This is a genomic window from Winogradskyella algicola, assembly GCF_005869935.1.
GTDB lineage: Bacteria > Bacteroidota > Bacteroidia > Flavobacteriales > Flavobacteriaceae > Winogradskyella > Winogradskyella algicola.
Window position 1 is genome coordinate 1 of sequence record NZ_SZQF01000005.1, and the last position, 57,671, is coordinate 57,671.

Annotated in this window: 53 protein-coding genes and 1 other RNA gene (1 of these 54 running past the window's edge); 23 read left to right on the plus strand and 31 right to left on the minus strand. The window is 32.9% G+C overall.

The window, feature by feature from the left end:
• Nucleotides 1–4,069, minus strand: a 4,069-nt coding sequence (locus FC091_RS08790; protein WP_246035843.1) for an Ig-like domain-containing protein, incomplete at its 3' end; no start/stop codon positions are given.
• Between the two features lie 330 nt (nucleotides 4,070–4,399).
• Here FC091_RS08790 and FC091_RS08795 point away from each other — a divergent pair.
• From FC091_RS08795 to FC091_RS08810, 4 genes are all read left to right on the plus strand, one after another.
• On the plus strand, nucleotides 4,400–4,888 hold the full coding sequence (locus tag FC091_RS08795) for a SixA phosphatase family protein (protein WP_138433906.1): 489 nt from the start codon (nucleotides 4,400–4,402) through the stop codon (nucleotides 4,886–4,888).
• The gene (ppk1, locus tag FC091_RS08800; protein ID WP_138433907.1) at nucleotides 4,885–6,939 is read left to right on the plus strand and encodes a polyphosphate kinase 1; all 2,055 of its coding nucleotides are present in this window, start codon (nucleotides 4,885–4,887) and stop codon (nucleotides 6,937–6,939) included. Before FC091_RS08795 ends, ppk1 begins: the two co-directional genes overlap by 4 nt.
• Before the next feature lies 1 nt (nucleotide 6,940).
• A complete protein-coding gene (locus tag FC091_RS08805; RefSeq protein ID WP_138433908.1) occupies nucleotides 6,941–7,846 on the plus strand; it encodes a Ppx/GppA phosphatase family protein in 906 nt (301 codons plus the stop codon).
• A 106-nt stretch (nucleotides 7,847–7,952) separates the two neighbouring features.
• Nucleotides 7,953–8,486, plus strand: a complete 534-nt coding sequence (locus FC091_RS08810) for a porin family protein (protein WP_138433909.1) — start codon at nucleotides 7,953–7,955, stop codon at nucleotides 8,484–8,486.
• Between the two features lie 50 nt (nucleotides 8,487–8,536).
• Here FC091_RS08810 and FC091_RS08815 read toward each other — a convergent pair whose 3' ends face one another.
• The 4 genes from FC091_RS08815 to dnaX are packed head-to-tail and all read right to left on the minus strand — an operon-like array spanning nucleotide 8,537 to nucleotide 12,596.
• Nucleotides 8,537–9,658: a T9SS type A sorting domain-containing protein gene (locus FC091_RS08815; RefSeq protein WP_138433910.1), complete on the minus strand. Its 1,122-nt coding sequence runs from the start codon at nucleotides 9,656–9,658 to the stop codon at nucleotides 8,537–8,539.
• 38 nt (nucleotides 9,659–9,696) lie between these two features.
• Entirely contained in the window at nucleotides 9,697–10,278 is a 582-nt protein-coding gene (gene miaE / locus FC091_RS08820) for a tRNA-(ms[2]io[6]A)-hydroxylase (RefSeq protein ID WP_138433911.1), read from the minus strand.
• Between the two features lie 4 nt (nucleotides 10,279–10,282).
• The gene (locus tag FC091_RS08825) at nucleotides 10,283–10,867 is read right to left on the minus strand and encodes a hypothetical protein (RefSeq protein WP_138433912.1); all 585 of its coding nucleotides are present in this window, start codon (nucleotides 10,865–10,867) and stop codon (nucleotides 10,283–10,285) included.
• Nucleotides 10,868–10,871: 4 nt separating this feature from the next.
• On the minus strand, nucleotides 10,872–12,596 hold the full coding sequence (dnaX, locus tag FC091_RS08830) for a DNA polymerase III subunit gamma/tau (protein WP_138433913.1): 1,725 nt from the start codon (nucleotides 12,594–12,596) through the stop codon (nucleotides 10,872–10,874).
• Between the two features lie 102 nt (nucleotides 12,597–12,698).
• On the opposite strand from dnaX, the gene rnpB reads away from it, so the two are divergent.
• Nucleotides 12,699–13,015, plus strand: an RNA gene (gene rnpB / locus FC091_RS08835) — RNase P RNA component class A.
• Between the two features lie 203 nt (nucleotides 13,016–13,218).
• Here rnpB and rsmD read toward each other — a convergent pair.
• Genes rsmD through FC091_RS08850 form a run of 3 tightly spaced genes read right to left on the minus strand, consistent with a single transcriptional unit; the run spans nucleotide 13,219 to nucleotide 15,289 of the window.
• The gene (gene rsmD, locus FC091_RS08840) at nucleotides 13,219–13,758 is read right to left on the minus strand and encodes a 16S rRNA (guanine(966)-N(2))-methyltransferase RsmD (protein WP_138433914.1); all 540 of its coding nucleotides are present in this window, start codon (nucleotides 13,756–13,758) and stop codon (nucleotides 13,219–13,221) included.
• A complete protein-coding gene (locus FC091_RS08845; protein ID WP_138433915.1) occupies nucleotides 13,758–14,564 on the minus strand; it encodes a DUF3822 family protein in 807 nt (268 codons plus the stop codon). The genes rsmD and FC091_RS08845 overlap by 1 nt, the downstream gene beginning before the upstream one ends.
• A gap of 2 nt (nucleotides 14,565–14,566) precedes the next feature.
• Nucleotides 14,567–15,289, minus strand: coding sequence for a hypothetical protein (locus tag FC091_RS08850; RefSeq protein WP_138433916.1), 723 nt, complete (start codon nucleotides 15,287–15,289; stop codon nucleotides 14,567–14,569).
• 148 nt (nucleotides 15,290–15,437) lie between these two features.
• Between FC091_RS08850 and FC091_RS08855 the strand changes: the two genes are divergently transcribed.
• From FC091_RS08855 to FC091_RS08875, 5 genes are read left to right on the plus strand one after another with little or no spacing between them, the layout of a single operon-like run.
• The gene (locus tag FC091_RS08855) at nucleotides 15,438–16,880 is read left to right on the plus strand and encodes an ATP-dependent DNA helicase (RefSeq protein ID WP_138433917.1); all 1,443 of its coding nucleotides are present in this window, start codon (nucleotides 15,438–15,440) and stop codon (nucleotides 16,878–16,880) included.
• Nucleotides 16,881–16,920: 40 nt separating this feature from the next.
• A complete protein-coding gene (gene kdsB, locus FC091_RS08860) occupies nucleotides 16,921–17,649 on the plus strand; it encodes a 3-deoxy-manno-octulosonate cytidylyltransferase (RefSeq protein WP_138433918.1) in 729 nt (242 codons plus the stop codon).
• The gene (locus tag FC091_RS08865) at nucleotides 17,640–18,350 is read left to right on the plus strand and encodes an HAD family hydrolase (protein ID WP_138433919.1); all 711 of its coding nucleotides are present in this window, start codon (nucleotides 17,640–17,642) and stop codon (nucleotides 18,348–18,350) included. Before kdsB ends, FC091_RS08865 begins: the two co-directional genes overlap by 10 nt.
• Before the next feature lie 40 nt (nucleotides 18,351–18,390).
• Nucleotides 18,391–19,473: an iron-containing alcohol dehydrogenase family protein gene (locus FC091_RS08870; RefSeq protein ID WP_246035844.1), complete on the plus strand. Its 1,083-nt coding sequence runs from the start codon at nucleotides 18,391–18,393 to the stop codon at nucleotides 19,471–19,473.
• 1 nt (nucleotide 19,474) lies between these two features.
• On the plus strand, nucleotides 19,475–20,023 hold the full coding sequence (locus tag FC091_RS08875; protein ID WP_138433920.1) for a 1-acyl-sn-glycerol-3-phosphate acyltransferase: 549 nt from the start codon (nucleotides 19,475–19,477) through the stop codon (nucleotides 20,021–20,023).
• 100 nt (nucleotides 20,024–20,123) lie between these two features.
• Here FC091_RS08875 and FC091_RS08880 read toward each other — a convergent pair whose 3' ends face one another.
• The 3 genes from FC091_RS08880 to FC091_RS08890 form a co-directional block, all read right to left on the minus strand.
• Entirely contained in the window at nucleotides 20,124–20,588 is a 465-nt protein-coding gene (locus FC091_RS08880; RefSeq protein ID WP_138433921.1) for a nuclear transport factor 2 family protein, read from the minus strand.
• 241 nt (nucleotides 20,589–20,829) lie between these two features.
• Entirely contained in the window at nucleotides 20,830–21,801 is a 972-nt protein-coding gene (locus FC091_RS08885; protein WP_138433922.1) for a sodium-dependent bicarbonate transport family permease, read from the minus strand.
• Between the two features lie 42 nt (nucleotides 21,802–21,843).
• Entirely contained in the window at nucleotides 21,844–22,155 is a 312-nt protein-coding gene (locus tag FC091_RS08890; protein ID WP_138433923.1) for a hypothetical protein, read from the minus strand.
• Between the two features lie 340 nt (nucleotides 22,156–22,495).
• Here FC091_RS08890 and FC091_RS08895 point away from each other — a divergent pair, with 340 nt between their 5' ends.
• Entirely contained in the window at nucleotides 22,496–23,419 is a 924-nt protein-coding gene (locus tag FC091_RS08895; protein ID WP_138433924.1) for a LysR family transcriptional regulator, read from the plus strand.
• On the opposite strand, the gene FC091_RS08900 is transcribed toward FC091_RS08895, so the two are convergent.
• The 9 genes from FC091_RS08900 to FC091_RS08940 all read right to left on the minus strand — a co-directional run bounded on the left by FC091_RS08900 (nucleotide 23,416) and on the right by FC091_RS08940 (nucleotide 32,161).
• Entirely contained in the window at nucleotides 23,416–24,510 is a 1,095-nt protein-coding gene (locus FC091_RS08900; RefSeq protein ID WP_138433925.1) for a heparan-alpha-glucosaminide N-acetyltransferase domain-containing protein, read from the minus strand. The genes FC091_RS08895 and FC091_RS08900 overlap by 4 nt on opposite strands.
• 38 nt (nucleotides 24,511–24,548) lie before the next feature.
• Nucleotides 24,549–25,109: a hypothetical protein gene (locus tag FC091_RS08905; RefSeq protein ID WP_138433926.1), complete on the minus strand. Its 561-nt coding sequence runs from the start codon at nucleotides 25,107–25,109 to the stop codon at nucleotides 24,549–24,551.
• A gap of 110 nt (nucleotides 25,110–25,219) precedes the next feature.
• The gene (locus FC091_RS08910; protein WP_138433927.1) at nucleotides 25,220–25,966 is read right to left on the minus strand and encodes a YebC/PmpR family DNA-binding transcriptional regulator; all 747 of its coding nucleotides are present in this window, start codon (nucleotides 25,964–25,966) and stop codon (nucleotides 25,220–25,222) included.
• Nucleotides 25,967–26,064: 98 nt separating this feature from the next.
• Nucleotides 26,065–27,090 carry an LIC11966 family surface protein gene (locus FC091_RS08915; RefSeq protein ID WP_138433928.1) on the minus strand — a complete coding sequence of 342 codons (1,026 nt, stop codon included), beginning with the start codon at nucleotides 27,088–27,090 and terminating at the stop codon, nucleotides 26,065–26,067.
• 15 nt (nucleotides 27,091–27,105) lie between these two features.
• Nucleotides 27,106–29,145, minus strand: coding sequence for a S41 family peptidase (locus FC091_RS08920; protein ID WP_138433929.1), 2,040 nt, complete (start codon nucleotides 29,143–29,145; stop codon nucleotides 27,106–27,108).
• 21 nt (nucleotides 29,146–29,166) lie between these two features.
• Nucleotides 29,167–29,454 (minus strand): 4a-hydroxytetrahydrobiopterin dehydratase, encoded by a 288-nt coding sequence (locus FC091_RS08925; RefSeq protein WP_138433930.1) that lies wholly within the window; start codon nucleotides 29,452–29,454, stop codon nucleotides 29,167–29,169.
• A gap of 151 nt (nucleotides 29,455–29,605) precedes the next feature.
• Complete coding sequence (locus tag FC091_RS08930) at nucleotides 29,606–30,436, minus strand: sugar nucleotide-binding protein (protein WP_138433931.1); 831 nt, start codon at nucleotides 30,434–30,436, stop codon at nucleotides 29,606–29,608.
• Nucleotides 30,437–30,464: 28 nt separating this feature from the next.
• Entirely contained in the window at nucleotides 30,465–31,547 is a 1,083-nt protein-coding gene (gcvT, locus tag FC091_RS08935; RefSeq protein ID WP_138433932.1) for a glycine cleavage system aminomethyltransferase GcvT, read from the minus strand.
• Nucleotides 31,548–31,684: 137 nt separating this feature from the next.
• Complete coding sequence (locus tag FC091_RS08940) at nucleotides 31,685–32,161, minus strand: hypothetical protein (protein ID WP_138433933.1); 477 nt, start codon at nucleotides 32,159–32,161, stop codon at nucleotides 31,685–31,687.
• 145 nt (nucleotides 32,162–32,306) lie between these two features.
• Here FC091_RS08940 and FC091_RS08945 point away from each other — a divergent pair, with 145 nt between their 5' ends.
• On the plus strand, nucleotides 32,307–35,243 hold the full coding sequence (locus tag FC091_RS08945; RefSeq protein WP_138433934.1) for an FAD-binding and (Fe-S)-binding domain-containing protein: 2,937 nt from the start codon (nucleotides 32,307–32,309) through the stop codon (nucleotides 35,241–35,243).
• On the opposite strand, the gene FC091_RS08950 is transcribed toward FC091_RS08945, so the two are convergent.
• Nucleotides 35,235–36,086, minus strand: coding sequence for a UDP-2,3-diacylglucosamine diphosphatase (locus FC091_RS08950; RefSeq protein ID WP_138433935.1), 852 nt, complete (start codon nucleotides 36,084–36,086; stop codon nucleotides 35,235–35,237). The genes FC091_RS08945 and FC091_RS08950 overlap by 9 nt on opposite strands.
• Nucleotides 36,087–36,293: 207 nt before the next feature.
• Here FC091_RS08950 and aroC point away from each other — a divergent pair, with 207 nt between their 5' ends.
• From aroC to FC091_RS08980, 6 genes are all read left to right on the plus strand, one after another.
• Complete coding sequence (aroC, locus tag FC091_RS08955) at nucleotides 36,294–37,364, plus strand: chorismate synthase (protein ID WP_138433936.1); 1,071 nt, start codon at nucleotides 36,294–36,296, stop codon at nucleotides 37,362–37,364.
• A gap of 80 nt (nucleotides 37,365–37,444) precedes the next feature.
• The gene (locus FC091_RS08960) at nucleotides 37,445–38,770 is read left to right on the plus strand and encodes a dicarboxylate/amino acid:cation symporter (protein WP_138433937.1); all 1,326 of its coding nucleotides are present in this window, start codon (nucleotides 37,445–37,447) and stop codon (nucleotides 38,768–38,770) included.
• Nucleotides 38,771–38,831: 61 nt separating this feature from the next.
• The gene (gene gshB, locus FC091_RS08965; RefSeq protein ID WP_076615294.1) at nucleotides 38,832–39,869 is read left to right on the plus strand and encodes a glutathione synthase; all 1,038 of its coding nucleotides are present in this window, start codon (nucleotides 38,832–38,834) and stop codon (nucleotides 39,867–39,869) included.
• A gap of 62 nt (nucleotides 39,870–39,931) precedes the next feature.
• Nucleotides 39,932–40,267, plus strand: a complete 336-nt coding sequence (locus FC091_RS08970) for a hypothetical protein (RefSeq protein ID WP_138433938.1) — start codon at nucleotides 39,932–39,934, stop codon at nucleotides 40,265–40,267.
• A complete protein-coding gene (locus FC091_RS08975) occupies nucleotides 40,267–41,097 on the plus strand; it encodes an N-formylglutamate amidohydrolase (RefSeq protein WP_138433939.1) in 831 nt (276 codons plus the stop codon). Before FC091_RS08970 ends, FC091_RS08975 begins: the two co-directional genes overlap by 1 nt.
• Entirely contained in the window at nucleotides 41,097–42,257 is a 1,161-nt protein-coding gene (locus FC091_RS08980) for a flavohemoglobin expression-modulating QEGLA motif protein (RefSeq protein WP_138433940.1), read from the plus strand. Before FC091_RS08975 ends, FC091_RS08980 begins: the two co-directional genes overlap by 1 nt.
• A gap of 503 nt (nucleotides 42,258–42,760) precedes the next feature.
• On the opposite strand, the gene FC091_RS08985 is transcribed toward FC091_RS08980, so the two are convergent.
• From FC091_RS08985 to FC091_RS08995, 3 genes are all read right to left on the minus strand, one after another.
• Complete coding sequence (locus FC091_RS08985) at nucleotides 42,761–43,183, minus strand: thiol-disulfide oxidoreductase DCC family protein (RefSeq protein WP_138433941.1); 423 nt, start codon at nucleotides 43,181–43,183, stop codon at nucleotides 42,761–42,763.
• Between the two features lie 60 nt (nucleotides 43,184–43,243).
• Nucleotides 43,244–45,409 (minus strand): endonuclease MutS2, encoded by a 2,166-nt coding sequence (locus tag FC091_RS08990; protein ID WP_138433942.1) that lies wholly within the window; start codon nucleotides 45,407–45,409, stop codon nucleotides 43,244–43,246.
• A gap of 180 nt (nucleotides 45,410–45,589) precedes the next feature.
• A complete protein-coding gene (locus tag FC091_RS08995) occupies nucleotides 45,590–46,399 on the minus strand; it encodes a prohibitin family protein (RefSeq protein ID WP_138433943.1) in 810 nt (269 codons plus the stop codon).
• Between the two features lie 148 nt (nucleotides 46,400–46,547).
• On the opposite strand from FC091_RS08995, the gene FC091_RS09000 reads away from it, so the two are divergent.
• Nucleotides 46,548–47,222 (plus strand): uracil-DNA glycosylase, encoded by a 675-nt coding sequence (locus FC091_RS09000; protein ID WP_138433944.1) that lies wholly within the window; start codon nucleotides 46,548–46,550, stop codon nucleotides 47,220–47,222.
• Nucleotides 47,223–47,573: 351 nt separating this feature from the next.
• Here the strand turns inward: FC091_RS09000 and FC091_RS09005 are convergent, their stop codons facing one another.
• The 5 genes from FC091_RS09005 to FC091_RS09025 form a co-directional block, all read right to left on the minus strand.
• Nucleotides 47,574–48,428, minus strand: a complete 855-nt coding sequence (locus FC091_RS09005) for a substrate-binding domain-containing protein (protein ID WP_138433945.1) — start codon at nucleotides 48,426–48,428, stop codon at nucleotides 47,574–47,576.
• Between the two features lie 84 nt (nucleotides 48,429–48,512).
• Nucleotides 48,513–49,385: a nucleoside phosphorylase gene (locus FC091_RS09010; protein ID WP_138433946.1), complete on the minus strand. Its 873-nt coding sequence runs from the start codon at nucleotides 49,383–49,385 to the stop codon at nucleotides 48,513–48,515.
• A complete protein-coding gene (locus FC091_RS09015; protein ID WP_138433947.1) occupies nucleotides 49,375–50,316 on the minus strand; it encodes a DUF1835 domain-containing protein in 942 nt (313 codons plus the stop codon). Before FC091_RS09015 ends, FC091_RS09010 begins: the two co-directional genes overlap by 11 nt.
• A gap of 5 nt (nucleotides 50,317–50,321) precedes the next feature.
• On the minus strand, nucleotides 50,322–50,651 hold the full coding sequence (locus FC091_RS09020) for a translation initiation factor (RefSeq protein ID WP_138433948.1): 330 nt from the start codon (nucleotides 50,649–50,651) through the stop codon (nucleotides 50,322–50,324).
• Entirely contained in the window at nucleotides 50,651–51,601 is a 951-nt protein-coding gene (locus tag FC091_RS09025; RefSeq protein ID WP_138433949.1) for an isopenicillin N synthase family dioxygenase, read from the minus strand. Before FC091_RS09025 ends, FC091_RS09020 begins: the two co-directional genes overlap by 1 nt.
• A gap of 142 nt (nucleotides 51,602–51,743) precedes the next feature.
• Between FC091_RS09025 and FC091_RS09030 the strand changes: the two genes are divergently transcribed.
• Nucleotides 51,744–53,744 carry an alpha-ketoacid dehydrogenase subunit alpha/beta gene (locus FC091_RS09030; protein WP_138433950.1) on the plus strand — a complete coding sequence of 667 codons (2,001 nt, stop codon included), beginning with the start codon at nucleotides 51,744–51,746 and terminating at the stop codon, nucleotides 53,742–53,744.
• Between the two features lie 381 nt (nucleotides 53,745–54,125).
• The gene (locus FC091_RS09035; RefSeq protein WP_138433951.1) at nucleotides 54,126–54,536 is read left to right on the plus strand and encodes a 3D domain-containing protein; all 411 of its coding nucleotides are present in this window, start codon (nucleotides 54,126–54,128) and stop codon (nucleotides 54,534–54,536) included.
• On the opposite strand, the gene FC091_RS09040 is transcribed toward FC091_RS09035, so the two are convergent.
• The gene (locus FC091_RS09040; RefSeq protein WP_138433952.1) at nucleotides 54,533–55,099 is read right to left on the minus strand and encodes an ExbD/TolR family protein; all 567 of its coding nucleotides are present in this window, start codon (nucleotides 55,097–55,099) and stop codon (nucleotides 54,533–54,535) included. The genes FC091_RS09035 and FC091_RS09040 overlap by 4 nt on opposite strands.
• Nucleotides 55,100–55,238: 139 nt before the next feature.
• On the opposite strand from FC091_RS09040, the gene FC091_RS09045 reads away from it, so the two are divergent.
• Nucleotides 55,239–56,747: a DEAD/DEAH box helicase gene (locus tag FC091_RS09045; RefSeq protein ID WP_138433953.1), complete on the plus strand. Its 1,509-nt coding sequence runs from the start codon at nucleotides 55,239–55,241 to the stop codon at nucleotides 56,745–56,747.
• A gap of 98 nt (nucleotides 56,748–56,845) precedes the next feature.
• Nucleotides 56,846–57,586, plus strand: a complete 741-nt coding sequence (locus FC091_RS09050; protein WP_138433954.1) for a hypothetical protein — start codon at nucleotides 56,846–56,848, stop codon at nucleotides 57,584–57,586.
• Here the strand turns inward: FC091_RS09050 and FC091_RS09055 are convergent.
• Nucleotides 57,576–57,671 carry the 3' portion of a pseudouridine synthase gene (locus tag FC091_RS09055; RefSeq protein ID WP_246035846.1) on the minus strand. It continues 486 nt past the right edge of the window, so 96 of the gene's 582 nt are visible here — the last part of the coding sequence; the start codon falls outside the window, past its right edge; its stop codon occupies nucleotides 57,576–57,578. The genes FC091_RS09050 and FC091_RS09055 overlap by 11 nt on opposite strands.

Genomic DNA, 57,671 nt, shown 5'->3' on the forward strand with positions numbered 1-57,671 from the left:
CAGTATTAGCAGAAGACTCATCTTCAGTACACTCTATAGTGACATCTGCAGGAACATTGATTGTAGGATCCGTAGTATCAACTACTGTGATTGTTTGATCAGCAGATACGCTGTTACCACACTCATCAGTTACGGTCCAAGTACGAACAATAGTTTTTGTATTACCACAAGCAGCCGTCTCTACGTCTGACTCAGTAATGGTTACTGTACCACAAGTATCAGCACCAGTAGCAACACCAGTATTAGCAGAAGACTCATCTTCAGTACACTCTATAGTGACATCTGCAGGAACATTGATTGTAGGATCCGTAGTATCAACTACTGTGATTGTTTGATCAGCAGATACGCTGTTACCACACTCATCCGTTACCGTCCAAGTTCTAACAATAGTTTTCGTATTACCACAAGCTGCAGTTTCCACATCTGATTCTGTAATGGTTACTGTACCACAAGTATCAGCACCAGTAGCAACACCAGTATTAGCAGACGACTCATCTTCAGTACACTCAATTGTAATATCAGCAGGAACATTGATTGTAGGATCCGTAGTATCAACCACAGTAATGGTTTGGTCAGCAGACACGCTATTACCACACTCATCCGTTACCGTCCAAGTTCTAACAATAGTTTTCGTATTACCACAAGCTGCAGTCTCTACGTCTGATTCAGTAATGGTTACCGTACCACAAGTATCTGCACCAGTAGCAACACCAGTATTAGCAGAAGACTCATCTTCAGTACACTCTATAGTGACATCCGCAGGAACATTGATTGTAGGATCAGTAGTATCAACAACCGTAATCGTTTGATCAGCAGACACGCTGTTACCACAAGCATCCGTAGCTGTCCATGTTCTTGTTATAGTTTTAGTATTACCACAAGCTGCTACTTCTACATCGCTGAAAGTTACATTAGGAACTGCGCAATCATCAGTTGCGGTTGCAGTGCCAGTACTAGCAGGTGAAGTATCGTCAGTACATTCTACTGAAGTATCGGCAGGAATTGTTAATACAGGGTCGACTGTATCAATAATAGAATAAGTAGCTGTAGTATTTGCCGTGTTACCACACTCATCAATAGCAGTAAATGTTACCGTAATAGCACCATTAGCACAATCTACGTCAGTATTAGCACCATAGTCATTAGACCATGTCACAGTGCCACAAGTATCATTAGCCGTTGCACCTGCATTATTAGCAAGCCATGCTTCTAATGTACCATCAGGTGTCACACCACATTGAATAACAATATTATCTGTATTTGTATTATCTATAGTCGGTGGAGTAGTATCAACCACTGTAATCGTTTGATCAGCAGATACTGAATTACCACACTCATCAGTTACGGTCCATGTTCTAACAATAGTTTTTGTATTACCACAAGCGGCAGTCTCAACATCTGATTCGGTAATGGTAACTGTACTACAAGTATCTGCACCAGTAGCAACACCAGTATTAGCAGAAGACTCATCTTCAGTACACTCTATAGTGACATCTGCAGGAACATTGATTGTAGGATCCGTAGTATCAACAACCGTAATAGTTTGGTCAGCAGATACTGAATTACCACATGCATCTGTAGCTGTCCATGTTCTTGTTATAGTTTTAGTATTACCACAAGCCGCAGTTTCAACATCCGATTCGGTAATGGTTACTGTACCACAAGTATCTGCACCAGTAGCAACACCAGTATTGGCAGAGGACTCATCTTCAGTACACTCTATAGTCACATCTGCAGGAATATTGATTGTAGGATCAGTAGTATCGACAACCGTAATAATTTGAGTTGCTGTTGCTGTATTAGTACAATTGTCTGTAATGGTAAATGTTCTGGTTACTTCTAGTGGACAGTTGCCGGTTGACGTAATGTTATCAATGTAAGTTATTGAAGCTATATTAAAATCATCAGATGCAGTATAATTAGGATTTGAAGCAAAAACTGATTGAATATCACTAGAAGGTGTATCACTGTATTCAAATACAGCATTTGTGTTTGTTATGTCGTTTTCAGAACAACCTTCAATTGTAATAGAAGCAGGAACAGAAATCATAGGATCCTCAGTGTCGTCCACATTTACTGTGTCAGAAATAGTTGTAGTACAACCGTTAGCATCAGTAATTAGAATAGAATAGGTGCCAGCAGCTAAATTTTCAAAAATACCACTAGATTGACTAGTTGATCCATTATCTATTGAGTAAGAATAAGGTGGAATACCACCAGTAGCTTCAGCAGAAATACTTCCATTAGTTTCACCAGTACAATCAATATTTGTAACTCTTACTATAGAACCGCTTACTACTTCGTTAGGTTCCTGAACAGTTGACTGATTGGTGACAGAACATCCATTTGCGTCTGTAACTGTTACATTATAAGTACCAGCAACTAAGTTATTCTGGTCTTCATCAGTTGAGCCGTTGTTCCATAAAATTGAATATGGGGCAGTACCACCAGCAATTGTTAAATCAATTGCACCAGTAGCTTCACCATAGCATAGAATATCTGTTGTAGAAGTTATTGTTGATGTTAATTCTTGTGCAGGTTGACTAATTGTGAAATCATCAGAAATCATACAACCGTTTGCGTCTGTAACGGTTACTGTATAAGTCCCGGCAACAACATTTATTAAATCTTCAGTTGTTGCAGAATTACTCCAAGAGTATGTATACGGAGCTTTACCACCTGCAACAGTTATATCTATTGCGCCAGTTGCATCTGAATTACATACTACGTTAGTTACGGTACCATTTAATTCAAGATTTTCAATTATAATAGGATTACTTCCAAAAGGAGAAAGACATCCCACATATTTATTTCTTACCCATAAACTATAAGTTCCTTCGGTAAGAGAGGAGAATACGTTTGAATCTTGATAATTTGATCCAGCGTCGATTGAATATTCATACTCAGGACCAAGAGGACTTTCAACAGTTAAAACAAAGTCATTAGTTCCATTACAACTAATACTGTAAGTTGGTGCTGGTGGTGTAGCAATATAAGATAGTGTTACGGTACCTGTGTCACAAACACTCGTATTAGGTGCTGGTAAACATACTTCATAATCAAATACTACATCACCCACAAAACCAGGAGAAGGAACATAGGTATATGATCCATCTGAGTTTAAAGTGAATGATTGTCCAGCAGGTGTTGGTCCAGAAACTAAAGAATAGGTAGAACCACTTGGTACATTGTTTTGTTTATCAAGATCATCGCTATACGTTTCATCAACACAGTTAACTTTTGTCTGATCTACAGCATATTTTTGTAAAATGAAAAATTTACCGTCACCATGATCTCTTGTAGCTCCAATAAATTCTATTTTAGTTATATTAGAACCTGTTGGTGCAATATCATCTAAATAGAAAAGACCAATAGCTATGGTTTGCCCATTTTCATTACAACGTCCAGATCTCCAATAATCAGATTGAGGTAGTGGTGGTCCAAAAGTACAGTTTGTGTAATTACCTTGGTTTCGCACAAATGTTTGCCCTAGTTTCTGTTCAACACCTCCACCCGCAGGAATTCCCCAAGCTTCGATGTAAAAACAATTGTTACCACCTCTTTCAGTTACAGCTAATACACCCCCTTCATTAGAAGGAATAGCCGGACTGTAAAAAATAGTTTGTTTTTGAGCATCTGTGGTTGCAGCTGCAGCAAAATTTGTACAAATATTTCTACCGTTTGGATTTGCATTGAAATAGTGATTTAAATTTTTATCTCTAAAAGCAGTTATAGCATTTGACACCCAATTTGGGTCACTACTGTTTCCACCAACATTATTACCATTTTGCTTAATTCCATTAGGATTATGACCATCAGGACCTAACCTTGTCATTTCATAACTCGTAGGTACAACAAACGTTTTGTAAATGGTACCATCAATCGTAATTGATTGGATAGTTGCAGGATCACTATTGTTAGATTGTGTATCTTCCCATTGAAAAGTGACACCTGTCTGGATAGAAGGTGATTGCTGGGCAAAAAACACATTTGGTAGTATAACTAGTAATACGATGAGTATACATTTAGCCACACTTAAGCCTGAAATACAATTGTATTTGTTTCTCATACTATACATAATAACTTATAAAGTCTATGCAGCACTAAATTTTAGATGATGATACACTTTCAAACAATGATAGCACACACCATTTAATATCTAAGCAACATTTTTGTTTTGTTAATTGCAAAAAAAATAGAGGGAAGTATTACTAATGCAAATGAAATCTTGAATGGATTAATATATTTTTGATTTGGGGTCATTTACATTAATTTTACAAAAACAAAAGAACTTATATCTTAAATCTTAAACAAACATTAGAGTTAAAGCGCCAAAATAGTCGTTAAAACGGAAATATGCAACATTTTATCGAAAAAAAATGCATTTAATCGAAACACAATGAAATCAATTACACTCGTAAGACACGGAAAATCGTCATGGGAATTTGATGTTTCAGACACACTAAGACCATTAAAAAATAGAGGAATTAATGATGCAAAATTAGTTGCTAATCAGTTTGTTAAGAGTAATGAATTGCCAGACTTTATATACTCAAGTCCAGCGGTTAGAGCCTTTTCAACATGTAAGATATTTTTAGAGGTATTCAACTTGTCAGAAGATTCTGTTATTGTTAAAGACGATTTATATGATTTTGGAGGTGAAAGTGTCATAAACTTTATCAAAAGATTACCCAATAATTATAATTTGGTTATGATATTTGGGCACAACCATGCTTTTACGTCTATTGCTAATATATTTGGTGATAAATTTATAGATAATCTCCCAACAAGTGGATTAATTAAACTTAATTTTGATATTTCTTATTGGAAAGAATTAAGACAAGGAACAACCGAACTAATAATAATTCCAAAGGAATTAAAAGTATGACAAAACATAAGAATACCTACATTAATAGAGAGTTAAGTTGGTTACAATTTAATGCGCGTGTACTACAAGAAGCAGCAGACGAAACAGTACCTTTAATTGAGCGTCTCCGGTTTTTGGGTATTTTCTCAAATAATCTAGACGAATTTTTTAAAGTGAGATATGCTACCGTAAAACGAATTTATGATGCTGGTAAAGGTGGTAAGAGCGAGTTAGGTGGTATTAAAGCAGGTGAACTACTCGAAGAAATTACTAAGGTAGTTATCGATCAGCAAAGAGAAAGTGTTGAGATATTGAATAAAATAGAGCAAGAACTTGAAAGCGAAAATATATTTATCATTAATGAAACCGAAATAGACAGCGACCATCATGAATTTATAAAGAACTATTTCTATCAAGAAATCAGCCCAGCCTTGGTAGTAATAATTTTAGATGAAGATATAGCGTTACCGGAGCTAAAGGATAGTGCAGGTTATTTAACAATAACGATGTCTAATTCTAATGGAAAAGATCAGTATGCACTTATTGAGATTTCCAAAAGCATGGAGCGTTTCATTGTTTTACCAAATAGAGGTGAAGCCAACTACATTATAATGGTAGATGACGTTATTCGTTATTGTTTAGATGAAATTTTCAACATTTTTAAATACGATTCGATTTCGTCACATATGATAAAAATTACTAGAGATGGTGAGTTAGATTTTGACAGTGATTTAAGTAAGAGTTTTGTAGATAAATTGTCGCGTAGTGTAAAAGGCAGACAAAGTGGTGATCCTGTAAGATTTGTACACGATAAAAACATAGAACCAGATACGTTAAACTTTTTGTTAGAACGTATGGAGATTGACACTAAGGATAGTATAATTCCCGGTGGTCGTTATCATAATCGTAGAGACTATATGGATTTTCCTAGTTTGGGAAGAACCGATCTGCTCTATGATAGAATTAAACCTTTACCAGTAAAGGGATTAAGCTTACAAGAAAGTATTTTTACTACAGTAGCTAAGAAGGATTACTTAGTTTACACTCCTTATCATACCTTTTCATATGTAGTTAAGTTTTTACGAGAAGCAGCTCTAGATCCAAAGGTAAGAACTATAAAAATTACAATTTACAGATTGGCACAAATATCTCATGTGGCGAGTTCACTCATTAATGCAGCTAAAAATGGTAAAGATGTTACTGTCTCTATAGAACTTAGAGCACGTTTTGACGAAGAAGCTAACATTAATTATGCTGAACAAATGCAAGATGCAGGTGTTAAGATGTTGTTTGGTGTTCCTGGATTAAAAGTGCATAGCAAAATGTGTGTTATAGAACGCGAAGAAGAGCATAAGTTAAAGCGTTATGGATTTATAAGTACAGGTAACTTTAACGAATCTACAGCTAAGTTTTATACAGATTTTACACTTCTTACAGCCAACGCTAAAATTCTAAAAGACATAAATAAAGTATTTAACTTTTTAGAAGTTAATTATATAGTTAATAGATATAAACACATAATTGCTTCACCACATTACACTAAAACAAAATTATTCTCTTTGATAGATAAAGAGATTGAAAATGCGAAAAATGGCAAAGTAGCTTACATAAAACTAAAAATGAATAGTATTAGCAGCTATAAAATGGTAGACAAATTGTATGAGGCGAGTAGAGCAGGTGTAAAAATACAAATGATAGTTAGAGGTTTATGTTGTTTAGTGCCTGGTGTTAAAGGAATGAGCGAGAATATTGAAATCATTAGTATTATAGATAAATTTTTAGAGCATACGCGTTTATATGTATTTTCTAATAATAATGATCCTTTAGTATATATATCATCAGCAGATTGGATGACTAGAAATATAGAGCACAGAGTAGAAGTGAGTTGCCCAATTTACGATGAGGATATAAAACAAGAATTACAAGATTTATTTGAGATTTGTTGGAATGATAATGTAAAAGCTCGTCATATTAACGAAACACAAGACAACACGTATCGCAGAAATAATAATACAAAAATCAGAGCTCAGTTCGATACGTACAATTATTACCTAAAAAAGTTAGAAGGATAATATGCTGAAGATTCAAAAATACGCTGCTATAGATATTGGTTCTAATGCAGTAAGATTATTAATTTCAAATATCATAGAACAAAGTGGTAAACCCACTGTGTTTAAGAAAAATTCATTAGTTCGTGTCCCAATTAGACTAGGTGCAGATGTATTTATTAATGGTAAAATATCAAAATACAATCAAGAACGAATGATAGATACTATGAAAGCATTTAGTTTATTAATGAAATCTCATGGCGTAGTTCGTTACAAAGCATGTGCTACGTCTGCTATGCGAGAGGCTAATAATAGTGTAGCTTTATCTAAAAAGATTATAGAAAGCTGTGGAATCAGCATCGATATAATTGATGGAGAGGAAGAAGCAGCTATTATTGCAGCAACAGATTTAAGTACTTATATTGATGAAAACAAGACTTATCTGTACGTAGATGTAGGTGGTGGTAGTACAGAGTTTTCAATTATACATAATGGCAGTAAAGTTAAATCTAAGTCTTTTAAAGTTGGTACTGTAAGACTTCTAAATGATATAGTTACTAGAGAAACCTGGAATGAACTAGAACAATGGATTAAAGAAAATGCATCGGTTTATGATAAAATAGATTTAATAGGTTCTGGTGGAAATATCAATAAAATATTTAAAATCTCCGGTAAGCAGCTTGGTAAACCGTTGACCTATTTCTACTTAAGTAACTATTACCATACCTTACAACAGTATTCGTACGAAGAACGTATTACAGAACTAAATTTAAACCAAGACAGAGCAGATGTTATTATACCGGCAACAAGGATATACTTATCAGCTATGAAATGGAGTGGTGCTAAAGATATTTACGTACCAAAAATTGGATTATCAGACGGTATTATTAAAAGTATCTATTATGAAACTGTTTCTAGTGTCGTTGTATAGTAATTAGGTTGAAAATTACCGTTCAACTACTTTTTTTCTGCTAAAATCTATACATTTACAGCAATTTTAGAATTTAATTTATATTCGCTGTCTCAAATTGAAGATTATGAAAAAATTTTTACTTGCCTCATTATTAGTATGCCTTACAACAATTTGTGTGGCTCAAGAAGTGCGTTATGGTGTAAGAGGCGCACTAAATGTGTCTAATCTAGATTTTGATCCAGATGCAACTTTTGAAAATAAACACAGGAACGGCTTCGCCTTTGCAGGTTTTGTTGAGTATGGCTTTTCTGAAGAGTTAGCTTTGCATACAGAGTTGCAGTGGTCTGCAGAAGGTGGAAAAGATGAAGATCTAAGAGCAGATTACATACAAATGCCAATTTTATTAAAATTGTCTACCTCTGATAGATTGTCTTTTATGGCAGGACCACAAGTAGCGTTAAAAACATGGCAAAACAATGATGGTTTTTCAACATTTGCTTTTTCTGGAGTTATTGGTGCAGAATATATGATAACTGATGAGTTATTTGTTGATGCAAGATTTTCTTATGGATTAACAAACATCTTAGATGAAGATGATCTACCCAATCTAGAAGCTAAAAACCATGTAATGCAATTTGGTTTTGGGATAAAGATTTAAAAAGAAAAATTTAAATAATTTTTGAAGGCTTTAACCTATGGTTAAGGCCTTTATTTTTTTATAAACTTTAGAGTTTTAGTTGAAGAATCCTCAATGACGAAATTAATGAAGTAAACACCAGAAACCACATTTTCAACATTAATAGAATTACTATTCAGAATAGATGACTTTACTTGTTTACCATCGATGGCGTATATGGTGTACTGTAAGTTTTCTGATAAAAGCTGATTGTCTATATTAAGCAAAAGCTCGTCTTCAACAGGGTTTTGTAGTAAAGAAATAGCATATTGATTCACATTATATTCATCTAAGGATAAAGTGGTATCACCAAAAATTAATCTTGCACCTAGTAAATCAGTTAGAATTAATGTGGAACCATTATCAATAATTTCAAATTCGAAGAAGTTTGTAGTGTCATTTCCCAGTATTTCAAAATATATCCCTTCATAGGCTTGCGTAGCACAAGCGGATAAGGTTTCAACAAATTCAGTAATATTAAGATTGTTTGCTCCATTAAATGAGACACCATACTTAGCATTAAACACTTCACATTCACCAACACCATCTAGTTCAGGCAAAAATGGTAATGGTACAAAAATTTCATTGGTTAAGTTAAGATATGGAAAATCACCTTCAGGTATATCAATAATAGGGTTTCCAGGAATATCTATATGATGCAACCACCATGTTGATACTAGTAAAGTGGTTGGTGCTTGTTTTCCAAATACCAACGAATTTCCATCTGTATTTGTTAAGGTTAAAACTTGGTCATCTCCCGTTCCTGTGATTGAATACGTTTGTATACAATCTAAACCACCATTACAATTTAATTCATTATAATAAAGTTCCTCATAAATAGCATAAGGTGCAGTATAACAATCATCTGTAAATGTAGCAGAAATATTAACTGTGATTTCATCAGTATCTACTGAATACGAGCCATTAGAAGCATTACAACCATGACCAGAACTAAAACTTAAAGTTCCTGGTAAATCACCTGAACCGTTTGTGAATTCAAGACTAAAAACATTATAGCTATTAAAATAGTTAGGGTGAGTTACACCTTCTTTAACTATATAGTCTAAATACCAAGTACCTATTAAATCAGTTTGACCATGAGAACTAAAACTGATAAAGGTGAAGAAGCTAATTAAAGCGTAAATGTGTTTCATGGAAATTAGAGCTAATTATAACACCAATTTATAAAATATTATCCATGTACAGTTTCTTTTTTACCTAAATCTTTCATGATGTCTGCTTCATATTCAAGGAGTTGTTGCCATTTTTGATCAACCTCTTTTCTTTCACCGTATTGCCTTGCGAAGTTTAAGAACATGGTATAGTGGTTGGCTTCACTAATCATTAATTTCCTATAAAATTTAGCCAGCTTTTTATCTTCAAGTTCTTCAGAGAGTAATCTAAAACGTTCACAGCTACGCGCTTCAATTAAAGCTGCATAGAGCAATCTATGCACTAATTGTGTGGTTCTACTTCCACCTTTTGGAAAAAACTTCAATAAAGCTAATACATACTCATCTTTACGATCTCTACCTAGTGTCCAGCCACGTTCTAAGATAAGGTCGTGAACCATTTTAAAATGACTCATTTCTTCCTCAACTAAGTCAATCATTTCTTGGACCAGCTCTGTGTATTCAGGGAATCCTACGATCAATGAAATAGCAGTACTAGCCGCTTTCTGCTCACAATAAGCGTGGTCAGTTAATATTTCTTCAATATTTTTTTCTACAATATTTACCCATCTTGGGTCTGTTGGGAGTTTAAGACCTAACATAGTTTTAATAGTTTTCAGTTTGAATGAAGTTTGCTTTTCCTTTGTCGTTAATCAATATTTTGAGATGGGATACCTTATCAGTTTCAGGTATTGCATATACTACATCTATAACTACTGTGTTGGTATAGCTTGGGTCATCATCTACTTGTATAGCGTTTAATATAGCAAGTTTATCAAAGTTATAAAACTCTGAACCTTTTACCAGATTAGGATTAAATTTAAACGCTTTATTCGCTTTTTGCTTATCGAAACTTTTGTCGTAGATAACCTTACTATTTTTTTCAACTAAAATATCAAACTTAAAATTTCGATAATATGTTTGATAATTAATAGTGTCTTTTATTTTAGTAAAGAGAACGCTGTTATCCATATCAGTATAGGCTTTTATCTTAACTCTAAAGCCATTGCTGAGTGTAGTGTCAACTTGGTGTTCTGTATAATTCTCAGGTTTATAAATATCGACTTGTATAGATACCGTTTTTTTAAATTCTTCAATATCTTCTACTAAAGCCTGATTCTTGGTTATGCGTCCTTCACAGCTAATAAAACCAAGAGTAACAATTAAAAGTAAAAAAAGTAAGTTTCTCATAAGCTTATATGTCTAATCCGAAGGTTTGCTTCAGTAATTCTATATTTGGATTCTTTTCTTTTAGCTTTTCGTATTTTTCTCTTGGTGTAAAGGCATATTTTTTTGCAACTTCCTCATTTACAGTAATGTCTAAATGAAGATCATAGTTTTTTAATGTTTTGCGTAAATAGGCGAGAAGCGGGAATTGCGCACGTTCTAACTCTATTTTGTTAGTATTGTTTGAATATGTGAGATGAATTGCGGTGTCCTTTAGTTTAGGCTTATCCATTTGCAGTATGGAAGCTAATATTTTTTCACCTTTTTTAGACACTGAAGCTGTGTAATTATTCCAGGCTTCTGTTAGTGCGTCTTGAGACACAGGTTCTTTTGGTAAATCTTCTTCATCAATAACAACATCTAATTGCCGTATTTGATGTTCTTTTTTTTCTCTAATACTTTTTAATGATAAGCCAGAAGTTGATTTTTTAGCTTTATCGATTGATATTTTTGGAATTGTAATAGGCTCTGAAACTGCTGTAAGTGTTTCTTTCTTTTCTTCTTTTTTCTCAACCTTTGGTTGTTGAACTGTAGGTTTAGATTCTTCAGTTGGTTTATTAACAGGAATTGGTGTAATACCTTTTGTCTGAAAATAAGAAGGTGGAATTATGAAATGTCTGTCATTTTTTTTTTCTCCATCAAAGGTGATAGAGGCTAATTGCATAAGTGTTAATTCAACAAGTAATCTTTGGTTTTTACTTGACTTGTATTTTAAATCACAATCATTAGCAAGTTCAATGCCTTTTAGAAGGAAGGTGTTTGATGTTTTTCGAGATTGCTCTACATATTTTTGTTTGGTTTCCTCTCCGACTTCTAATAAATCAATGGTGGCTTGATTTTTACATACCATTAAATCTCTAAAATGTGAAGCCAAACCAGCTATATAATGATGACCATCAAAACCTTTAGATAATATGGTATTAAACTGCACCAGTAAATCTGGAATTTTGTTTTCTAAGATTAAATCTGTGCTGTTAAAATACGTTTCGTAATCTAATACATTAAGGTTTTCGGTAACCGCTTGTCTGGTTAGATTTTTACCAGAAAAACTTACAACTCTATCAAAAATAGATAAAGCATCGCGCATGGCTCCATCAGCTTTTTGAGCTATAATATGTAAGGCATCGTCTTCTGCTTTTACACCTTGTTCTTCTGCTATGTATTTTAAGTATTCTTTTGCATCAGTTACAGTAATACGTTTAAAATCAAATATTTGACATCTTGATAGAATCGTTGGAATAATTTTGTGCTTTTCTGTTGTTGCAAGGATAAATATGCAGTGTTTAGGTGGCTCTTCTAAAGTCTTTAGAAAGGCGTTAAAAGCAGCTTGAGAAAGCATGTGTACCTCGTCTATGATATACACTTTATATTTACCAACCTGAGGAGGAATCCTTACTTGGTCGGTTAAGTTTCTGATATCATCAACCGAATTATTAGAAGCTGCATCTAACTCAAAAATATTAAAGGCAAAATCTTCATTTTCGCTGGTATTACCATCGCTATTAATCATCTTAGCCAAAATACGAGCACATGTCGTTTTGCCTACACCTCGAGGACCTGTAAATAGCAAGGCTTGGGCTAAATGGTTGTTTTCAATAGCATTAAGAAGCGTATTTGTAATAGCTTGTTGGCCTACAACATCCTTAAAGGTTTGTGGTCTGTATTTACGTGCCGATACTACGAAATGCTCCATTGAAAAGTAACTGAAACACAAATTTAAGAATAACCACAAAATAGCAATTTCTCTAGATTAAAATTTAATAGGAGTTATTAACAATTTATGTAATTTTGACGGCTAGTAAATCGCCTTATCGATTCTAATTTAATTAGGGTAGGAAAGTCCGAACACCATAGTGCAAGCATAGTGGCTAACGGCCACCAGCCGAGAGGCTAGGAAAAGTGCAACAGAAAGAATGTACAGGTAATGCTGTAGTGAAATCAGGTAAACTCTATGCGGTGCAATGTCATGTATACCAACGTTTGAGGGCTGCACGTTCGATGTTGGCGGGTAGGCAGCTAAAGTTTGCTGGTAACAGTAAACGTAGATAAATGATAAGGGTTGGGACTATAAAGGTCTCAATACAGAATTCGGCTTATAGGTTTGCTTATTATAAACAAGCTTCATGAAATATCATGGAGCTTTGTTTTTTTGGAGTCTCTTGTGATTACTTTGTGTCAGAGCTACTTCACAAAATACACAAAAATGACTCAAAGTATCTCAAAGATTAATTTTATCTATTTAAATTTTTTCAACTACTTATTGGTAAGTAATATGATTATTTAGATTGCAATGAAGATTTTATGCCAAATGCCCATTATGGGCTTTCAAAAAAACTAAACATATTACCACCATATTTTTTTGAATGGGAGTAGTGCTTTAAATGGCTTAAATCTGTATGTTTAGAGTGCTCTATTATTAAAAGTCCTTCTTCTTGAAGTAGTTTATTTTCAAAGACTAATTCTAGGATTTTTGAGAATAATTCAACATTAAAATCATAAGGCGGATCAGCAAAAATTATACTGTATTGTTGGTTGTTGTTTTCTAAAAATTTAAAAACATCACTTTTTATAGTTGTTATAGGCATTTCAAATGCTTCAGCAGTGGTATTTATAAATTTTATGCAGCCAAAATGGTCATCTACACTTGTAATTTGTTCTGTACCTCTCGATGCAAATTCGTAACTTATGTTTCCTGTACCAGAAAATAAATCTAATACAGAAATGTCGTCAAAATAATATTGATTATTTAGGATATTAAATAAGGCTTCTTTAGCCATATCTGTTGTAGGACGAACCGGTAATTTTACAGGTGCTACAATTTTTCTGCCTTTATATGTTCCAGAAATTATACGCATTAAAAGGTATTTAATATCAAGTAATGATGGTGTAGTTGGTCTTTATCAACCTTTTCTGAAAAGTTATAATTATAATTAAGCTTTTCAAACTCTACATGCCTTACATATGTATATAACAATTTATATAATTCATCATTTTTATCTACGCTACCACTTAAATGAATTACTGTAGTTTCTGCATCGAGCTTTAGTTGTTCGAAAACAAAGAGAACATAGTAAATAAAATCTTCTTTGCTATGATATTCGAAAACATTAAACAGTTGAAGTTTTTTATTTTCCACAACAGCGACCTCAATCATGGTAGTATTTACATGAAGATATACTTCTGGACTATTACTTTCATTAGCTTTTTGTAAAACAGAATCTAATAATACTGTAGAAGAGTGTTTGTAGGTGAACTCGCCAAAGGTTTCAAAAATATAATTGTTGATGTTAATGTAAGGTATATATACGTTTACGCTCTTATTTACTGCAATTTCATCATGGGTAATGAAATCTGTTTTTAAGATTTTTGTATTGAATTTTAAATAGTCGGCTTTATTGCTTTCGTCATAAAGTTCTTTAGGAACTAAAGTAGATAATTCATTTTGATGTATAACTGTAATTGTGTCAAACTCATCAGAAAATACAGAGTTGGCACTCAATTCTGTTTTTAGACGATTTAAAACATCAAAAGGGTTTAGCTTATGATGAAACTGTATGCTATTTAGAAACTCAATTGTATTGGTAGTTCTGTTTAGTATACAAAAAGAAAGCCCATTCAAATTAACTTGAATGGACAGCTCTTTAATGTTATTTTTATTCAAAATTATTCTTTTGTTGAAAGATCTTTACCCCAATTTCCGCTGGTGTTAACTTCTTCCATAGAACCAATTTTTACGGTTTCACCTTTAACACCTGCTATAGAAACAGCTTGTTTTTCTTTTTCAATTAGATATTGTTCCTGGCCATCTAAAACAATTGCTTTATCAACACTTGCTTCAAAAACTGGAATTTCTTCTATCTTACCTGCCTCTAATTTAAATTTAGCACCAGCTTTACCAACACCAACATCAGCTAGTTTTTTATATCGTGTATCACCTTTAAAAATTGAATCTTTAACATTCCAATAATCTAACGTATCTATTAAAGTAATAGTTTTAAATGTTTCTACACCACCGAAAGCACGTGTACGTTCCTCGTCTAAAACCGTACTGTCTCTTCTTTGGGTAATAGGAATACTATCGTTTTCTATGAAACTTATAAGCTTATCAAAACTACCAGCATACTCGCCTTTTACTTCTTTGTAAGCTATCTGAGAATCTCTAATGTCTACTAATCTATCAATTACAACTTTGTAACGTTCAACTTTCAACTGATTGAATTGTATTTCCTTGTAAACTGACATAAAGGTGATGTACCCAAGAAAAATAATGAGTGCCCATAGTACCAGATTAATTACTGGTTTTAATTTTCTAGGAACAAATTTGTCAATTAACCATACAATTAAAATAGTTAAAAGAATAATACCAATTATTGCTGCAATTACCATTTTTTAGTTTTATTTATTAATTAGCTGTCTCGCAAATCTACAATTTTTTTTTATTGAGAAAAACTATCTAAATAAAAATCATTCAAATTTAAGATAGGTTTTTTATGAAGTTATAATAATGGTATATTGCTCATAATTTAATTTTTATATGATTACAAATGCTTCTGCATTTTACACACTCTTAAAGTCTAAGTTTCCATTTGCACCTACTACCAAGCAAGACAAGGTATTAATGCAATTGTCTCAGTTTATTTTTAATAAATCTTCAAACGATATTTATTTGCTGAGAGGCTATGCAGGTACCGGAAAAACAAGTATTATTGGTACAATTGTAAATAACCTATGGCAGGCAAAAAAAAGTGCAGTTTTGTTAGCGCCAACAGGTAGAGCAGCAAAGGTCATCTCTAACTATTCGAAAAAGGAAGCTTTCACAATACATAAAAAGATATATTTCCCTAAAAAAGAAAAAGGCGGAGGTGTTAAGTTCGTAATGCAGCCTAACAAGCATAGAAATACCATATTTATTGTAGATGAAGCGTCTATGATACCAGACACTCCATCAGACTCTAAATTATTTGAAAACGGGTCGTTGTTAGATGATTTAATGCAATACGTATACTCTGGTCATCAATGTAAGCTTCTATTAATAGGTGATAAAGCACAGTTACCACCTGTTAAATCTGATTTAAGTCCTGCATTAGACTCAGATAAATTAAGTTTAAATTATAACAAGGATGTTTCTGGTGTTGAGTTAGATGAAGTTGTACGTCAAGAGCAAGATTCTGGTATTTTAGAAAATGCTACTGAGTTGAGAGCCACATTGGAATCTGGATTTTATGAGAGCTTTAAATTCAACGTTAAACCATATAAAGATATTGTTAGATTAGTTGATGGTTACGAAATTATGGATGCCATAAATGATGCTTACAGTAGTAATGGTTACGAAGAAACTGCAATTATTGTTCGTAGTAATAAACGAGCCAATCTTTACAACAAACAGATTAGAGAACGTATTCTATTTAATGAGAGTGAATTATCCGCAGGCGATTACCTTATGGTGGTTAAGAACAACTACTTTTGGATAAAGCCAACAACAGAAGCTGGCTTTATTGCCAATGGCGATATTATTGAAGTTTTGGAAATCTTTAGTATTAAAGAATTATACGGTTTTAAATTTGCAGAAGTAAAAGTAAAAATGGTAGATTATCCACGTATGCGACCTTTTGAAACCGTTTTACTTTTAGATACAATTAATGCTGAAAGTGCGTCGTTAAGTTATGATGAATCTAATAGATTGTATCAAGAAGTTGCTAAAGACTATGCCAATGAATCTAGTAATTATAAACGATTTTTAGGTGTTAAGAACAATAAATATTTTAATGCACTTCAGGTTAAATTTTCTTACGCAATAACCTGTCATAAATCGCAAGGTGGACAATGGAACACCATTTTTGTAGAACAACCATATTTACCAAACGGTATGGATAAAGATTACTTACGCTGGTTGTACACAGCAGTAACAAGAGCCAAAGAGAAACTTTATCTTATAGGTTTTAAAGATGAAATGTTTATTGAAAACGACAGTAATTAAGAGATAAAACTTTATTTTTGAATACAGATAAAGCAGATATATGAAGATTATATCCATGATTCCTGCACGCTACAGTGCTTCCCGTTTTCCAGGCAAATTAATGCAAAATTTAGCCGGAAAATCAGTAATACTCAGAACATACGAAGCTACAGTTGCTACAAATCTTTTTAGTGAAGTCTACGTTGTAACTGACAGTGATATCATTTACAATGAAATTGTTAGCAATGGCGGCAAAGCTATAATGAGCCTAAAAGAACATGAGTCTGGAAGTGATAGAATAGCTGAAGCTGTGGCTAATGTAGATTGTGATATCGTTGTAAACGTACAGGGAGATGAACCATTTACAGAGGCAGAAAGCTTAAGAAAAGTATTAGAAGTTTTTAAAGATGATACCAAGAATGAAGTTGACTTAGCCTCTTTAATGGTAGAGATAACGGATTGGGAAGAAATTAATAATCCCAATACGGTGAAGGTTATTGTAGATCAGAATAATTTTGCTTTATATTTTTCAAGAAGTCCAATTCCATTTCCTAGAGATAAAGAAGCAGGAGCGCGTTATTTTAAGCATAAAGGCATTTATGCCTTTAGAAAACAAGCATTATTAGATTTCACCGTTTTACCGATGCAATTTATTGAGGCTACTGAAAAAATTGAATGCATTCGATATTTAGAATATGGTAAAAAAATTAAAATGGTAGAAACTGAAGTGCAAGGAGTTGAGATTGATACACCAGAAGATTTAGAAAGAGCGAAAAAATTGTGGAAATAGACTATAGCAACATAAAAGTAATTGGCTTTGATGCTGATGACACCCTTTGGGTAAACGAGACCTATTTTAGAGAGGCTGAGGAGAAAGTTGGTCATTTGTTATCTCATTACGAGACACCTAATAAAATAGACCAAGAACTTTTTAGAATGGAGATAAAAAATCTTCCAACTTATGGCTATGGTGTAAAGGGTTTTGTATTGTCTATGATAGAGTTGGCCATTGAGTTATCTAATGGTAGAGTTTCTAACGAGATAATTTCTAAGATTTTAGATATTGGTAAAGACATGATTAATAAGCCAATTGAATTACTAGATGGTGTTGAAGAGGTTTTAAAAACCTTATCAAAAGATTACAGATTAATCCTAGCAACAAAAGGAGATTTGTTAGATCAAGAACGTAAACTAGAAAAATCTGGTTTGTTAGAGTATTTTCATCATATTGAAGTATTAAGCGAGAAACAAGAAGCCAACTACGAAAAACTATTGACACATTTAGATATACAGCCATCAGAATTTTTGATGATAGGCAATTCGTTAAAATCTGACATTTTGCCATTGGTAAATATTGGTGCAGAGGCTATACACGTTCCTTTTCATACCACTTGGCAACACGAAAAAGTGAGTAAAAATGAGACTAATGGCTTAGAGTATAAAACTGTAGAAAGTCTAAAAGAGATATTAAATTACATAAAAACTAAATAAACAAACTAAGTTTTTATTTTTGTTAAAGATTTAAAAGTAAATGATATATAAAAATTATCCAATGGTGTCCAGAGTTGTTTTCGGACGCGGAAGTTTTAATCAGTTAGATGAAATTTTAGCGCCTAAACGTAGCGGACGAAATGCACCATTCATATATTATGTAGATGATGTCTTCAAGGGCAATCATTGGTTAACCTCTAGAATTACTTTATCATATAAAGACAAGATCATTTACGTACCAACTAAAGAAGAGCCTAAAACATCTCAGATAGATCAGTTGGTAGAGGATATTATTTTAGAGTACAGCGAGCTACCATCTGGTATTATTGGTATTGGAGGTGGTATTGTAATGGATATTGCTAAAGCAGTCTCTCTAATGTTAACCAACAAAGGTCAGTCTAAAGATTATCAGGGCTGGGATTTAATTAAAAATCCTGCAATATATCACGTTGGTATTCCAACTATTTCTGGTACTGGAGCAGAAGTTTCTAGAACAACAATACTTACTGGTCCAGAACGTAAATTAGGTATTAACAGTGACTACACACCTTTTGACCAAGTTATTCTAGATCCTGAATTAACTAGAGACGTTCCTAAAAACCAGTGGTTTTATACTGGTATGGACTGTTTTGTGCATTGTGTAGAATCGCTCAATGGTACATTTTTAAATGCGTTTAGTCAGAGTTATGGCGAAAAAGCTTTTGAGCTTTGCCAAGAAATATTTTTAGGTGATGACTTATCTGAAGAAGAATCTCAAGATAAGTTAATGATGGCATCGTGGCATGGTGGCATGAGCATAGCATACTCTCAAGTAGGTGTGGCACATGCTATGAGTTACGGGTTAAGTTACTTACTTGGTGTTAAGCATGGTATAGGTAACTGTATCGTTTTTGATCATTTAGAAGCATATTATCCAGATGGTGTTGCTATGTTTAAAAAAATGAAAGAAAAGCACAGCATCAGTTTGCCTCAAGGTATTTGTGCAGACTTAGATGAAGAGCAGTTTAATATTATGATAGATGTAGCATTAAGTTTAGAACCTTTATGGGAAAATGCTTTGGGTAAGAACTGGAAAACTAAGATCACCAGAGATACACTTTTAGAGCTTTACAAAAAGATGTAAGATGCGTTGGCTGGCCAAATTCATTTATTTTAAACTTTTGGGCTGGAAAGTCGTTGGTAACACTAATTTTTCTAAAGACACAATAAAAAAGGCGGTTATTATTGCTGTACCTCATACTAGCTGGCACGACTTTTATATTGGTATTTTATTACGTAAAATAGCAGGTGTTAAGACTAACTTCGTAGCTAAGAAAGAGTTATTTAGATGGCCGTTTGGTTACTATTTTAGAGCTGTTGGTGGTAAGGCTTTAGACCGAACTTCTGGTCAAAATAAAGTTGAAGCTATTGCAGATTTATTTAAAGATGAAGAAGAGTTTAGACTCACTCTAGCACCTGAGGGAACGCGTAAAAAAGTTACAACGTGGAAAACAGGATTTTACTACATTGCTAAAGCAGCTAATGTACCAATCATTATGTTTACACTAGATTTTAAAAATAAACAAAATAAAGTTTCTGAGCCTTTTTATCCTACTGACGATGCTGAAGAAGATTTTAAATTAATGAAAGCGTTTTACCAAGGGGTAGAAGGTAAAGTAAAAGATTACAGCTAAAGTTTTGGCATAAGATTTGTTCTATACATAATGCAATGAAACATAGAGTAAACTTTTAAGTCCCTAAAAAGAAACATTGCCTCAAAAAAAAGCTGTCAAATTAATTTGATAGCTTTTTTTCTGTCATAAACTTAATGAGAAGATAATTGGTTTGAGATTGCAATTTTTTTCTGAAAAAACCAGTGCCACCAAGAAGCCAACCTTTAAATCCAATAGCTTGTTTAGCCCAATTATGAAGGCTAAAGTTGTCGGTATGTTTAATAATTAACCCATCTTTAAATTCGAATGTGGCATCAATTTTATTATGAACTTTTCTTCCGGTCTTACTAAAGGTATAATAAGCTTCCCAATGAGCTGAATTATCTGTAATGTTTGAAGTTTCAATCTTAAAATCTTTTCCTTTTTGAGATTCGCAAAGCATCTGCCACATGGCATTGGCTTGTTCACCTTTTAATACACCAAAAGCAGGATCTTCAAAAATAATGTCTTCATGATAATATGACGCCATCTTTTTGGCATCTAATTCATGAAATGCCTGGTAAAATTTAGATATTAAGTCTTTCATGTTTAGGTTATTTGCTTTTTTAATCTTTTAGAAAACCTACTTTATCATAATTACGTAGGTAAAGTATAAACAAAAAATTTATTTAATTAACAGATTAAAAATCTCATAATATCCCAATTTATGAAATAATGCTTTAGCATCGGTTTTATCGGTGTATTTATCTAACAATTAATATTTTTTGAGTTTTAAAATTGTTATGAGAAAGAAAAAGGCTTCCTTTTTAGGAAGCCTTTTTTATAATCTAAAATATAGAACACATCTGTATAATACATAGATACAGAGGCATTCCTAATGTGATATTAAATGGAAATGTAATTGCCAATGCCATTGGTAAATACAAGCTAGGATTTGCTTTTGGTACTGCTATTCGCATAGCAGCAGGTACTGCTATGTAAGACGCACTGGCGGCCAGTATTGCAAATAATAACCTGTTGCCTTCACTTTGGGTAAATGCAGAACTTATGACTGCTACTAAACTTCCGTTTATTATTGGAATAACAATTGCAAAAGTAAGTGCAAACCACCCTTTTTTGATAAATGCAGATAGCTCTTTGCCACTAGTTATTCCCATATCTAGCAGAAATACAGCTAAAAATCCTTTGAAGATGTCTGTTGTAAATGGTTTTATTCCTTCTGCTTGTTGTTCACTTGCTAAAAATCCAACAACTAAGCTTCCCAAAATTAATAGTACACTACCGTTGGTTAATGCATGTTTAGCAACCTTACCCATAGACATTTTAATGGTATTTTCTTTATCGTAAATAGATATAAGTAATAGACCAATAATTATGGATGGTGCTTCCATTAAAGCCATTACAGCTACCATATGACCACCAAAGGTTATTTGCTCTATCTCTAAAAAAGAAATGGCCGTTACAAAGGTTACAGCACTTACTGAACCGTAAGAAGCGGCAATAGCACCAGCATTTGCTACACTAAATTTACGTCTTAGAATAAAGTAGGTATAAACAGGCACAACTATGGCTAAGAAAATGCCAAATAAAAGCGACCAAATTATTTCTAAATTGAGGTCGCTGTGAGAGAGTTCTTGTCCGCCTTTAAAACCAATTGATAAAAGCAAATAGAGCGAAATAAATTTTGAGGAATTGGGAGGTATTTCCAAATCACTTTTTAGCTGTACCGCGATGATTCCAAGAAAAAAGAACAGTAATGCAGGATTTGTTAAATTATCAAATAATAGGTGTAAATCCATTGTTGATTAATTTCAGAGACTGATATAAAAAAGTGATTTGTGTTACTTTATAAATGAAATATTTAGAGTCCCATTAATAACTACATTATAGCCTTCTTTTCTTGCAATAGATATGTAGTCTTTCGCTATCTGTTTTTCGTTTAATAGTTCTTCTATTCTATTATTTTCGTAAGTGATGTCAGCATCTTCCTGGCCTTCGCATACTCTTAATTTTTGCAGTTTATGAAAATTCACTTTTTGTTCAATAAGAACATTTACTAAATGATTAGCCTCAGATGGTGTAAATAAACCTTCTACTAGGTTAACCTCTTGAGTAGCTTTTTCTACGCTGTTTTTTGTGTTTGTGTTTGACATAATAATTATTAGTTAGTGTGATTTGATTTCTGTTAATTTTATAATGCAAATGCACGATATAATAAAGGCGCATATAGCAAGGTGTTCCATAAAAATGTTACCATTAATGTAGGATAAAGTGATAAGGCCAGATAAAATTAAAAATGTTAAGGCCACTTTAATCTTTGTTTTTTGCGATGCTTTTTTATCGTCCACCGCTACTTCTTTCATAGAAGTATTAGTCTCTATTCTTTCCATATTAGCAATCTTAATTATTTATTAATTTTTTCAGGAGCAAAATTGTGACATTTTTTTTATTTATTTTTATATATATTTTTAATCATACACATAACTATATTTTATGAATTATACTTTGCACCAACTTCATATTTTTCTTAAAATCACACAATTAAAGAGTATAACTAAGGCTTCTGAAGCCTTGTTTTTGAGTCAGCCTGCAGTTTCAATACAACTTAAAAAATTTCAGGATCAATTTTCTATTCCATTAACAGAGGTAGTTGGCAGACAGCTCTATGTTACAGATTTTGGTTGGGAGATAGCAGAAGCCGCAGAAAAAATTCTTAATGAAGTTCAGGCCATTAATTATAAAACTATGTCTTTTAAAGGCCAGGTTGCTGGTCGACTAAAAATATCTGTTGTATCTACCGGAAAATATGTTATGCCTTATTTTCTGTCTGATTTTACAAATAAAAATAGTGGAGTAGATCTCGTTATGGATGTTACAAATAAAACCAGTGTTATTAAAAGTTTAGAAGACAATGAAGTAGATTTTTCTTTGGTTTCCGTTATACCAGATCAACTTAACTTAAATAGGGTAGAACTAATGGAAAATAGATTGTATTTGGTAGGCGGAACAAAGGAAAAATTTAATAGAAAAGTATCTAAGAATAAGATTTTTGAAACTTATCCGATGCTTTATAGAGAAGAAGGTTCCGCAACTCGTAATGCCATGGAAACCTTTATAGCTAGCCATAATATTAATACTCCAAAGCGCATGGAACTTACCTCGAATGAGGCATTAAAACAAGCGGTAATAGCAGGTTTGGGTTATTCTATAATGCCATTGATTGGTATTAAAAATGAACTTAAAAATGGAGATTTAAAAATTATACCATTCAAGGGCTTACCCATAACTACCAATTGGAATCTAGTTTGGCAAAGATCTAAAAACCTCTCACCTGTAGCGCAAGCATATCTAGACTTCATTAACAGCGAAAAAGAGCGAATTATAAAAGAGAATTTTGATTGGTATGAGGCCTACTAAATCCGTTTTATTTTTTCGACAATGTTACGGATGCTGTTGTATAAAAACGCATTGGTTTTAACATAGTAAAATGAAATAAAACAAACAGTAGTTAAAAATATTATTGCTCCAATTATAGCTTGCCATGGCAGTAATGTCTTTCCAATTAATTGATGTAATCCTATGCCTGTAAAACTTCCGTATATTATTATAAAGTGAATTACATAAATGGATAAGGTTTTTTGTCCAATCCTTAGTAATAAAGGTTGTTTTATATAATCTTCAACCGCATAGAATATTGCAAATAACAGAAGTACATTGCCTAATCGAATAAAGAGATAGTTGTAATATGCAACATCTTTTAAAAGTTCTAATTCCGTTATAAAATAGAGTTGCATTAATAACCAGCCCGATTTAAATATTAGAAAGAGTCCACATACAACAAAGCCAATTATAATACCTAATTTAAATTTTGGTCGTTCTAAATATCTATAAAATAGCGTAGCTATAAAGGCACCAAAAGCAACATAACCAAACCATGGGATGATATTAAAAACAGAGCCGTAATCTTTAGTTAGCCAATTAGCGAAAACCTTTGGCACATCTGGTATATCTAAATATCGGTAAAGTGGTTCTGTTAGAAATATGGTAAATCCTAAAAGGCACATTACTATTGAAAAAAGTAATGTCTTTTTAAAGGTTAGTTTATAAATACCTACAATTAATATTAATGACAAACCTATGCATTGTAATACATCAACAAGCAAAAAATATGGCGAATTAAAATTACCATAAAGCCATTGAAAAATAGGTGCACGTAATAGGTAACCTATGCCAATTAGTAATAAACCTCGATACAATCCTTTTTTCATTCTAAAGGTTGCATTTCCACTTCGTTTAGCCTTGATGAGAAGGTATGAAAATATCAATCCAGAGATTGTAAAAAACGTAGGTGCAGTAATACCTCTAAAGTATTTCCATACTGTAAATACCATACTACTATCATCTCTGTACGATACATCTAAAAGCGTATCTATAAAATGACCTTGTAACATCATTAAGATAGCAAAGGCTCTTACTGCATCAATAAAATAAAGACGTTTTTTATTCAATTTTTGATTGGTTGAGTAAAAAACATAAATTTAGTACATTAATTAGAAATAAAATCATCGATTAATCCTTTATAGAAATTAATAATTGGTAATAATACTTCTAATTTTGCATCAAAGGATAATGGAAATTCAGTAGTTATTTTAAAATGATTTTTTGTTCTATATCCTTTTATTATTTGTGAAAATTGAGATTTTCTTGCAATAGATTCTAATTCAATATTCAACAACATTTTTTCTAATGATTGTTTTAATTTTTTATCAGACGTTACAATCTTTAAAATATTAGATTTGTTATTAAAAATCCTCCAAAAATGACTTTGTGCATAAATTTTAAAAGATGAAATGGTAGTCTCTTTTAACTCAGAAACAATATGACCTAACTTTAAATCGCCTACTTCATAAGAAATATAAATAGTGTGACTTTTATATGGTAAATCAAGAGTAAATGACTTAACCCTTAAATTATCATTGTAATCTGTCATTGGTGCAAAAGTTATGAGTTTAGAATAACCAGGCTCATATTTAATTTTAAGTGCTACACCTTCTTGAATTGCAAGATCTTGGAATTGTTTTTCAAAAATATTTTTATTGATTTTCATTTCTTTGTAAGAAAAGATATGTTCTATGATTACTACTGGAAGATAACTGTTTTTCTAAAGCATAAAAAAGAGGGCAGAAGCCCTCAATCAATATTTTAATCAATAAAAAACTATTCCGCAGTTTCTTCCATGGTATGATATACGTTTTGTACATCATCATCTTCTTCAAGTTTTTCTAGAAGTTTTTCTACATCTTCTGCTTGTTCTGCTGTTAGTTTCTTGGTTACTTGTGGTATACGCTCAAAACCAGAAGAGATGATTTCAATATTATTTTCCTCTAAATAGGATTGTATATTTCCAAAACTTTCAAAAGGTGCATAAATTATTACACTTTTTACTTCATTTCCATCTTCATCCTCATCTGTATCTTCAAAGATTTCCTCAACACCAAAATCTATAAGTTCTAATTCTAGCTCTTCTAGGTCTAAATCCTCACCTTTTATTTTAAAGTTGCAGGTATGATCAAACATAAATACCACAGAGCCAGATGTACCTAAACTACCATCACACTTATTAAAATAACTGCGTACATTGGCTACTGTACGTGTGTTGTTATCTGTTGCTGTTTCTATAAGTATGGCAATGCCATGTTGCGCATAACCTTCAAAAATGACTTCTTTATAATCGCCTTGACTTTTATCTGATGCACGCTTTATAGCACGCTCAATGTTATCTTTTGGCATGTTTACAGACTTGGCATTCTGTATTACTGCTCTTAGACGAGAGTTGCTGTCTGGATCTGGACCACCTTCTTTTACTGCCATAACGATATCTTTACCTATACGAGTAAATGCCTTACTCATGGCAGACCATCGTTTCATTTTTCTTGCTTTTCTAAATTCAAAAGCTCTTCCCATTTAAAATATATTTTTTGTTCCTATTATAGCTTCGGAAACTGATTTGTATGTAATTTTATTCCTTATTTGATAAGGCAAGCAAATTTAAAAATATTAAATTAATCATTTGGAATATGCTTGCTCAAAAAGTTTTGATTAGTATTGTTTAGGTTATTGATAACTGTCTGCCTTTTATTATTAAGCTCGTCATTAAGTTTATTGTAGATCTTAACTTTCTTATTAAAATCATTAACCATGTTATTATAACCATCTATCTGTTCTTTGGTGCGCTTTCTTTGTGGTGTTTTTTCTAATGCGGCCTGTGTTTTTTGTAAATCTTCGTTTAGCACTAAAAACTCTACAATTTGTGGCATTTTGTTCTCAGCTTCATCTATAAAAAAATCGAATGCTTTTTTTGTTGTATTTGCAATAGACTTGTCGTTTTTATAATGTTCTACAGTTTTTAAAATTTCTAAACCTTCTTTTGCACTTTCAGATAATGCATTTGCATTTTGTTGTATAGCATTTGCATCACCATTATTTAAAGCTTCAATTAGATAAACTTCGTTAATGTATACTTTAAAATAGATGAGATACATTTTTTTGTAATGCTTGAAAACTTCGTTAGAAATAGTCATGTTTTTACTTAAATCAGACTCGTTTTCTATAATATTTATTTTATGATTTTTAGCGAAAGTGTAGTAATTGGTCTCATATTCTGCCTGAATTTCCTCCATCTTTTTGTCTGCCATTTCTTGTGCTAGCATATAGGCTTCCATAGCATCGTAAGATTGCTCTGCTACAGCTTTCATATCTATAATTTTTGCATAATCATCGTTCAGCATGTTCTTACTGAATTGTAATCGTTTTAAAAGTTGATTTTTAAACTCATTACCATCATAACCAGGTGCTTTTTTAATTTTATCTATAGCCTTATCTAAAGTTTTTAGAAGATTTTTTCTTTTGTTTTCAATGTTTCTATCACTTCTACTGTGTGCAATAGATTTTGTGTATTTCCACATTTTTTTTGTAATACCTTCTTGTTGTTCACTTACAAATTCTAAGTATTGTAATGCATTGTCAAAGGTTTGAGCAGATAAGCTAATAGCAAAAAAGAAAAGGGCAATGGTAAATATTTGTTTCATTGTAATGAATTGAAATTAAAGATGTAATATATCATTTATTATATAGAAAGCTTCTTGAATATGAGGATCTTTTGAGATTTTATCGCGTAACTCATTATTTAGTTTTTTATCCTCTTCATTATAGCTTAAAATGTCATTTGTAGACCTTGTGTTTAAAACTTGGTAAATAGATTTGTTATTTTCTACCGCTATGCTATAAGCATTCCATGCTTCATTATATTTTTTATTATCATTGAAAACAAACGCTAACGATAGTGGGTAATTGCCAGTTCTATTTACATAATCGTTAATAAATATATGGTTAAATGTCTTGATTGTATCAAATATACTGTCGTTTTCTATTCGTTTTTGGCTTTTACCAACAATAGAACTATAGTCTTTTTTAGGTTTAGGTCTGTGTTTTAATGTAACATCTGTAGCGGTATTTTCTAGACTAAAGTCTTTATACTTTTCTTGTGTTTTGTAATTGTCATAAATACCAGGAAGTGTAATATTAGGAACAATACCTAGATTTTGGTGACTTTTGCCAGTAACTCTAAAAAATTGTCCCATAGTCAGCTTTAAGAAATTAGTTTCTTTATTATCTAAAACAGGAACAATTAACTGCGATGTTGCCTTACCATGTGTAGTACCACCAACTATAATAGCTCTGTTATAATCTTGCATAGCACCTGCAAAAAACTCTGAAGCAGAAGCGCTAAATTGATCTACTAAAATAACAATAGGTTTGTTAAATATACTACCACGATTAGGATCTCTTATGGTGTAGTTCTCTTCGTTTCTAACTTTAGAAATAGCTACAGGGCCTCTATCTATAAACATACCAGAAAGATCAGCAGCTTCCTTCATAGAACCACCACCATTAAACCGCAAATCAATGATAATACCAGAAATATTTTCTTTTTGAAGTTTATAAATCTGCTTTGCAACATCGTTAGCTACTCCCAAACCATTTATAGATTCGGTATCTGTATAAAAACTTGGGATTTGAATATAGCCAATGTTCACCGTTTCGGATAAAACAAAACCTGTGATAGAATTGCCTTCTACTTCTAAACTGCTTTTACCTAATTTAATGGATTTAATTTGCCCATTTTTCTTTTTTATTCTGAAAGTGATTTCATCAATGTTGTCATCATTAATAAAACTAGTAATGGTTTCGTTTGAAAGGCAATAACTCTCTATGGTTCCTCTTTTACTGGTTAAAGATAATATGACATCATTAATCTCAAACTCACCATTTTTAAATGCAGTACTTCCTGGAGAGATATATGAAATAACAATATCACCATTATTGTTTTTTGTGGTTTCTATACCGAAGGACAGTTGAGAATTAGAAACGGATTTTTCAAATTGCGTTTTGTCTGAAGCACTTAAGTATGCGGAATTGGGATCTTGGTATTTAGCTAAAGCATCTAAAAAAGAAACTTCAACAAAGCGATTAATGCCTCCTAAACTATTTTCAAATTCTTGAAGAAGGCATATCTCATTATCAATAACCTTTGGTTTTATGGCTTTTTCTAATTCCTTAAAGTTTGAGATTATATCTTCTAAAATAGAATCATTCTCTACCAATTTTCTGAGAATTCTATAACGTACTCTTTTGCTCCAATACTTTTTTAGAGCATTTGTATCTTTAAAATAATTATAGTTTTTATCAGATTTATAGTATAGACTATCTGTACCAGAATAGTCTAAATTTTCATTTTTAAGTGTTTCTAAAAACGTCTTTGATGCAGCAATACGGTTTGATAATACTTCTGAATAACGTTTAATAAAATCACATTGTTTATTGTTGATAAAGTCATCAAACATAAATTCATCTGCTTTAAAACTTTCTATGTCAGATTGAAGAAAAAAGCGTTGATGTTCATCTATTTTATTTAAGAATAACTTAAAGACTCCTTTAGAAAGGCTGTCATTAACTGCTTTTGGGCTGTAGTGTGAATCTGCAATAATGGTGTTTACCGCTTGTAAATCTTTACAAAAAGAAACATTTTGAGCCTGAAGACAACTAGAAATAAATAGAATTAAAGCAGTAAAATAAAATTTCATAGCGAAGAATGCTGATAGGTATTATTCATCAGCTTCTACAATAGCTTCTATGGCTTCAGCTAGGTCAAAATCTTTTTGTGTTACACCATCAGCATCATGCGTAGATAACGAAATATTTAAAACATTATAAACATTGCTCCAATTTGGGTGGTGATTTAAGGCCTCACATTCAAAAGCAATCCTGCTCATGGCACTAAAGCAATCTTTAAAGTTGTCAAATTCTAATTCTACATGTATGGCGTTATCATAATATTCCCATTCTGGAAAACGTAGTAATTTCTTTTCTATAGTAGCTTTGTCTAATTTCATCTAATTAAAAATTTGTAAAACCTATGGTACATTTATTTCATTACTATGGTGAGCATAACTTTTATTTATCAAATGCCCATTATAGGCTTTCATAGGTTGAATTAATAATTTATTAGTCGAAATTTAAGAAAATACCGTAAAGTAGTCAAGATTATTTTATAAGTTCTTCTAAAACCTTGTCGCTAGTAATCTGAAGATGCTTCGGTAATTTATTAAATTTTGGTAAAACGGCAAGGTAACGGTCGTCATTCGTAGTGTAAACATGTTTCAATGATACTTTTTTAGGGCTAATTGCTTCTAAAATTTGCTTTACGAATTCATCATGATGTACTAAATCTGTACTTCCTAAATGAAATATCCCATACTTCTCACGGTTAATGATATAATGAATTTGCTGCGTTACTTTTTTATCCAAGGTAACATTCATTATTAAGTTGGGAAAGATTTCAACCGATTCGTTTTCAGAAATAAATAGTTTCATTTCCTGAATTCTTGGACATTGCTGCCCAAAAACCATAGGTAATCTCAATATCGCTACTTGCTTCTTAGGTAAGCGAAGTAACATGTTCTCTATTTTTATTTTGAAATGACCATAGATACTATGACTTAGCGTTTTGTCTAACTCGTAACTTGGATATTTACTATAAGCATCAAATACATTAGCAGAGGACAAGAAAATGATTTTTGTGCCATTCTCTAATGCATACTCAGCGATGTGTTGATGTGTAATGGTCTGTGCATTAAAATCGCCTCTTATGGCTGAAATAACAATTGTGGGTTTTGTAGCTTCTAAAATTTCGTAAACATCATCTTCTTCTACATTATAATTGAAGAATTGCTTATTGCTCTCAAAAATCTTTTTTGGAGTTCTATTGGTGCCAAAGGTTTTAAAATAGGGTCCTAGCTCTTTGTAAATTGCATTACCGATGTATCCACTAGCACCAAGAATAAGGATTCTGTGTTTGTTTAAATTCTTCTTCATTAATGTCCTTCAACCTATTTAAAACCAACTACCCTTTATAAAACGGTAATTTTACAACCGTTGCAGGAATAGCCTTTTTACGCACCTGAATATTTATCTTACTATCTACTTTAGAGAACACTTTAGGTACATAACCCAAGCCAATGCCAATCCCTAAGCTAGGGCTCATTGTCCCAGAAGTAACATTACCAATTATGTTTCCATTGTTATCTACTATGTCATAACCATGACGTGGAATTCCTCTTTCATCTAACTTAAAAGCGACTAATTTGCGCTCTGGTGTGCGTTCTTTTTCTGCTTGTAAGGCTTCACTGTTTGTAAATTCTTTGTTGAATTTACAAATCCAACTCAAACCAGCTTCAATTGGCGACGTAGTATCATCTATATCATTTCCATATAAACAATAACCCATTTCTAAGCGTAATGTGTCTCTTGCTGCTAAGCCAATTGGTTTAATGCCAAAGTCAGCACCAGCTTCTAATACTTTATCCCAAATTTGCTTTACTTCAGAGTTTTTACAATAAATCTCAAAACCACCACTTCCAGTATAACCTGTAGCGGAGATAATGACATGCTCTATACCTGCAAAATCACCAACCACAAAATTGTAGAATTTAATAGCAGATAAATCATGACTTGATAATGACTGCATAGCTTCAACAGCTTTTGGACCTTGAATTGCTAAAAGTGAATAATCTTCACTTAAATCTCGCATATCTGCACCAACATCATTTTTTGACGAAATCCAATTCCAGTCTTTTTCAATATTACTAGCATTAACAACAAGTAGATAAGTTTCGTCTTTAACCTTGTATATGATCAGATCATCTACAATGCCACCATCATCATTTGGTAAACAACTGTATTGCGCTTTTCCTATTTCTAATTTTGAAGCGTCATTACTCGATACTTTTTGAATAAGCTCTAAAGCATGTGGGCCTTCAATTAAAAATTCACCCATATGAGACACATCAAAAACACCAACAGCTTTACGTACAGTTTCGTGTTCTATGTTTACACCTTCATATTGTACAGGCATATTGTATCCTGCAAAAGGAACCATTTTAGCACCTAAAGCAATGTGAGTTTCTGTTAAAGCAGTATTCTTCATCAATTGTATATTTTATTTCCAAAAATAGGATTATGGTTGGTTTTAAAAAGTTGCGCTAAATTAAAGAATTTTTATGGCTTATTATCATAAAAAAAGCCACCAAATTTCGGTAGCTTTTTTGATATATTTTTTAATAGTTAGAACTGATATCTAATACCCAAGGCAATATCAAAATCTAAGTCATCTCTAAAGTCTCCAAAGCCAAGTTCTGGTCTAAAATCTAATGATAGTAATAGAGGAATATCAAAATTATATTCTATACCTATGTCACCAGCTACAAAGACAAATGTTTCATCATCAAAATCGCCATCATCAAAGCTGTAAGAGCCTAAGCCTCCACCAGCACCAGCATACCAGTTAAAGTTTCCATCTAATTGCCAAACCCATTGATACAAACCAGTTAGTTTAAAGCCATCGTAATCATTTCCACTTCTCCATCCCAAGTCTGCTTCTAGTCGATTGTTATCACCAAGAGCGCGCTGATATGATATTTCTGCACCAAAGCCATCGCTATCTCCAAGTCTAAGACCGATAGCGTTATCAGCAATTTCTTGAGCGCTAGCAGCAAAAGTAAAACTTGTAAAAACTGTAAGTAATAAAATTATTTTTTTCATAAGAATTTTAAGTTTTAGTGTTTATATTTCAAAAAAGTTGTTTCGTTGTCTCTGACTATAACGACGAAATTATGTTAAAATTGAGTTTGAACAATGATATTTAAGACAACATTAATAATCGTTAATGTTGAATATTTGAATTAACATGGCTGCAAATTTAGAATCACATTTACAGATCTTAAGCAAGAATTTAGAGGGCGAATTTTACTTTGATGATTTAATGTTAAAGCTTTATGCGACCGATGCATCAGTATATAGAATGCTACCAACAGCTGTGGCATTGCCTAAAACAATAGCAGATATTAAAAAGCTTATTGCATTTGCAAATACCCATAAAATAGGACTTATACCCAGAACTGCTGGAACTTCTCTTGCAGGGCAAGTCGTGGGTAAAGGTATTATAGTAGATGTCTCTAAGTATTTTACTAAAATTATAAATATCAATGAGGTTAAAAAAACTGTCACAGTTCAACCTGGTGTGGTTAGAGACCAACTAAATAATTATCTAATGCCATTCGGATTGTTTTTTGGACCTAATACCTCCACATCAAATCGTTGTATGATTGGTGGCATGGTAGGTAATAATTCTTCAGGAACTACATCTATTCAGTATGGTGTAACACGAGATAAAGTCCTTAGTTTAAAAACGCTTTTAAGTGATGGGAGTGAAGCTACCTTTGAGACAATAACAAGAGATGATTTTCTTCAAAAAACAAAAGAAAGTACTCTTGAAGGGCATATTTACAAATCAATTTATGAAGAATTAAAATCAGAATCTGTACAAAAACAGATTAAGGAAAACTTCCCTAAAGCCAGTATTCATAGAAGAAATACAGGTTATGCGATTGATGAATTAATTAAATCTGAAGTTTTCTCTAATTCGGCATCTGAGCGTAGTCAAAGTTCAAAATTCAACATGTGCAAATTGCTAGCAGGAAGTGAAGGTACGCTTGCATTTACAACAGAAATAACACTACAATTAGATGACTTACCACCCAAGAATAGTGCTATGGTAGCTTTTCATTTTGAAAGCATAGCAAATTGTATGAAGGCTGTAAAACCATTAATGCAACACAATTTGCATACTTGTGAGATGATGGATGACACTATATTAAATCTCACAAAGCATAATAAAATGCAGCAAGAAAACAGAGTATTTATAGAAGGAAATCCTACAGCTATTTTAATGTGCGAGCTAAAAGCTGAAACTCAAGGCGCATTAGATCTTGAAATTAAAAACCTTGTAAAGACAGCTGATGAGCTTGGTTTAAGTTATGCAGCACCAATCCTTAAAGGAGAAAACATAGCCAAAGCCATAGAATTACGTAAAGCCGGTTTAGGACTTTTAGGTAACATGATTGGTGATAAAAAAGCAGTGGCTTGTATTGAAGATACTGCTGTGGCTTTAGATGATTTGGATGCTTACATTGAAGAGTTCACAACTCTTATGAAATCATATAACCAAAACGCAGTGTACTATGCGCATGCTGGTGCTGGTGAATTGCATTTGCGACCAATTTTAGATTTAAAACAGTCTAAGGATGTTAAATTGTTTAGAGCTATAACCACTGATGTAGCCAAACTTGTAAAGAAATATCAAGGCTCAATGTCTGGCGAACATGGTGATGGAATTGTGCGTGCAGAGTTTATTCCTTTAATGATTGGTGAAGCAAATTATCAATTATTAAAACGGATAAAATTAGCTTTTGATGTTGATAATATTTTTAATCCTGGAAAAATTGTAGATGCTTTTCCGATGGATAAAAATTTACGGTACGAAACTGATAGAGAAGAACGACAAATAGAAACGTTTTTAGATTTTTCGCACTCCAAAGGTATTCTTCGTGAAGCCGAAAAATGCAATGGCTCTGGTGATTGTAGAAAATTACCAGAGTTTGGTGGAGTAATGTGTCCGAGTTACAGAGCTACACGAAACGAAAAAGATACCACAAGAGCGCGAGCTAATGCGTTACGTGAGTATTTAACAAATTCTGAAAAGCAAAATAAATTTAACCATCAAGAATTAAAAGATGTTTTTAGCCTTTGCCTAAGCTGTAAAGCATGTGCGAGCGAATGTCCAAGTAGTGTAGATGTTGCAAGCTTAAAAGCCGAATTTTTATATCAATATCAAAAAGAAAACGGAGTAACTTTTAAAGATAAGTTTTATGCCAATGCAACTAAGTATAACAGAATGGCATCTCGTTTTCCTAGTTTAGCTAATGTATTATTTACAACAAAATTTATACGAGGTTTTATGAATGCTTCTTTAGATCTTCATCCTAAAAGAAGTTTGCCTTTGTTTTCTAAATCATTTTCTAAATGGGCTAAAAAGAAATCATTTCTTGTACGAAACCCAATTAAAGAAGTTTACTTGTTTGTAGATGAGTTTAGTAACTCTTTAGAATTTGATATAGTTTTAGATCTTAAAGTATTACTTTTTAATTTAGGGTATAATGTTATAGATATAAGCCATTTAGAAAGTGGTAGAAGTTTTTTGTCTAAAGGGTTTTTAAAAGAGGCTAAGGCTATAGCTGATAAGAATATAACGTTCTTTAAAAATTGTATTAATGACGATTTTCCTTTGATAGGTATAGAACCTTCAGCCATATTAACATTTAAAGATGAATACTTAAAATTAGCAGATGATAAAACGGCAGCAAAATCTATTGCAGATCGTACTTTTTTGATAGAAGAGTTCATTCAAAATGAAATTGAAATAGGTAACATTACTTCCAATGAATTTACCAAAGAAAGCAAAACGATTAAATTTCATGGCCATTGCTATCAAAAGGCGTCAGGTAATCAAAAATCAAGTTTCGATATTCTTAATTTACCAAAAAATTACAAAGTTACCATAATACCAAGTGGCTGCTGTGGAATGGCAGGTAGTTTCGGCTATGAAAAAGATAACTATGAAATTAGTATGCAAATAGGCGAGCAAACGTTGTTTCCTGCTGTAAGAAAAGCGACAAATGATACTATAATTGCAGCAAATGGCACAAGTTGTAGACATCAAATAAAAGATGGTACAGGACGTGTTGCTAAGCATCCTGTTTCAATTCTTAGAGAAGCTTTAGTTTAACTTTTTCTTTTTGGGTTGCTCTACAATGGTAATGGCAGCAATAAGATCTTTAACATCCATATCCTTTAGATCTTCGTCGGCAAAGAAAGGAGAGAGTTTATCGTTATTGTAGTTATAGACTTTCCAGCGTTTAAATTGATACTCCAATGCCGTAAAATTCTCTACCCAATCACCAGAGTTTAAATAGGTGGTTTTACCGTGCTTGTTTTCTTTAATAAGCATTTTTGGCTGATGTATATGACCGCAAACCACATAATCATAACCATTTTCTATCGCAAGATCAGTAGCAACTTTTTCAAAGTCATTTATATACTTCACAGCACCTTTAACACTGTTTTTAATGCGTTTAGAAAGGGAATATCGCTCTTTTCCAAGCTTCTCTAATCCCCAATTCACCACGCTATTCATTAAAATTAAAAGGTCGTATCCCCAACCACCAAGCTTGGCAAGCCATTTAGCATTTTGTATAGAAATGTCAAAAACATCACCATGAAAAAACCATGCCTTTTTACCATCTAAATCAAGTACAAGTTTGTTTACAATAGAGATGTTTCCGATGGCTGTATCGGTAAATTTTCTTAGCATCTCATCATGATTGCCTGTAATGTAAATTACTTCAGTGCCATTTGCCGCAAAGTCCATGATTTTTTTAATGACACTTAAATGAGATTTTGGAAAGTAACGTTTTTTAAATTGCCAGATATCAACAATATCACCGTTAAGAATTAACTTCTTAGGCTCAATACTGTTTAAGTAGGTTAAAAGTTGTTTGGCTTGGCAGCCAAACGTTCCTAAATGAACATCTGATATTACCGCTATTTCTACTTTTCTCTTTAAATTCAAGGCTAAAAATCAATGCTACAAATTACATCTATAGTTATTAACTGATTGTAATGAGATAATTAACTAACTATGAGCAAACTGTTACGAAATTGTTATGAGAAAAGGTGTTTTAAACCTCTAAATTTAAAGTTGGCAGATGCCTCAAAAAACAGTTGATGATTTTTGTTTCTCTAATAATACATTTACATTAGCGTAAAATAAGAATTAATGGCAGGAAATTCTTTCGGAAAACTATTTAAACTCACCACTTTTGGTGAATCTCATGGTGTTGCAATAGGTGGAATAATTGATGGATGTCCATCGGGTTTAAAATTAGATTTTGAGGCAATTCAAAACGAATTAAATAGACGTAAACCAGGACAGTCTAAAATTGTAACGCAACGTAAAGAACCAGATACAGTAGAATTTTTGTCTGGTATTTTTGAAGGCGTAACAACAGGAACTCCAATAGGTTTTGTAATAAAAAACACCAACCAAAAATCAAAAGATTATTCGCATATCAAAGATGTGTATAGACCAAGTCATGCAGACTACACTTACGATAAAAAATACGGTGTAAGAGATTACAGAGGCGGAGGAAGAAGTTCTGCACGTGAAACAGCAAGTAGAGTAGTGGCTGGTGCTATTGCTAAACAAATGTTATCCTCAATAAAGATTAATGCTTTTACGTCTTCTGTTGGTGATATTTTTATAGATAAACCTTATCAGGATTTAGATTTTAGTAAAATTGAATCTAATATCATCCGTTGTCCTGACGAAACTTCGGCAGAAAAAATGATTAGCAAGGTTCAAGAAGTAAGAAAAAAGGGCGATACTATTGGTGGCACTGTAACTTGCGTATTACAAAATGTACCAGCAGGATTGGGCGAGCCTGTTTTTGACAAACTACACGCTGAGCTAGGCAAAGCCATGTTATCGATAAACGCAGTAAAAGGCTTTGAGTATGGAAGTGGTTTCTGTGGTGCAAAAATGATTGGTAGCGAACATAACGATAAGTTTAATGAGGATGGCTCAACACAAACTAACTTGTCTGGCGGTATACAGGGTGGTATTAGTAACGGTATGGACATTTACTTTAGAGTTGCCTTTAAGCCAGTTGCTACAACCTTACAAAAACAAGAAACCATAAATAGCAAAGGAGAAACTGTTGAAATGCAAGGCAAGGGACGTCATGACCCTTGTGTGGTACCAAGAGCTGTGCCCATTGTAGAAGCAATGGCTACTTTGGTTTTAGCAGATTATGTACTCCTTCGTAGGCAGGAGTCTAAAGACTGGTAATGAATTTTTGCGGAAGCAGACATTTAAGAAAATAAAAGTAAGTTTAATTAAAAAGATTCCTGCATTCGCAGGAAGTATATATGAAGAAACTAGCATTACACTGGAAGATTATTATAGGAATGATTCTGGGAATTATTTTCGGATTCATCATGAATGCTGTGAGTGGTCAGCAATTTGTTACAGATTGGGTAGCACCTTTTGGAACAATATTTATTAATCTTTTAAAATTAATCGCTGTTCCTTTGATATTAGCATCATTAATAAAAGGTATCTCAGATTTAAAAGACATTTCTAAAATTAGAGATATGGGTTTGCGCACTATCACCATCTATATTGGCACAACTTTGGTCGCCATTATTATAGGATTGTCCATAGTGAATGCTGTACAACCTGGAACTGGTATGCCAGAAGATACCATTGAGAAAATAAAGGAAAAATACGAAAATGATGCAGGTGTTACAGATAAGTTAACCAAAGCTAGTGCCCAAAAGGATGCAGGTCCGCTTCAAGCTTTGGTTGATATTTTTCCAAGTAATATCTTTCAAGCCATGGGTGAGGCAAAAATGTTACAGGTTATATTTTTTGCGCTATTTGTAGGAATTTGTTTGCTTTTAATTGGTGATGAGAAAGCCAAACCCATGATAGATATTTTTGATTCGCTCAATGAAGTCGTCATGAAAATGGTAGACCTGATTATGTTGTTTGCGCCTTATGCAGTATTTGCGCTTATGGCAAATGTTATTATTGCATTTGATGATACCGAAATATTATTGAAACTACTTCAATATGCATTATGTGTTGTGGTAGGTTTGTTATTAATGATTTGTTTCTATCTGCTATTAGTGAAGATTTTTACAAAAAAATCGCCAATGTGGTTTCTTAATAAAATTAGTCCGGCTCAGTTATTAGCATTTTCAACAAGTAGTAGTGCAGCTACACTTCCTGTAACTATGGAGCGTGTTGAAGAACATCTCGGTGTAGACAAAGAAGTTTCTGGTTTTGTTTTGCCAGTTGGCGCAACTGTTAATATGGATGGAACTAGTTTATACCAAGGTATAGCGGCAGTGTTTATTATGCAAGTTATTTGGCCCGAAGGGTTAACCTTTACTAATCAGTTGGTTATTGTATTAACAGCGCTATTAGCATCAATTGGTAGTGCAGCGGTACCAAGTGCAGGTATGGTGATGTTGGTGATAGTTTTAGAGTCGATTGGTTTTCCTGCTGAACTACTTCCCATAGGACTCGCGTTAATATTTGCAGTAGACAGACCGTTAGATATGTGTAGAACAGTAGTAAATGTTACTGGAGATGCTACTGTCTCTATGATGGTTGCTAAATCTTTAGGTAAACTTCATGACGACCCTAAGCCGAAGGAATGGGATGATAATTATAAAAAAGTAAAATAAGTTTGCTAATTATAATTTCATTAAATTAGACAGTCCATTAACCAACAATACATAGATTTAGATGAATATTTGCTTTATAATGTATCCTTGGGACAAAGTAGATCCCGAAAATGATACTAGTCTTGCCTTGATAAAAGAGTGCTCTAAAAGAGGTCATGGCGTAGCCATGTGCACTCCAGCCAACTTAACAATTAGAGATAGTGTTACTAATGCTTTTTGTAATGTTATTGGTAGAATGGATAAGGTGCCCTCAACCCTCAAATCATTCTATAATAAAGTGAAATTAAGAGAAGAAATGCTGCCGCTAGCAGGATTTGATGCTATTTTTTTTAGAGCAAATCCACCTTTAGATCCCATAATGCTCAATTTTTTGGATTCAGTAAAAGATGATGTATTCATTATAAATTCTTTAGAAGGCATGCGTGAGGCCAATAATAAGCTATATACTGCTGCATTTGGAGATGCGCACAGTAATATCATTCCTAATACGCATGTTTCAAAAAATAAAAAGTATTTGGTGCGTCAGATTAAGGAATCTAAGGCAGATAAAATGATTATAAAACCTCTAAATGGATTTGGAGGTTCAGGAGTTATTCTGATAGAAAAGTCAGCTATGAGCAATATTAATTCGCTTTTAGATTTCTATATATCTAATTCCGATGGCACTTCTAACTATGTCATCTTACAAGATTATATTGAAGGCGCTGACCAAGGCGATGTAAGGATTTTAATGCTGAATGGAGAGCCTGTTGGTGCTATGAAACGTGTTCCTGGTTCTGACGATCATCGTTCTAACGTCTCAGCAGGAGGGAGCGTACAAAAGCATACACTTACTAAGGCAGAGAAGGCACTATGCAAACAAATAGGACCAAAACTGGTTAAAGATGGTTTATACTTTGTGGGTATAGATGTTATTGGAGGTAAATTGGTTGAAGTTAATGTAATGTCGCCAGGCGGAATTACCTACATCAATAAAGTGTACAAGAATAAGATTAAGGTTGAAGAAAAGGTTATTGACTTCTTAGAAAGTAAGGTGCTAGATCAACTTCAAGCTTTTGACAGACGTACAAGGCTTCGTAAGGCGGTTGATGAAGCTTGAGTTTTATCTGCTAATTATATAGCGAAAAATTAATCCGAAAAACTTATTTTCAAGATAAAAGTATGAAAACAATCGACTGGACGAGAGACGAACTTGTGGCATATATTTTATTATTTGCTGCAAACTCAGACTTTAAAGAAAACAATAAAGAACGCAATGTCATTATTTCTAAAGTAGATATGAAAACCTTTTCAGAAATTCATGAAGAGTTTGATAAGGATAACGACTACCAAGGCATTCAAAAAATAATGACTAGTCTTACACAGCATAATTACGATAGAGAAGATGTAGAAATCCTTCTAGAGGATATAAAAACGCTGTTTTTTTCAGATGGCGATTTTAATATTAATGAACGCATTATGCTGAAATCTTTAGAACGACTCTTCAAGACTTTATAATGGAGCGACTTTCAATAAATGCTATTGTAGCTAAAATAGAAACAGAAGAAACATTTCATGCAGTTTCTGATGATTATTCTTTTACTTTAAAAGTAGATGATTATGTGCCTTATGTATGCGGAGCAGTACACGATGGACACCAATTTAGACAAGACCTTTGGGATAATTGCTTGCACTCAGCGTATGATAGGTGGTATGAAGAAGATCCTGAAACCAAAAACATGGTTATTTCTCATCCCATACTAATTTCTGGTTGCGATTCACGTTTCGAATATGATCTTAATAGAGATCCAAGCAACGCCGTTTTTGATACTGCTTGGGGAAAACAACTTTGGAAGCATCCTTTACCAAAAACCGAAAAAACCAAAAGTCTGCAGAAGCATGCTAATTTTTATAAAATTGTAAAAGCATTAATCTCCAAGATTGAAGAAAAGTTTGGTGTGTGCATAGTTTACGATATGCATAGTTATAATTGGCAACGTTGGGATAGGGAAGTGCCAACATGGAATTTAGGAACCTCTAATATTGATAACAATCGCTTTGGTGAAGAAGTGGAATCTTGGCGATGTATGCTAGAAAGTATCGAGTTGCCTAATGATATAAAGCAAACCGCCAAGATTAACGATACTTTTCAAGGAAATGGATATTTCTTAAAATTCATTACCAATACTTTTGAAAATACTTTAGTTTTGGCAACCGAAATAGCTAAGGTGTATTGCGATGAATATAAACAGATAATTTATCCCGAAGTTGTTGCTGCTGTAGAACAGCAATTAAAGACACTTATACCGAAGCATGCAGACGAATTTTACACAAAGTTTAAGGCCTAATGTCCCAGATTAAGACTACAGAAGAGTTTCAAGATTTATTTGATATTGATGCTAATCTTAACAGGTTGGTAAAGAACATTGAACTACTCAATTATATCAACCCTCAGAATATTGCTGCAGAAAAGAAAAAGTTCTATTCAGCAAAATTTAATTACGAGCCAGAGTTTAATTATCCAAAAATGCGATTTAATGGTTACAAATTACATCGCTTATTTTTTTCGCAACGTTTAGAACGTATAGAAGATGAAGACATTAGGCAATTATATGAAGACATTATTTACGAATATTCTGGTTTAATAGAATGTATAGAAACTATTGGTCAAGGTCGTAAGTTTTATTTTAATAGTCTTAAGAGTTTTGGTACTCCAACAGAAAAAGATATTGAAAACGCAAAGTTTATTCTACGCTTTGATGATTCTGAGTTTGATGAGGAAATGCTCCCTATGTATAACGCGAGTGAAGCTAGAGATTATTTTGCTGAATTTTCTAAGCGCTACGATTTTAAATACAACATAAAGATTTCTAATAATCTTTCTGCAGCTGCCATGGTTTTGAATAATACGCAAACTTTAGTACTAAGAAAAAGTCATAAATACAGTTTAAATCAGCTTAAAGTATTAACAAATCACGAGATTGGAGTACATATGGTAACGACTTTTAATGCACTAGAACAGCCATTAAAAATATTTTCTAATGGTTTACCAAACAATGTTGAAACTCAAGAAGGTTTGGCAGTGTATTCTGAATTTATGAGCGGTTGCTTAACTATTGAACGGTTAAAAGAGTTGGCATTTAGGGTTATTGCTGTAGACAGCCTAAATAAAGGGTATAATTTTGCTGACACATTCCATTTGTTACACAACCAACATAAGCTAAATCGAGATAAAGCCTTTGCAATTACATTAAGAGTACACAGAGGTGGTGGATTTACAAAGGATCATCTATACCTTAAAGGCATTAGAAATATTTACAAATACGCTAAAGCTGGAAATGATCTAGGTATCTTGTTGACAGGTAAAGTCAGTCAGGAATACATACCGAATATGAACAAACTTATTGATTTGGGCTTAGCAGTTAAACCAAAGTATTTTACAGATGCTTATGTGGTAAATGACAATACCAATCCCAACTTGGATTTTATTTTGAAGAGTCTTAAGTAAAAACCTCAAAGCTAAATACTTTCTATCCTTATTTTAAGATACCTAAAAGAAGTTAGACATATTTCTTTAAGGAATTTAACTTGTTCCTAACTAACAGAAGTTAGGGTTAAACTGAAAATTATCTTGCCTTGAGGCTTAAAATTACTAAGATTAAAACCATTAACTTAAAAAAGCTCGCAACCAAAAGTATCTTAAACTATGTTTTTAGAAAACCAATATTTAGTAAGATTTTGCTTTCAGTAAGTAAATGGTGTTTCTCAATGAGTATGCTATCATGTCATAGAAGATATGTGCATTTTTAACATTTAGAACAATAATAATGGGTTTATATCGAGTTTTTTTAATTAGACAAAGTTGATTGTTTTATTTTTGAGTAAACAAATTGTGCTATTAACCAATTCGAATTTCCCTCAAAACGAATTGAATTTTGTTTGAGTTAAATTAGTTTTAAGTAAGTTGTTAATTTAAAGAAGGCCTTTTAGAATTTATTTTAAAAGGCTTTTTTACATCAAGAATTTAGCTTTTAACTCGGGTGTAGGTATCATACATGCATCTTTCTTTCCGTACCATTTGTATCGATTTTTAGCTACAAAGTCATAGACCCAATTTCTAATAAACGTAGGTACGAGAAAAAATATAGCCATCAATTTTGTCGGAAAACTAAGTTGTTTTGCAACATGCAAAGCTGCGGTAGATTTATGATAAACCTTTTGCTCTGATGGATTATAAAGTAAAATAGAGTCTACTTTATTAGTGTCTATTTTAAATTGAGATGTTATAGACTTTCCAATATCGCTTTGGAGTGGTGCAAACAAGAACTTATTCTTTGTATCGCGTTTAATCACATACAAAACACTGCTGTTGCAAAGGTTGCATACACCATCAAAAAGTATAAGTTGCTTATTTTTTGGCACATCGTTTACCATATTGCAAAGATAAGGTTTAGAACAGTTTTTGAGATTGGTATTAACAAGGTCTTAAGGCTATTATTTTTTTGCCTGAACTAGCTCCAATAAATTAAGGCTTACGTTAGTTGTAAACATACCATAATTAACGATTGCTTTACCTTTTTCAATGTCTTCAATATTTCCTATTGCCTTTCCATCGTGCATTCGCACACGGTCTCCAACCTTTAATATTGGTTTTGGCTTTTCTACAACCACTTCTTTCTTTTTGACATCTTTCTTCTTTTTACGTATAACTTCGACTTTTTTTTCAGCCTCTTGTTTTATCTGCTTTTCTTTGGCTTTTTCAGCTCGCTTTTGTTTAGCAGACATTTTTTTACGCTTAGCATTTTCGATTTGTACTAGGCGAAATAACTCAGACATCAATTCTCGCTTTCGTTTATTTTCAAGAAATTTTTCTGCGAGATCGTTAACTTTTTGTCCGAGATAAATTAACCGTTGATTACTATCATACAATTCTTGAAAGCTTTCTAACTTCTTTTGAATCTTTTCATTAGTTGCTTCAAGTTTTTCAGCTTCAGAAAGCTTCTTTTTTTCGTTTTCTTTCAGAGAGCGCTCAGTACGTTCTAGCTTACTGCGCTCTTTTTGCAGTTTAGCAATTGTAGCATCAAACCTTACTTTGCCTCGTTCTATCTTCTTTTTTGATTTGTTGATTAAACTGTATGGAATACCATTTTTCTGCGCTACTTCAAAGGTAAAAGAACTTCCTGCTTGTCCTGTAACAAGCTTGTACATAGGTTCTAAACTCTTTTCATTAAAAAGCATATTGGCGTTTTGCATGTGTGGCAATTCATTAGCCAATAATTTTAAGTTAGAGTAGTGAGTTGTAATTATTCCGAAAGCTTCACGTTCGTAAAAAACTTCCAAGAATGTTTCAGCTAAAGCACCACCAAGTTCAGGATCACTACCAGTACCAAATTCATCTATTAAAAAAAGCGTTTTTTTATTGACTTTCTTTAAGAAATAATTCATTTGTTTTAACCTATAGCTGTAAGTGCTGAGATGATTTTCGATGGATTGATTATCTCCAATATCACTCACTACACGATCAAAAAGACAAGCTACACTGCGCTCATGAACAGTAATAAGCATACCGCTTTGCAACATAACTTGTAATAAACCAACCGTTTTTAGCGTAATACTTTTACCACCAGCATTTGGGCCAGAAATAACGATGATTCTATTGTCACTAGATAACGCAACTGTCTGTGGAAAAGTTTTCTCACCTTTTTCATTATTTGTTAAATAGAGTAGTGGGTGATAGGCATCTTTTAAGAACAGTTTGCGTTCACTGCTGATTTCTGGTAATATGGCATTCATGCTTCTAGCGTATTTAGCCTTTGCAGAAATGACATCTATCTTAGTTAAAAATGTTTGATAATCGTTTAATAGTGGAAGAAAGAGCCTAATGTAATCAGTTAATTCCTTCAGAATTTTGATGACTTCTTCTTTTTCTTCGTATTCTAAATTGTTGAGTTCTCTGGTATATTGTAAGGTTGTTTCTGGTTCTATATAGACTATACTTCCAGTTTTACTACCTCCCATTATAGCACCTTTCACCTTTCTTCTGTACATTGCTTTTACTGCAAGCACACGTCTGTTATCTACAACAGACTCCCTAATGTCATCGAGGTAATCTAAGCCATGATATCTTGAAAGTGCTGATGAAAAACTACTATTAATTTTTCCTTTAAGCTTACCGATTTCTTGTCTTAATGTAGAAAGCTGTGGTGATGCATTATCTTTAATATCCCCAAAACGATCTACAACAGCATCAACCTGTTCTATAATAGCCGTAGTAACTTCAATATGAGTACTGTATTGATGTAATTTTGGATAGTATTCTTTAAACTTTTCTAAAAACTTAACAATTGCATTAGACGTTAGTGACATACTAACGAGCTTTTGCAAACTCGTCACTTCTAAATAAGTGTTTTCAATATTTAGAAGTTTAATTTCTTTTGAAATCGGATCAAACCCATGATTAGGAATTCGGTTATCATTATCAAAAGAAGACAGGTACTCATTGACGTACTCTAGCTCACGCAGCAATTGTGTTTCAACCTCAATAGGTCGTATATTTAATACAGCCTCTTTACCTAACGCTGTTATGGTGTGTTCGGAAATTTGTTCTAAAACCGTGAAAAACTCAAGGTCTTTCAGGGTTTTTTCATGAATACGTATCATGAGGTTTTTTTAATTTTAGAATTGCAAATTTAGGTTAAAAGTAGCGATATGCCTAATGCCATGGAAAACTGATAATGTATAAAACAGCGTTAAAAAAGTGTTTTCTAATGATCCAGTCATCTTATAAAAAAATCGCCTAAAACAGTTTAGACGATTTTTAAATATTAATGATAAACGCTTTTATTTTTGTTTATCATCGATAATTAATGGTGTTTGGCCATCGGTTACGATAATTTTAGCATTTGGTGAATTGCTAAGTTTTTCAAAAGCTTGGATTGCTCGCAAGCGAAGCAACAATTCATTTAGTCCAACGCTTAGTTCTTGATTGGCTTTTGCCTTTCCCTTCGCAGCTATTATATTTGCTTGTGCTTCACCGTCAGCTTCAATAAGTTTACGCTCATTTTCTAAACGCTCTCTTTCTAGTACAAATTGCATTTGTTGTGCTTGTTGTTCTGCGGTTAGTTTTTGTTCTATAGCCGTGGATAACGATTGAGGGAGAACGATCCGTTTCATCAATACTTGCTCAATTATAATACCTTTCTCTTCTAACGTTTGATTAATCATACTTTTAACTTCATCCTCTATAGAGGCTCTGTTACCTGTATGCATATCTTTTGCCATAAACCTCGCACTAACATCAGCTAATGCAGAACGAAAAACAGGAGCAATTAATTCTTGTTCGTAATTCATTCCAACATTTTCAAGTAAGTTAGTCACCTCACTCGATTTTACTCGATACAGAATTGACATTTCCGACCCAATGGTTAAGCCTTCTTTAGACGGTATATCCAAATTGATTTTAAGGTTAACAATTCGTGTTGGTATTTTAATGTAGGTTGCCACTAAAGGATTATAAATCCTAGCGGTTTGTGTGATAGGTTTTCCAATGAGTTTTCCTTGTCGACGCTTTACGGCAACTTCATCTTGGCGTACGACAACACACGAACTAAACAAAAACAGGAACAGGAATAAGTAATAGTAGACTTTCATAGTTTTTTTATTTTAAAGATAATTATAATGTCACTTTTTTGTTTTGTGTTTAATTTAATATTAACACACCCTTATGTTTTTTTGTAAGTTTTTAACAAATTTGAATTGAGTTAAAATGCTAAGCAAGGCTTACATTATATTTGTATTTATGGACGTAGCTATAAACGATAATTGGAAAAAACATCTAAATTCTGAGTTCAATAAACCTTATTTTAAAAATTTGGTAGAATTTGTGAAAAATGAATACAAGAATCATATCTGCTACCCAAAGGGTTCAGAGATTTTTAATGCTTTTAATCATTGCTCATTTGATGACACCAAAGTAGTTATTATAGGTCAAGATCCTTACCATGGTATTGGGCAAGCCAATGGTTTATGCTTTTCTGTTAATGATGGTATTACTCATCCACCTTCATTAATTAATATTTTTAAAGAAATAGAAACAGATTTAAGTATTCCGTATCCTAAAAGTGGTAATCTCATGCCTTGGGCAGACCAAGGTGTTTTATTATTAAACGCTACACTTACAGTTAGAGCGCACCAAGCAGGAAGTCACCAAAATAAGGGCTGGGAACAATTTACAGACGCTGTTATTAAACTCATAAGTGAGAAAAAACAAAATGTAGTATTCTTACTTTGGGGCGGTTTTGCTAAAAAGAAAAAGAAATTAATTGATAAGTCTTCTCATTCAATTTTAGAAACAGGACATCCATCTCCATTGAGCGCTAACAGAGGTTATTGGTTTGGCAATAAACATTTTAGTAAAACTAACTACCTGTTGCAGCAAATTGACCAATCGGTAATTGATTGGAAACTAGAGTAGGTGTAGGTTTTTGAACACGTAAAATACGTGGCTTTTTGTTTTCAACTTTCTTAGTAGTCTTATTGCAACTGAATATTAGTAATAAAAAGTTAATAGCAACTAAAAAGGATAGAATCAGAGTAATTGTTAGAATCATATTAGTCTTTTTCTTGTGTTAATAGCTTTGATTTGGTTAAACAAATGTAACTAAAAATTTGAAATACTGAAAGTTATGAACAAAAAGTGTAAGATTTAACTTTAAATCTTTTAACAAAAATTAACGTCATTAGTCGATGTTTACTGGTGGTTCAGCGATTTTTACAATACACTTTTAATTTTTGAATTTTGTTCATTCATAGTTAAATGAAACCATTAAAACTTGTAAACCAACTCTAAATAATCAACTTTTTTTGGAATAATATCTAAATTAAAAAGCTGTTCTTGTACATTGTTAATAGTCTTTTTATCTATTAATTCTTGAGACCATTCGGTTAGAGATAGCCACTCTTGGACATCTTCTATTTCTTGATCGTAACGATTAGCAATTGTTCTATCTATACTTGGTATAGATTTAAAATCTGAAGTCGTAGTATTGATGATGTCTAAAATAGTTTTAAGTTCATCTTCATTATCTTTTATAAACTCATCTCTAACAGCTATAACAAAACATGGCCATGGAGAAGGACATTCACCTATTCGTCTAAAAACACCATCATCAACTAATGGTTTAGTCGTAAATTTTTCCCACATAAAATAGTCTGCATCACCATTAGTTAAACCTTCAACAGCTCCTGTGAGGTTTTTTATAACTTCAAAATTAAGATCAGTCTCTAAATTCCAATTGTTATTTTTTGCATTGATATAAGCCATTAAATGAGAACCAGACCCATAGCGACTAATAGCAGCTCTTGTTCCTTTAATATCATCTGTTGTCTTAAAGTTAGATTTATCAGCAACGTGAATTCCCCAAATCAAAGGTGTCTCTACAAAAGTCTGAACAATACTTGATGGATTGCCAGCAATGATATCCTTAATTATCCCTTCTGTAAGAATGACTGCAATATCAATATCTCCGGTGCGAAGAGCTTTGCACATTGCTCCGGTTCCACCATAATAATCATGCCAACGTAGATTAATATCTTCAGCTTTGTATTCGCCATTTTTAAGAGTGAGGTACCATGCTAAATTAAAGTGTTCTGGAACTCCACCTATGTTTACTTTCTTCATGCTAATGCCCACAAAAGTGGGTATCTGATTAAATTATACTTTTATTTAGCCACTACGATAGATAAGGCCTGTGCCACAATATTTTTAAATATTAACAATTCGCTCTAGTGCGTACACTATTAACTTTTCTACTGTCTTTTTAGGATCTTTACTAAAATCGCCAGTAGCTCTGTTAGCAATAATGGCATTTAATGATAGTGCTTCATGTCCTAACAACTTAGATAATCCATATATAACGGAAGTCTCCATTTCAAAGTTGGTAATCCGGAATTCTTTGTAGTTAAAGTTGTCTAGTTTCTCGTTTAAACCAGCGTCATGCAGTGGCAATCGTAAAACACGTCCTTGTGGTCCATAGAAACCTCCTGCAGTACCTGTCATTCCTTTAAAAACTTTGTCGCTTTCAAAATATTTTTCCAAGTATTTACTGTTGTTAATAATGATGGGTCTTGCTTTGTTTTTATCCCAATTGGTATGCTCTATAAATGCATCTTCGATTTCTGGATTACTAATACCATCAATCTGATAAAAATGAAGCATTCCATTGATATCCAAACCATGCGTACTCATTACAAAAGCATCAACAGGTATATCTGCTTGTAAAGAGCCAGAAGTACCAACTCTAATAATGTTTAGACTAGTGAGTTGGGTTTTTGGTTTACGAGTTTTAAGGTCAATATTTACTAAGGCATCTAGCTCATTGAGTACTATATCAATATTGTCTGGGCCAATTCCGGTAGAGAGCACCGTAATTCTACGATCTTTATAGTAACCTGTTTGGGTTTTAAACTCTCGTTTTTGTGTGCTAAATTCTATACTATCAAAATATTTAGTAATTTTTTCAACACGGTCTTGATCACCAACAAAAATGATGGTGTCCGAGATATTTTCTGGTTTTAAATTTAGATGGTAAACGCTACCGTCTGGATTTAAAATTAATTCTGAGTCTTTAATCGACATGAAGTATGGTCTTAATAAGTTTATTCTGGTCTACGCTAAACTGAAATTCTAAACGTTTTACACCACCGTAGGTCATGTTGTTATTAACTTCAGTGGCAAAATTATGTTGTCTTAGTAAGGCTTCGTGGCCTTTTCGGTTGAGTTTTAAACTGTTTTCATCTTCTTCAAAAAAGATACTTAATTTATCTATTAATCTACGGTGTTGGGTGTCACCAAACCCATAATAGCCTTGATAATTAAGGCTGTAACCTAATAAATGATGCCTAGATTTAATATCGTTATCTCTTACTAATCTTAGTATATTATCTTCAAGTACGCTAAGACCACTTTTTTGATGTGGAAAACGTTTTAAATGTGCTTTTAAACAACTGCTCATGTATTTAAAGCTAGACTCCTTTACGATGTATGGTTTCAAGATATTATGGTCTTTACCACAATATGTTCGCCAGAGTGTAATGGCAAGCTCTATGTCTTCGTTATTTAATTTTATGCGTTTATCGTAATGATCTAATAATTGAGTTTGGGTGAGTTCGCCTAATCCTTTAAGGTTTTTTTCTCCTTCAACACGACCACTACAAATGAGATAAAGAGGTTTCCTTATTTCCTTTTGGTGCAAAAGATTCAAAACACCTAATAAGTTAATATGACAAAACAAATCGTACTCAAACCATAGATGAATTTCATCATATCTACTAGCATTATCTAATTTAGACAACTCTTTTTGAAGTTCATCTTCATCAACTTCAATATCATAGTAGTCTTTTAAGAACTCACTTCTTAGCTCAAAGAACGCTACCGAGTCAATTTTAGGAATTGTTGGACCTTCGCACAACATCTCTTGCCATGTTAAAATTTCATCTTTAAAATCTAGTTCTCTTAGATATTCTGTTAGCACACTACCATTGGTGATATGAAGAATTTCCTTAGACATAAAAATTAACCTCCAACACGTTTTACGTTAAATCCTTTGTCCTTAAGAATGGTCATAATCTTATCTCTATAATCTCCTTGTATGATAATTTTGTCATCCTTAAAACTACCACCAACACTAAGCTTAGTTTTAAGCTCTTTTGCTAGTTTTTTAAAATCTTCCGCGGCGCCAGTATAGCCTTCTAAAATTGTGATGGGTTTTCCTTTGCGTTTTTCGTATTTGCAAATTATAGGATCGTCCTGTAACCAAATGTCACTTTGCACATCAGTTTGTTCTTCTGATGGCTCAGGTTTATGATCTGGAAAAAGATTTTTGAGTTGATCTTGTAAATCCATTATTTTTTAATCAATCCAAGTTCTACTAAACGTTTGTTTAAAAACTCACCAGCAGTGATGTCTTCGTATAATTTTGGATTTTCTTCATCTATACAACTATCTAAAACATCTAATTTCATTTCACTGATTGGATGCATAAAGAAAGGAATAGAATAGCGTGATGTGCCCCAAAGTTCTCTGGGTGGATTGACAACACGGTGAATAGTAGATTTTAATTTATTATTTGAATGCCTAGATAGCATATCACCAACATTGATCATAAGTTCATCTGGTTCTGCTATGGCATCTAACCATTCACCATCATGACGCTGCACTTGCAGGCCACGCCCTTGAGCACCCATTAAAAGTGTAATTAGGTTAATGTCACCATGAGCAGCTGCTCTTACAGCATTCTTAGGTTCTTCAGTAATTGGTGGATAATGAATTGGTCTTAAAATAGAATTTCCATTATGGATGTAATTATCGAAATAAGTTTCTTCCAATCCTAGGTGTAATGCTAAAGCACGAAGTACATATTTAGCTGTCTTCTCTAACATTTGGTAAGTTTCTTTACCAACCTTATTAAATTCAGGAAGTTCTTTCACTTCAACATTTTCAGGATATTCCTTTTTGCGCTCTTCATCATCTTCAACATATTGTCCAAAATGCCAAAACTCTTTAAGATCACCTTCCTTTTTACCTTTAGCACTTTCTTTTCCGAAAGAGACATAGCCTCTTTGGCCTCCAATACCAGGTATCTCATAGCTTTCCTTAACTTCAAGAGGTAAATCAAAAAAGTTTTTAACTTCCTTGTAAAGCCTATCAACTAATTCATCATCTAAGAAATGTCCTTTTAAGGCTACAAAGCCTATATCTTGATATGCTTTACCAATTTCGTCAATAAATTTTTGTTTTCTATTTGGGTCGTCCGAAAGGAAATCCTTTAAATCTACGCTAGGTATTCTATCCATTGGAATTTTATTTAAAATATTGTCAATATACAAAAGTAATTAAATAGTCGTAAAATGTGAATATCTAGTGAAGACATTTATATTGTTGACTCCCTATTATTAAAGCATTTTATTTACATTTGAACCTCTAGAATTATAATATATGCCAACAATAACAAAAAGCAATATAGACTACGATAAGCGCAATCTAAGTGATAAAGTATTACTAAAACTATATTACAACATGTTGAGACCTCGACTTATAGAGGAAAAAATGCTCATATTGCTAAGACAAGGAAAAATATCTAAATGGTTTTCTGGTATCGGACAAGAGGCAATTTCGGTCGGTGTAACTATGGCTCTAAAGCCAAACGAGTATATATTACCAATGCACAGAAATCTTGGCGTTTTTACCACCAGAGAGATTCCACTTCATCGTTTATTTTGTCAATGGCAAGGTAAGGCCAGTGGTTTTACAAAAGGAAGAGATCGCTCATTTCATTTTGGTACGCAAGAGTACAATATTGTTGGTATGATTTCTCATTTAGGACCTCAACTTGGTGTAGCAGATGGTATTGCTTTGGCTAATCTATTGAAAAACAATGGGCAAGTAACTGCTGTTTTTACAGGTGAAGGTGGAACTAGTGAAGGTGACTTTCATGAGGCATTAAATGTCGCTTCGGTATGGCAATTACCAGTAATTTTCTGTATTGAGAATAATGGCTACGGTTTATCAACACCAACAAATGAGCAATATTTCTGTAAACACCTTGCAGATAGAGGCAAAGGATATGGTATAGAGTCTTTTATATTAGATGGCAACAATATTATTGAGACCTATTCTAAAGTTAAAAAGTTAGCAGAGAGCATAAGAAAACGACCAAGGCCAATATTAATTGAGTTTAAAACCTTTAGACGTAGAGGTCATGAAGAAGCCAGTGGTACAAAATATGTTCCGAAGGAATTAATGGAAGAGTGGGAAGCAAAAGATCCTATTGAAAACTTTAGAAGCTATTTGTTCAGTAAAAAGATCCTTTCTGCTGAAATTGATGATAAATATGTAACTGTAATTAAGTCTGAAATTGACGCTTCTCTTGAATCTGCATATGCAGAAGCTGAAATAACACCCAATGAAAGTGTTGAATTAGATGATGTGTATCAATCATTTAATTATGAGGAATTTAAACCAAATAATGAATTAAAAGAACAACGTCTAATAGATGCTATTTCTGAAGGTTTAAAACAATCTATGGAAAAGCACTCTGACTTGGTGATTATGGGACAAGACATAGCTGAGTATGGAGGTGTTTTTAAAATTACTGAAGGTTTTGTAGAACAGTTTGGTAAAGACAGAGTTAGAAATACACCTATTTGTGAATCTGCAATTGTTGAGGCAGGCATGGGGCTTTCTATTGCTGGTATGAAGGCTGTAGTAGAAATGCAATTCTCAGATTTTGTAACATCTGGTTTTAATCCCATTGTAAACTATTTAGCAAAGTCGCATTATCGTTGGAAACAAAATGCAGATGTTGTTATTAGGATGCCTTGTGGAGCAGGTGTTGCTGCAGGTCCTTTTCACTCACAAACCAATGAAGCTTGGTTTACTAAAACACCAGGTCTTAAAGTAGTTTATCCTGCGTTTCCTTATGACGCTAAAGGTTTGTTAACTACAGCTATTAATGATCCAAATCCTGTGCTGTTCTTTGAGCACAAAGCATTGTATAGAAGTATAAGACAAGATGTACCAACAAATTATTACACGTTGCCTTTTGGTAAAGCAGCATTGTTAAAAGAAGGTAACGATGTTTCAATTATAACTTATGGCGCAGGTGTTCATTGGGCTTTAGAAACTTTAGAAAATAATACTGATATATCTGCAGATTTAATTGATTTAAGAACACTCCAACCATTAGATGAAGACGCTATTATCAGTTCTGTAAAAAAGACTGGAAAAGCAATTATTCTTCAGGAAGATAGTATGTTTGGTGGTATTGCTAGCGATATTTCTGCAATGTTAATGGAAGATTGTTTTGAATATTTAGACGCTCCAGTAAAGCGTGTTGCAAGTATGGAAACACCAATACCTTTTGCACCACAATTAGAGCAACAATATTTGGCCAAAGGAAAGTTTGAAGAGGTTTTGAGAGAGTTACTAAACTACTAAATTAAAAAAACCAACACTAGTACAGTGTTGGTTTTTTAGTTTAATGTACTTAGGTTAAAAGTCCACTTCATAATTTAATGTTTTCTAAGTCATCATCTAAACTGTGAGATGTATTGACAATTTTTGATAAGGCTTTCATAATTGATTTGATTTAATGATTGATGAATTACGTTATTATCTATAACGTCTTTTACTGTTCCAAGTGTAACTTCTTGTTTCTGTAGTTGTACTTGTTAATTGATTGTTGTTTAAAGTTCTCATGATTTATTGTTTTTTAATTGATTACATCTAATAGACGACCAAAAAAATAAAATGTTACACTGTTATGTACTAGTCTGTTACAGTTTAACAGTTTTTAACTTTATACGTATCTTTAGTTTTATGAAAGTTAAAGTTCTTGTGATCCTTTGTTGTCTTTTATACATAGGTTGTAATAAAGTTGTGGAACAAGATTGCGCTTCAAAATCTTTTGTAGTGACTGCTACTGCATACAATTCGCTTGCTTATCAAACAAACTCTAATCCAAATATTACTGCCTTTGGTGATAGTCTAAAACCTGGATTAAGATATATTGCTGTGTCTAGAGATTTACTCGATTCTGGTTTAGTACACAATACACGCGTAAAGATTGAAGGTTTTGATAGTCTCTTTACTGTAAAGGACAAAATGAATAGACGTTGGCGAAAACGTATAGATATTTACATGGGCAACGATGTACTCAAAGCTAAAAAATGGGGCAAAAAAAAGGTAAACATTGAGTATTGCATCAAAGACAATGACACTTTGCTCTAATTCCTTTTCACCATAACCTCAGAAACAATAAAGGGATATGCTTTCTTTACAGTTATTAATTCTTCATCTGTAATTTGACTTGGTGTTTTATTAAACTTCGCCTCAATATATCGAGCTCTTAAGTCGTAGTAAGCTTTTGTAATTTCATCTTGTATAGAAATAAACAATTCATATTTGGTTAAAGCATCATGGCTCAATGAAATAACTGCTTCTCTGGGATGATCAGATCCTGTTGATAGTTTTTCGCCATCACAATAATCACATTCAGATGCTCCATTATTATCTACAAATCCTTTTACAATGGCTTTAACTTCTTCAAGTTTTACCACATTATCTTCTATATAGATTTCTTGATTATGATTCAATACAATTCTTAAAAGATTACGTTCATTAATGTCTTTTAAGCACTTTTCAATATTTGGACAATCACTAGGCAATTGTCTTAATAAGCCTTTATCAGCTGAAATGGTCGTTGTTACTAAAAAGAAAATAAGTAACAGAAAGGCAATGTCTGCCATAGATCCTGCGTTGACCGTCGCAGAATGTCTTCGAAATGATTTCATAATGTGAATATTTAAAATGTTAATATTTTCTTAAGCACAAGAACAGTACCAATCTTGTTAAAGGTTATTAACAATGCATAACAAAAACACTTACAATATGTTATTTTTGCAAAATTAACCTTAGAGTAAAAAAAACTTTATGTCTACAGGCACCATTAAAGATACTACATCAGAAAAGCGACTTTACGATTATCAAATCAAAGATTTGTATCGCATTTTTGATGTTATGGCAGAAGAAGCAGACAACTTTAATTTGCTCTACCAATTGCCAACAGGTGGTGGTAAAACAGTAATCTTTTCTGAAATTGTTAGACGCTACATAGAAAAACACAATAAAAAGGTAGTAATCCTAACGCATAGAATAGAGTTGTGTAAGCAAACATCGAATGTGCTTTCTGGTTTTAACGTTAAGAACAAGGTTATTAATAGTAAGGTAAAAACATTGCCAGACCAAGACGAGTATCAGTGTTTTGTGGCCATGGTTGAAACATTAAATAACCGTTTGTCTGATAATGACTTTCAATTAAAAAATGTTGGATTGGTTATTATTGATGAGGCTCATTATAACTCGTTTAGAAAGCTGTTTAAATTCTTTGAACACTGTTTTATTCTTGGTGTTACCGCAACACCTCTTAGTAGTAATATAAAGCTACCAATGAAGGATAATTACGATAGGCTAATTGTAGGTGATGATATTGCTACTTTAATCAGTAATGGATTTTTGGCAAGCGCAGACGTATATCATTATGATGTAGGCTTAACATCTTTAAAGATTGGTATTAATGGCGACTACACGGTTAAATCCTCTGAGGCTTTATACACCAATTCTTTAATGCAGACTAAACTGCTTTCTGCATATGAAGAGTTAGCAAAAGGAAAAAAAACCTTGATTTTTAATAACGGAATTTACACGTCTAAGGAAGTTTACTATACCTTTAAAAAAGCTGGTTATAATGTTCGGCATTTAGACAATACTGCTAGTAAGCAAGAACGAAAAGATATTCTTAAGTGGTTTAAACACACACCAGACGCAGTTTTAACCTCTGTAAGTATATTAACAACTGGTTTTGATGAGCCTTCTGTAGAGTCAATAATTCTAAACAGAGCTACACGATCGTTAACGCTATATTTTCAGATGATTGGTCGTGGCAGTCGTATCTATAAAGACCGTAAAACGTTTCAGGTTATAGACTTAGGTAATAACGTATCGCGCTTTGGTCCTTGGAGTCAACCCGTAGATTGGCAACATATTTTTAAATATCCAGATTTATATCTCGAAAACATCATAGACGATGAAGCTTTAGAACGCGATTTTGTCTATGTTATGCCAGATACATTGAAAGAGAAATTTAAAAACTCAGATAATCTTGAGTTTAATGTTAAGGCTCAGTACAAAGATGTTATTGGTTCTGGTAAAAAATCGTTTACAGTTATAGAACGCTCTATAGAACAACATTCTAAAATCTGTATTGAGAATAGTGAGGATGTATATGATGCAAGAGACTTGGTAAAATTACTACAAGATGAAATTGCATATCGTATAAAACAATACTGCTATTGTATTATGAACAGCACAGACAACTATAAAGATTGGTTGTTTGAAGAATATAACCGTAAATTACGCATTAGCTTCAACGGTAAGTTTTAACGTTTTTTTTTAAGGAAATACATTTTTATACGTTTATTTTGAAGTAGGTATGGTTTTTGTACCACAAGTTTAGGATTATTTATTTCGTCTAAATTTTAGTGAAAACTTTAAAGCACATATTAGTCTTATTTTGTCTTCTATTTGGTACATCGATTTATGCGCAAGTACCAGATAAAGAAAACAAAACCATTCGCATTCCTGCAGAACCTTCTGAAACCAAAAAAGATTCGCTTCCTACTAAAATAAAGGTAGCACCTAAGCTCGATAATAAAGAAGAGAAGGCAGGAGGAAAAGAGGATGAAAAGAAGAAATTTATTATAAAAAAATCAGACAAGCCTTTTTCAATGACAGATGAAGATGGCCTTAAGAGTCCTGCTGAAATCTTTGAGAAGCGTTGGAGCAAAGACTTGGAGAAAGGTGGAGTTATAAAGACTATGTCAGATCAGTTTTTAGGCGAGCATAATGTAGACACAAAATTTGTAAATATCATTTGTAGAGATCATCAATATCCAGATGGTGACCGTGTAAGAATTTATGTTAATGATATCGTTGTTCAGCAAAACTTGTTGCTAAGAAGTAGTTATAGACGTGTTGAGATAGATTTAGCTCAAGGCAAAAATACTGTTGAGATTGAAGCACTGAATCAAGGTGATTCTGGTCCTAACACTGCAGAGTTTATTGTTTATGACGACCAAGGCAAATTAATTTCATCCAAAGAGTGGAATTTGCTAACAGGAGTAAAGGCTATCATTGTATTTAACAATGAAAAAGCAGTAATCAAAGAAAAAACTGAAGAAGAAAAAGCTGCCGAAAAAGAAGAAACAGCCTCTAATAACTAATCGTTTTAATTTCTCCTGGTTTCATTGTTTCTAATTTATAATTTCCAATTCTAACTCTTACCAAACGTAGCGTAGGGAAACCAAT

Excerpts from the sequence above, each read along its gene's own strand:
- FC091_RS08795 (WP_138433906.1), top strand. The coding sequence starts at position 4,400 with ATGAAATCAATTACACTCGTAAGACACGGAAAATCGTCATGGGAATTT.
- ppk1 (WP_138433907.1), top strand. The coding sequence starts at position 4,885 with ATGACAAAACATAAGAATACCTACATTAATAGAGAGTTAAGTTGGTTA.
- FC091_RS08805 (WP_138433908.1), top strand. The coding sequence starts at position 6,941 with ATGCTGAAGATTCAAAAATACGCTGCTATAGATATTGGTTCTAATGCA.
- FC091_RS08810 (WP_138433909.1), top strand. The coding sequence starts at position 7,953 with ATGAAAAAATTTTTACTTGCCTCATTATTAGTATGCCTTACAACAATT.
- FC091_RS08815 (WP_138433910.1), bottom strand. The coding sequence starts at position 9,658 with ATGAAACACATTTACGCTTTAATTAGCTTCTTCACCTTTATCAGTTTT.
- miaE (WP_138433911.1), bottom strand. The coding sequence starts at position 10,278 with ATGTTAGGTCTTAAACTCCCAACAGACCCAAGATGGGTAAATATTGTA.
- FC091_RS08825 (WP_138433912.1), bottom strand. The coding sequence starts at position 10,867 with ATGAGAAACTTACTTTTTTTACTTTTAATTGTTACTCTTGGTTTTATT.
- dnaX (WP_138433913.1), bottom strand. The coding sequence starts at position 12,596 with ATGGAGCATTTCGTAGTATCGGCACGTAAATACAGACCACAAACCTTT.
- rsmD (WP_138433914.1), bottom strand. The coding sequence starts at position 13,758 with ATGCGTATAATTTCTGGAACATATAAAGGCAGAAAAATTGTAGCACCT.
- FC091_RS08850 (WP_138433916.1), bottom strand. The coding sequence starts at position 15,289 with ATGGTAATTGCAGCAATAATTGGTATTATTCTTTTAACTATTTTAATT.
- FC091_RS08855 (WP_138433917.1), top strand. The coding sequence starts at position 15,438 with ATGATTACAAATGCTTCTGCATTTTACACACTCTTAAAGTCTAAGTTT.
- kdsB (WP_138433918.1), top strand. The coding sequence starts at position 16,921 with ATGAAGATTATATCCATGATTCCTGCACGCTACAGTGCTTCCCGTTTT.
- FC091_RS08870 (WP_246035844.1), top strand. The coding sequence starts at position 18,391 with ATGATATATAAAAATTATCCAATGGTGTCCAGAGTTGTTTTCGGACGC.
- FC091_RS08875 (WP_138433920.1), top strand. The coding sequence starts at position 19,475 with ATGCGTTGGCTGGCCAAATTCATTTATTTTAAACTTTTGGGCTGGAAA.
- FC091_RS08880 (WP_138433921.1), bottom strand. The coding sequence starts at position 20,588 with ATGAAAGACTTAATATCTAAATTTTACCAGGCATTTCATGAATTAGAT.
- FC091_RS08885 (WP_138433922.1), bottom strand. The coding sequence starts at position 21,801 with ATGGATTTACACCTATTATTTGATAATTTAACAAATCCTGCATTACTG.
- FC091_RS08890 (WP_138433923.1), bottom strand. The coding sequence starts at position 22,155 with ATGTCAAACACAAACACAAAAAACAGCGTAGAAAAAGCTACTCAAGAG.
- FC091_RS08895 (WP_138433924.1), top strand. The coding sequence starts at position 22,496 with ATGAATTATACTTTGCACCAACTTCATATTTTTCTTAAAATCACACAA.
- FC091_RS08905 (WP_138433926.1), bottom strand. The coding sequence starts at position 25,109 with ATGAAAATCAATAAAAATATTTTTGAAAAACAATTCCAAGATCTTGCA.
- FC091_RS08910 (WP_138433927.1), bottom strand. The coding sequence starts at position 25,966 with ATGGGAAGAGCTTTTGAATTTAGAAAAGCAAGAAAAATGAAACGATGG.
- FC091_RS08915 (WP_138433928.1), bottom strand. The coding sequence starts at position 27,090 with ATGAAACAAATATTTACCATTGCCCTTTTCTTTTTTGCTATTAGCTTA.
- FC091_RS08920 (WP_138433929.1), bottom strand. The coding sequence starts at position 29,145 with ATGAAATTTTATTTTACTGCTTTAATTCTATTTATTTCTAGTTGTCTT.
- FC091_RS08925 (WP_138433930.1), bottom strand. The coding sequence starts at position 29,454 with ATGAAATTAGACAAAGCTACTATAGAAAAGAAATTACTACGTTTTCCA.
- FC091_RS08930 (WP_138433931.1), bottom strand. The coding sequence starts at position 30,436 with ATGAAGAAGAATTTAAACAAACACAGAATCCTTATTCTTGGTGCTAGT.
- gcvT (WP_138433932.1), bottom strand. The coding sequence starts at position 31,547 with ATGAAGAATACTGCTTTAACAGAAACTCACATTGCTTTAGGTGCTAAA.
- FC091_RS08940 (WP_138433933.1), bottom strand. The coding sequence starts at position 32,161 with ATGAAAAAAATAATTTTATTACTTACAGTTTTTACAAGTTTTACTTTT.
- FC091_RS08945 (WP_138433934.1), top strand. The coding sequence starts at position 32,307 with ATGGCTGCAAATTTAGAATCACATTTACAGATCTTAAGCAAGAATTTA.
- aroC (WP_138433936.1), top strand. The coding sequence starts at position 36,294 with ATGGCAGGAAATTCTTTCGGAAAACTATTTAAACTCACCACTTTTGGT.
- FC091_RS08960 (WP_138433937.1), top strand. The coding sequence starts at position 37,445 with ATGAAGAAACTAGCATTACACTGGAAGATTATTATAGGAATGATTCTG.
- gshB (WP_076615294.1), top strand. The coding sequence starts at position 38,832 with ATGAATATTTGCTTTATAATGTATCCTTGGGACAAAGTAGATCCCGAA.
- FC091_RS08970 (WP_138433938.1), top strand. The coding sequence starts at position 39,932 with ATGAAAACAATCGACTGGACGAGAGACGAACTTGTGGCATATATTTTA.
- FC091_RS08975 (WP_138433939.1), top strand. The coding sequence starts at position 40,267 with ATGGAGCGACTTTCAATAAATGCTATTGTAGCTAAAATAGAAACAGAA.
- FC091_RS08980 (WP_138433940.1), top strand. The coding sequence starts at position 41,097 with ATGTCCCAGATTAAGACTACAGAAGAGTTTCAAGATTTATTTGATATT.
- FC091_RS08985 (WP_138433941.1), bottom strand. The coding sequence starts at position 43,183 with ATGGTAAACGATGTGCCAAAAAATAAGCAACTTATACTTTTTGATGGT.
- FC091_RS08990 (WP_138433942.1), bottom strand. The coding sequence starts at position 45,409 with ATGATACGTATTCATGAAAAAACCCTGAAAGACCTTGAGTTTTTCACG.
- FC091_RS08995 (WP_138433943.1), bottom strand. The coding sequence starts at position 46,399 with ATGAAAGTCTACTATTACTTATTCCTGTTCCTGTTTTTGTTTAGTTCG.
- FC091_RS09000 (WP_138433944.1), top strand. The coding sequence starts at position 46,548 with ATGGACGTAGCTATAAACGATAATTGGAAAAAACATCTAAATTCTGAG.
- FC091_RS09005 (WP_138433945.1), bottom strand. The coding sequence starts at position 48,428 with ATGAAGAAAGTAAACATAGGTGGAGTTCCAGAACACTTTAATTTAGCA.
- FC091_RS09010 (WP_138433946.1), bottom strand. The coding sequence starts at position 49,385 with ATGTCGATTAAAGACTCAGAATTAATTTTAAATCCAGACGGTAGCGTT.
- FC091_RS09015 (WP_138433947.1), bottom strand. The coding sequence starts at position 50,316 with ATGTCTAAGGAAATTCTTCATATCACCAATGGTAGTGTGCTAACAGAA.
- FC091_RS09020 (WP_138433948.1), bottom strand. The coding sequence starts at position 50,651 with ATGGATTTACAAGATCAACTCAAAAATCTTTTTCCAGATCATAAACCT.
- FC091_RS09025 (WP_138433949.1), bottom strand. The coding sequence starts at position 51,601 with ATGGATAGAATACCTAGCGTAGATTTAAAGGATTTCCTTTCGGACGAC.
- FC091_RS09030 (WP_138433950.1), top strand. The coding sequence starts at position 51,744 with ATGCCAACAATAACAAAAAGCAATATAGACTACGATAAGCGCAATCTA.
- FC091_RS09035 (WP_138433951.1), top strand. The coding sequence starts at position 54,126 with ATGAAAGTTAAAGTTCTTGTGATCCTTTGTTGTCTTTTATACATAGGT.
- FC091_RS09040 (WP_138433952.1), bottom strand. The coding sequence starts at position 55,099 with ATGAAATCATTTCGAAGACATTCTGCGACGGTCAACGCAGGATCTATG.
- FC091_RS09045 (WP_138433953.1), top strand. The coding sequence starts at position 55,239 with ATGTCTACAGGCACCATTAAAGATACTACATCAGAAAAGCGACTTTAC.